Source organism: Kitasatospora cystarginea, from assembly GCF_039533515.1.
GTDB lineage: Bacteria > Actinomycetota > Actinomycetes > Streptomycetales > Streptomycetaceae > Kitasatospora > Kitasatospora cystarginea.
Genome location: NZ_BAAATR010000036.1, coordinates 1 through 57,671, shown reverse-complemented (window position 1 = coordinate 57,671; position 57,671 = coordinate 1). Strand labels below are relative to the sequence as shown.

50 protein-coding genes (1 of these 50 running past the window's edge) are annotated in these 57,671 nt (G+C 70.3%); 42 read left to right on the top strand and 8 right to left on the bottom strand.

Going from position 1 to position 57,671, the window contains the following annotated elements; all coding sequences use genetic code 11:
• A protein-coding gene (gene ftsY, locus ABD369_RS30615) for a signal recognition particle-docking protein FtsY (protein ID WP_344639833.1) crosses the window boundary here: on the top strand, positions 1-1,155 show its 3' portion. Its footprint begins 69 nt before the window's first position; only the last 1,155 of its 1,224 coding nucleotides appear in the window; its start codon lies off the left edge, out of view; the stop codon is at positions 1,153-1,155.
• A 91-nt stretch (positions 1,156-1,246) separates the two neighbouring features.
• On the opposite strand, the gene ABD369_RS30610 is transcribed toward ftsY, so the two are convergent.
• A complete protein-coding gene (locus ABD369_RS30610; protein WP_344639832.1) occupies positions 1,247-1,936 on the bottom strand; it encodes a bifunctional DNA primase/polymerase in 690 nt (229 codons plus the stop codon).
• Positions 1,937-2,449: 513 nt separating this feature from the next.
• Here ABD369_RS30610 and nsdA point away from each other — a divergent pair.
• The 7 genes from nsdA (at position 2,450) to ABD369_RS30575 (ending at position 11,577) form a co-directional block, all read left to right on the top strand.
• Positions 2,450-3,904 (top strand): transcriptional repressor NsdA, encoded by a 1,455-nt coding sequence (nsdA, locus tag ABD369_RS30605; protein WP_344639831.1) that lies wholly within the window; start codon positions 2,450-2,452, stop codon positions 3,902-3,904.
• A 338-nt stretch (positions 3,905-4,242) separates the two neighbouring features.
• Entirely contained in the window at positions 4,243-5,640 is a 1,398-nt protein-coding gene (locus ABD369_RS30600) for an ammonium transporter (RefSeq protein WP_344639830.1), read from the top strand.
• The gene (locus tag ABD369_RS30595; protein WP_344639829.1) at positions 5,637-5,975 is read left to right on the top strand and encodes a P-II family nitrogen regulator; all 339 of its coding nucleotides are present in this window, start codon (positions 5,637-5,639) and stop codon (positions 5,973-5,975) included. Before ABD369_RS30600 ends, ABD369_RS30595 begins: the two co-directional genes overlap by 4 nt.
• Before the next feature lie 174 nt (positions 5,976-6,149).
• Positions 6,150-8,612 (top strand): [protein-PII] uridylyltransferase, encoded by a 2,463-nt coding sequence (locus ABD369_RS30590; protein WP_344639828.1) that lies wholly within the window; start codon positions 6,150-6,152, stop codon positions 8,610-8,612.
• A 54-nt stretch (positions 8,613-8,666) separates the two neighbouring features.
• Positions 8,667-9,104: a hypothetical protein gene (locus ABD369_RS30585; RefSeq protein WP_344639827.1), complete on the top strand. Its 438-nt coding sequence runs from the start codon at positions 8,667-8,669 to the stop codon at positions 9,102-9,104.
• Positions 9,105-9,202: 98 nt separating this feature from the next.
• Positions 9,203-10,762, top strand: coding sequence for a signal recognition particle protein (ffh, locus tag ABD369_RS30580; RefSeq protein WP_344639826.1), 1,560 nt, complete (start codon positions 9,203-9,205; stop codon positions 10,760-10,762).
• Between the two features lie 269 nt (positions 10,763-11,031).
• A complete protein-coding gene (locus tag ABD369_RS30575) occupies positions 11,032-11,577 on the top strand; it encodes a GNAT family N-acetyltransferase (RefSeq protein WP_344639825.1) in 546 nt (181 codons plus the stop codon).
• Positions 11,578-11,811: 234 nt separating this feature from the next.
• On the opposite strand, the gene ABD369_RS30570 is transcribed toward ABD369_RS30575, so the two are convergent.
• Positions 11,812-12,645: a class I SAM-dependent methyltransferase gene (locus tag ABD369_RS30570; protein WP_344639824.1), complete on the bottom strand. Its 834-nt coding sequence runs from the start codon at positions 12,643-12,645 to the stop codon at positions 11,812-11,814.
• 202 nt (positions 12,646-12,847) lie between these two features.
• Here ABD369_RS30570 and proS point away from each other — a divergent pair, with 202 nt between their 5' ends.
• The 18 genes from proS to ABD369_RS30480 all read left to right on the top strand — a co-directional run bounded on the left by proS (position 12,848) and on the right by ABD369_RS30480 (position 30,248).
• On the top strand, positions 12,848-14,260 hold the full coding sequence (gene proS, locus ABD369_RS30565; RefSeq protein WP_344639823.1) for a proline--tRNA ligase: 1,413 nt from the start codon (positions 12,848-12,850) through the stop codon (positions 14,258-14,260).
• A 432-nt stretch (positions 14,261-14,692) separates the two neighbouring features.
• Entirely contained in the window at positions 14,693-15,271 is a 579-nt protein-coding gene (locus ABD369_RS30560; protein WP_344639822.1) for a hypothetical protein, read from the top strand.
• 595 nt (positions 15,272-15,866) lie between these two features.
• On the top strand, positions 15,867-16,298 hold the full coding sequence (rpsP, locus tag ABD369_RS30555; RefSeq protein ID WP_344639821.1) for a 30S ribosomal protein S16: 432 nt from the start codon (positions 15,867-15,869) through the stop codon (positions 16,296-16,298).
• A gap of 2 nt (positions 16,299-16,300) precedes the next feature.
• Entirely contained in the window at positions 16,301-16,540 is a 240-nt protein-coding gene (locus ABD369_RS30550; protein WP_030275689.1) for an RNA-binding protein, read from the top strand.
• Positions 16,541-16,697: 157 nt separating this feature from the next.
• On the top strand, positions 16,698-17,387 hold the full coding sequence (gene rimM, locus ABD369_RS30545) for a ribosome maturation factor RimM (RefSeq protein ID WP_344639820.1): 690 nt from the start codon (positions 16,698-16,700) through the stop codon (positions 17,385-17,387).
• Positions 17,388-17,392: 5 nt separating this feature from the next.
• On the top strand, positions 17,393-18,211 hold the full coding sequence (trmD, locus tag ABD369_RS30540; protein ID WP_344639870.1) for a tRNA (guanosine(37)-N1)-methyltransferase TrmD: 819 nt from the start codon (positions 17,393-17,395) through the stop codon (positions 18,209-18,211).
• Between the two features lie 153 nt (positions 18,212-18,364).
• Positions 18,365-18,715, top strand: a complete 351-nt coding sequence (gene rplS / locus ABD369_RS30535; RefSeq protein WP_344639819.1) for a 50S ribosomal protein L19 — start codon at positions 18,365-18,367, stop codon at positions 18,713-18,715.
• A 398-nt stretch (positions 18,716-19,113) separates the two neighbouring features.
• The gene (gene lepB, locus ABD369_RS30530) at positions 19,114-19,833 is read left to right on the top strand and encodes a signal peptidase I (RefSeq protein ID WP_344639818.1); all 720 of its coding nucleotides are present in this window, start codon (positions 19,114-19,116) and stop codon (positions 19,831-19,833) included.
• A gap of 193 nt (positions 19,834-20,026) precedes the next feature.
• Positions 20,027-20,833 carry a signal peptidase I gene (lepB, locus tag ABD369_RS30525; protein WP_344639817.1) on the top strand — a complete coding sequence of 269 codons (807 nt, stop codon included), beginning with the start codon at positions 20,027-20,029 and terminating at the stop codon, positions 20,831-20,833.
• A gap of 229 nt (positions 20,834-21,062) precedes the next feature.
• Positions 21,063-22,064, top strand: a complete 1,002-nt coding sequence (gene lepB / locus ABD369_RS30520; protein WP_344639816.1) for a signal peptidase I — start codon at positions 21,063-21,065, stop codon at positions 22,062-22,064.
• 205 nt (positions 22,065-22,269) lie between these two features.
• The gene (gene lepB, locus ABD369_RS30515; protein ID WP_344639815.1) at positions 22,270-22,974 is read left to right on the top strand and encodes a signal peptidase I; all 705 of its coding nucleotides are present in this window, start codon (positions 22,270-22,272) and stop codon (positions 22,972-22,974) included.
• 187 nt (positions 22,975-23,161) lie between these two features.
• The gene (locus ABD369_RS30510; RefSeq protein WP_344639869.1) at positions 23,162-23,785 is read left to right on the top strand and encodes an NUDIX hydrolase; all 624 of its coding nucleotides are present in this window, start codon (positions 23,162-23,164) and stop codon (positions 23,783-23,785) included.
• The gene (locus tag ABD369_RS30505; protein WP_344639814.1) at positions 23,782-24,108 is read left to right on the top strand and encodes a DUF2469 domain-containing protein; all 327 of its coding nucleotides are present in this window, start codon (positions 23,782-23,784) and stop codon (positions 24,106-24,108) included. Before ABD369_RS30510 ends, ABD369_RS30505 begins: the two co-directional genes overlap by 4 nt.
• A gap of 145 nt (positions 24,109-24,253) precedes the next feature.
• Positions 24,254-24,736, top strand: coding sequence for a YraN family protein (locus ABD369_RS30500; RefSeq protein WP_344639813.1), 483 nt, complete (start codon positions 24,254-24,256; stop codon positions 24,734-24,736).
• A 1-nt stretch (position 24,737) separates the two neighbouring features.
• On the top strand, positions 24,738-26,390 hold the full coding sequence (locus ABD369_RS30495; protein WP_344639812.1) for a YifB family Mg chelatase-like AAA ATPase: 1,653 nt from the start codon (positions 24,738-24,740) through the stop codon (positions 26,388-26,390).
• 236 nt (positions 26,391-26,626) lie between these two features.
• A complete protein-coding gene (gene dprA, locus ABD369_RS30490; protein WP_344639868.1) occupies positions 26,627-27,883 on the top strand; it encodes a DNA-processing protein DprA in 1,257 nt (418 codons plus the stop codon).
• Positions 27,884-28,378: 495 nt separating this feature from the next.
• The gene (gene whiG / locus ABD369_RS30485; RefSeq protein ID WP_344639811.1) at positions 28,379-29,389 is read left to right on the top strand and encodes an RNA polymerase sigma factor WhiG; all 1,011 of its coding nucleotides are present in this window, start codon (positions 28,379-28,381) and stop codon (positions 29,387-29,389) included.
• A 229-nt stretch (positions 29,390-29,618) separates the two neighbouring features.
• Entirely contained in the window at positions 29,619-30,248 is a 630-nt protein-coding gene (locus ABD369_RS30480) for a TetR/AcrR family transcriptional regulator (RefSeq protein WP_344639810.1), read from the top strand.
• Between the two features lie 161 nt (positions 30,249-30,409).
• Here the strand turns inward: ABD369_RS30480 and ABD369_RS30475 are convergent, their stop codons facing one another.
• Entirely contained in the window at positions 30,410-31,018 is a 609-nt protein-coding gene (locus tag ABD369_RS30475; protein ID WP_344639809.1) for a M23 family metallopeptidase, read from the bottom strand.
• A 758-nt stretch (positions 31,019-31,776) separates the two neighbouring features.
• On the opposite strand from ABD369_RS30475, the gene rpsB reads away from it, so the two are divergent.
• From rpsB to rlmN, 6 genes are all read left to right on the top strand, one after another.
• The gene (rpsB, locus tag ABD369_RS30470; protein WP_344639808.1) at positions 31,777-32,610 is read left to right on the top strand and encodes a 30S ribosomal protein S2; all 834 of its coding nucleotides are present in this window, start codon (positions 31,777-31,779) and stop codon (positions 32,608-32,610) included.
• Between the two features lie 132 nt (positions 32,611-32,742).
• A complete protein-coding gene (gene tsf / locus ABD369_RS30465) occupies positions 32,743-33,579 on the top strand; it encodes a translation elongation factor Ts (protein ID WP_344639807.1) in 837 nt (278 codons plus the stop codon).
• 281 nt (positions 33,580-33,860) lie between these two features.
• Positions 33,861-34,616, top strand: coding sequence for a UMP kinase (gene pyrH / locus ABD369_RS30460; RefSeq protein WP_344639806.1), 756 nt, complete (start codon positions 33,861-33,863; stop codon positions 34,614-34,616).
• A gap of 96 nt (positions 34,617-34,712) precedes the next feature.
• Entirely contained in the window at positions 34,713-35,270 is a 558-nt protein-coding gene (gene frr, locus ABD369_RS30455) for a ribosome recycling factor (RefSeq protein WP_344639805.1), read from the top strand.
• Between the two features lie 192 nt (positions 35,271-35,462).
• Positions 35,463-36,329 (top strand): phosphatidate cytidylyltransferase, encoded by an 867-nt coding sequence (locus ABD369_RS30450; protein ID WP_344639804.1) that lies wholly within the window; start codon positions 35,463-35,465, stop codon positions 36,327-36,329.
• 110 nt (positions 36,330-36,439) lie between these two features.
• A complete protein-coding gene (gene rlmN, locus ABD369_RS30445) occupies positions 36,440-37,540 on the top strand; it encodes a dual-specificity RNA methyltransferase RlmN (RefSeq protein WP_344639803.1) in 1,101 nt (366 codons plus the stop codon).
• A gap of 144 nt (positions 37,541-37,684) precedes the next feature.
• Here the strand turns inward: rlmN and ABD369_RS30440 are convergent, their stop codons facing one another.
• The 4 genes from ABD369_RS30440 to ABD369_RS30425 form a co-directional block, all read right to left on the bottom strand.
• The gene (locus ABD369_RS30440; protein ID WP_344639802.1) at positions 37,685-38,833 is read right to left on the bottom strand and encodes a hypothetical protein; all 1,149 of its coding nucleotides are present in this window, start codon (positions 38,831-38,833) and stop codon (positions 37,685-37,687) included.
• A gap of 13 nt (positions 38,834-38,846) precedes the next feature.
• Positions 38,847-39,575 (bottom strand): ABC transporter ATP-binding protein, encoded by a 729-nt coding sequence (locus ABD369_RS30435; RefSeq protein ID WP_344639801.1) that lies wholly within the window; start codon positions 39,573-39,575, stop codon positions 38,847-38,849.
• A gap of 206 nt (positions 39,576-39,781) precedes the next feature.
• Positions 39,782-41,176: an aspartate aminotransferase family protein gene (locus tag ABD369_RS30430; protein ID WP_344639800.1), complete on the bottom strand. Its 1,395-nt coding sequence runs from the start codon at positions 41,174-41,176 to the stop codon at positions 39,782-39,784.
• Entirely contained in the window at positions 41,173-41,646 is a 474-nt protein-coding gene (locus tag ABD369_RS30425; protein ID WP_045301249.1) for an Lrp/AsnC family transcriptional regulator, read from the bottom strand. The genes ABD369_RS30430 and ABD369_RS30425 overlap by 4 nt, the downstream gene beginning before the upstream one ends.
• 264 nt (positions 41,647-41,910) lie before the next feature.
• On the opposite strand from ABD369_RS30425, the gene ABD369_RS30420 reads away from it, so the two are divergent.
• From ABD369_RS30420 to ABD369_RS30410, 3 genes are all read left to right on the top strand, one after another.
• Positions 41,911-43,356: a gamma-aminobutyraldehyde dehydrogenase gene (locus ABD369_RS30420; RefSeq protein ID WP_425557818.1), complete on the top strand. Its 1,446-nt coding sequence runs from the start codon at positions 41,911-41,913 to the stop codon at positions 43,354-43,356.
• Positions 43,357-43,488: 132 nt separating this feature from the next.
• On the top strand, positions 43,489-44,847 hold the full coding sequence (locus ABD369_RS30415; protein WP_344639798.1) for an aspartate aminotransferase family protein: 1,359 nt from the start codon (positions 43,489-43,491) through the stop codon (positions 44,845-44,847).
• A gap of 97 nt (positions 44,848-44,944) precedes the next feature.
• A complete protein-coding gene (locus ABD369_RS30410) occupies positions 44,945-46,111 on the top strand; it encodes a polyamine ABC transporter substrate-binding protein (protein WP_344639797.1) in 1,167 nt (388 codons plus the stop codon).
• Between the two features lie 7 nt (positions 46,112-46,118).
• Here ABD369_RS30410 and ABD369_RS30405 read toward each other — a convergent pair whose 3' ends face one another.
• The gene (locus ABD369_RS30405; RefSeq protein ID WP_344639796.1) at positions 46,119-47,768 is read right to left on the bottom strand and encodes a PucR family transcriptional regulator; all 1,650 of its coding nucleotides are present in this window, start codon (positions 47,766-47,768) and stop codon (positions 46,119-46,121) included.
• Between the two features lie 338 nt (positions 47,769-48,106).
• On the opposite strand from ABD369_RS30405, the gene ABD369_RS30400 reads away from it, so the two are divergent.
• The 7 genes from ABD369_RS30400 (at position 48,107) to ABD369_RS30370 (ending at position 57,371) form a co-directional block, all read left to right on the top strand.
• The gene (locus ABD369_RS30400) at positions 48,107-49,624 is read left to right on the top strand and encodes a gamma-aminobutyraldehyde dehydrogenase (protein WP_344639795.1); all 1,518 of its coding nucleotides are present in this window, start codon (positions 48,107-48,109) and stop codon (positions 49,622-49,624) included.
• A 62-nt stretch (positions 49,625-49,686) separates the two neighbouring features.
• Positions 49,687-50,937 carry a polyamine ABC transporter substrate-binding protein gene (locus ABD369_RS30395; RefSeq protein ID WP_344639794.1) on the top strand — a complete coding sequence of 417 codons (1,251 nt, stop codon included), beginning with the start codon at positions 49,687-49,689 and terminating at the stop codon, positions 50,935-50,937.
• 66 nt (positions 50,938-51,003) lie between these two features.
• Complete coding sequence (locus ABD369_RS30390) at positions 51,004-52,149, top strand: ABC transporter ATP-binding protein (RefSeq protein WP_344639793.1); 1,146 nt, start codon at positions 51,004-51,006, stop codon at positions 52,147-52,149.
• On the top strand, positions 52,146-53,072 hold the full coding sequence (locus tag ABD369_RS30385; protein ID WP_425557817.1) for an ABC transporter permease: 927 nt from the start codon (positions 52,146-52,148) through the stop codon (positions 53,070-53,072). Before ABD369_RS30390 ends, ABD369_RS30385 begins: the two co-directional genes overlap by 4 nt.
• Positions 53,072-53,875 carry an ABC transporter permease gene (locus ABD369_RS30380; protein ID WP_344639792.1) on the top strand — a complete coding sequence of 268 codons (804 nt, stop codon included), beginning with the start codon at positions 53,072-53,074 and terminating at the stop codon, positions 53,873-53,875. The genes ABD369_RS30385 and ABD369_RS30380 overlap by 1 nt, the downstream gene beginning before the upstream one ends.
• A gap of 65 nt (positions 53,876-53,940) precedes the next feature.
• A complete protein-coding gene (locus ABD369_RS30375) occupies positions 53,941-55,335 on the top strand; it encodes an NAD(P)/FAD-dependent oxidoreductase (RefSeq protein WP_344639791.1) in 1,395 nt (464 codons plus the stop codon).
• 506 nt (positions 55,336-55,841) lie between these two features.
• The gene (locus tag ABD369_RS30370; RefSeq protein ID WP_344639790.1) at positions 55,842-57,371 is read left to right on the top strand and encodes a CoA-acylating methylmalonate-semialdehyde dehydrogenase; all 1,530 of its coding nucleotides are present in this window, start codon (positions 55,842-55,844) and stop codon (positions 57,369-57,371) included.
• The last annotated feature ends 300 nt before the right edge of the window (positions 57,372-57,671 follow it).

The window sequence follows — 57,671 nt, the reverse complement described above, 5'->3', positions numbered from 1 at the left end:
AGCGGCAGACGGAAGAAGCAGCTGCCTCCCCAGGCCGGGGCGCCCGTCATCACCAAGCCGGCCGAGCCGAAGGCCGTACCGACGGCCGAAGCCGAGGCCGAGGCGAAGGTCGAACCCGAGGCCGAACCGGGTGCGCCGTCGGTGGTGGAGCCCGTCGAGGCGGCCGAGACCGTAGCGGAGGTCGAGCTCCCGGAGGCCGCCGAGGCGGCCCCGGCCATCGAGATCCCCGAGCCCACCGCCGGCCGTCTGGTCCGGCTGCGCTCCCGGCTCTCCCGTTCGCAGAACTCGCTGGGCAAGGGCCTGCTCACGCTGCTCTCCCGGGAGCGGCTGGACGAGGACACCTGGGAGGAGATCGAGGAGACCCTGCTCACCGCCGACGTGGGCGTCGCGCCCACCCAGGAGCTGGTGGACAAGCTGCGCACCCGGGTCAAGGTGCTCGGCACCCGGACGCCCGACGAACTGCGTGGGCTGCTGCGCGAGGAACTGGTCGCGCTGATCGGCGTGGACGCGGACCGTTCGCTGAAGACCGCCAAGCACGAGGCCGGCCGCCCGGCCGTCGTCCTGGTGGTCGGCGTCAACGGCGTCGGCAAGACCACCACCTCGGGCAAGCTGGGCCGGGTGTTGGTCGCGGACGGCCGCAAGGTCGTGCTCGGCGCGGCCGACACCTTCCGTGCCGCCGCCGCCGACCAGCTGCAGACCTGGGGCGAGCGGGTAGGCGCGCGGACCGTGCGCGGGCCCGAGGGCGGCGACCCCGCCTCGGTCGCCTTCGACGCGGTCAAGGAGGGCATCGCCGAGCAGGCCGACACCGTCCTGATCGACACCGCCGGCCGGCTGCACACCAAGACCGGTCTGATGGACGAGCTGGGCAAGGTCAAGCGGGTCGTGGAGAAGCACGGTCCGGTGGACGAGGTGCTGCTGGTGCTCGACGCCACCACCGGCCAGAACGGCCTGGTCCAGGCCCGGGTCTTCGCCGAGGTCGTGGACATCACCGGCATCGTGCTCACCAAGCTGGACGGAACCGCCAAGGGCGGCATCGTGGTCGCCGTCCAGCGCGAGCTGGGCGTACCGGTCAAGCTGATCGGGCTCGGCGAGGGTGCGGACGACCTGGCGCCGTTCGAGCCGGGCGCCTTCGTGGACGCCCTGATCGGGGACTGATCACCGCCGACACCGCCGCATCGAGGGTCCGCTCCGCAGAGGGGCGGGCCCTCTCGCGCACCGGCCGGGACGCGGGGGACCCGGCAGCTCCTCAGGAGGCGAGCCAGGCCGGTTCGGCGGAGCGCTCGCGGCTGCGGTGGCAGGCGTAGGCGAGGGTGCCGAGCAGGAGGCGGGCCTCCGGGGGGCAGCCGGCGCTGTCGCGGGAGGGGCGGCGCAGCCAGCGGACCGGCCCGAGCGACCCGAACACACTGGGCGGCGCGGCGATCCAGCTGCCCTCGCCGTGGCAGGCCAGGTCGAGGGAGGCGTCGTCCCACCCCATCCGGTACAGCAGCTCGGGCAGCCGCTGCGCGGTGCCCACCGCGACGAAGAAGAGCAGCCGCCCGGTCGGCAGCGCGAGCACCGGGCCGACCTGGGTGCCCATCCGCTCCAGCCGGACCAGGGCCTGCAGACCGGGCTGCGCGGGGACGTCCAGGACGTCGAAGGAGCGCCCGGCCGGGAGCAGTACGGCCGCGTCGGAGGCCCAGAGCGCGCGCAGTTCGGCGGCGGGCGGCCCGGCCTCCGGGCGGGGGCTGACGGTGTGCTCCGGACCGACGGCGGTGTGCAGGCCGGGCGCCGCGCAGTGGGGCTGCCGGCAGTCGCAGCCGCCGTCAGCCGGGGTGCGACCGGAACCGACGGCGACCGTCCATCCCCAGCGGCCGGTGTACTCGGCGGCGGCCTGGAAGGCGGTGGCCCGAGTGCGGCGGCGGGCACCGAATCGGAGATCGCCGAAGAGGTTGTCCATGCCTCCCCCAACAGATTGTGATTGCGGGTGGTTACGGTACTGTGACGGTGCGTCGATTGTCCGATGTGGAGTGCGTTGTGTGTCGGCGGCGCGCGCTGGACGTCGTGCTCCGATTCGGGTCGCCCGTGCGAGGAGTCGCCTTGCCCCGGAGCGCCGGATGCCGGATCGTCGTTGTCGCACTGGGTTTCTCCGTCCTCTTTCATGACTGGCAAGGCCCATGTCGTAGAAGCGAGTTGACCGTGGAGCGGGTGGGCGGCGAGCGGATTGGCGCGGGCCGGCCGGACCGACTACCAGTGAAGCGCGGTGCGGCGCCGAGTAGTTCACTCGTAGGGGTGGCGAAAGGTGGCGATTCCCCGTTGCGGCTCCCTCGGATGGCGGAGGGGCGTTACGTTCGGCGTACGGAACGCAGCGGACCGTCCACCAGCGGGCGGGAGCGGAGCAGGTGCCGCCGATTGGGGCGGTCGGGTCATATGACAAAGGGCCCTGTGGGGCCGGGCGGGATGGGACGTTCCCATGGCAGAGAAGCAACCGAACGAGAAGCTGACGTCCTGGTTCGGCCGCAGTGGCTGGTCCAAGGGCGAGCTGGCCCGTCAGGTCAACCGCCGGGCACGTCAGACCGGGGCCCACCACGTCAGCACCGACACCTCGCGGGTGCGCCGCTGGCTGGACGGCGAGCAGCCGCGCGAGCCGATCCCGAAGATCCTCTCGGAGCTGTTCTCCGAGCGCTTCGGCTCGGTGGTCTCGATCGAGGATCTCGGCCTGCGCACCGTGGTTCCGGTGAGCACCGTCGGCGGTGGGGTGGACCTGCCGTGGAGCGGCGCCCAGACGGTGCAGCTGATCAGCGAGTACTCGCGCAGTGACCTGATGCTCAACCGCCGGGGCTTCCTCGGCACTTCGCTGGCGCTGACCGCCGGTGCCGCGCTGATCGAGCCGATGCAGCGCTGGCTCAGCCCGAGTCCGAGCGGCGCTCCCACCCCGATCCTGGCCGCTGCCAACGGCGGCGAGCCCTACACCGGGCGGCTCTCCGAGCCCGAGCTCCAACTGCTGGAGCAGACCACGGTGATGTTCCGCCAGTGGGACGCACAGAACGGCGGCGGGCTGCGCCGCAAGGCCGTGGTCGGCCAACTCCACGAGGTCACCGACCTGTTGCAGGAGACCTACCCCGAGCACACCACCAAGCGGCTGTTCCGGCTGACCGCCGAACTCGCCCACCTGGCCGGGTGGATGTCGTACGACGTCGGTATGCACCCCAGCGCGCAGAAGTACTACGTGCTGGCGCTGCACGCCGCCAAGGAGGCCGGGGACCGGCCGTTCGGCGCGCTGATCCTCACCGACATGAGCCGCCAGATGATCCACCTCAACCGCGGCGAGGACGCCCTGGAGCTGATCCACCTGGCCCAGTACGGCAGCCGGGACACCGCCACTCCGCGCCAGCAGGCCCTGCTGTACGCGATGGAGGCCCGGGCGTACTCGACCATCGGCGAGGTCAACCGCTGCGCCCGCGCCGCCCGACTGGCCGAGGACACCTTCAGCGACTGCCGTCCGGGTGACAACGACCCGAACTGGCTGAAGTTCTTCTCCGAGGCGGAGCTCAATGCGGAGAACGCGCACTCCTTCCGCGACCTCGCCTACAACTCCACCCGCAGCCCGCTCTACGCCTCGATGGCGGCGCCGGTGATGGAGCGCGCCGTGGACCTGTTCCGGCAGGACGCGGACCACGTCCGCTCCTACGCCTTCAACCTGGTCGGGATGGCCAGCGTCCACCTGCTGCAGAACGAACCCGAGCAGGCCGTGGTGATGGCCGAGCAGGCCGTGGACATCGCCCGGACAGTGCGCTCCGAGCGGCTGAACACCCGAGTGCGCAAGACCGCGGCGGCCGCCTCGCGCAACTACAAGGGTCTGGACGCGGTCGACCGGCTGGCCGAGCGGGTGGTGCACGACATTCCGGAATTCACCACTTCGGTGTAATCCGAGGACGGCGTGCTCCGCACCGTCCCCCAGCTCCGACCGTGGACGCCCCCGTAGGTATGCATCCGATCGGGCTCCCCCGCCCCGCAGCCCGGTGGGCGCCACGGTCGGTGATTCGTCGGCCGCAGCCGGTGGTGTGAGGGCGAACGGTAGCGCAGCTTTGTCGGTGACGCGGCCGCATTTCACGTGCTCGTAACTCTCCCGTCAACGCCGTCACGTTGGTGAAACAACGAGCCGCATCGGCCGAAACCAGCCTTCGGCACTCTCCTCTTCATCGCCGACACCCCGGGTGGCACGGGACAGGAATCCCGGGGGCGGTTTCAGCAGAGGAGACGCCGATGCCGGAAGGCTTCAGCGCGGGCGACACCGCATTCGTGTTCATCAGTGCGGCCCTGGTCATGTTGATGACACCGGGCCTGGCCTTCTTCTACGGAGGCATGGTCAGGGTCAAGAGCACGCTCAACATGCTGGCGATGAGCTTCATCTCGCTGGCGATCGTCAGCGTGCTCTGGGTGCTCTACGGCTACTCGCTCGCGTTCGGCCCCGACGCCGGCGCCGGCCTGATCGGCAATCTCGACTTCCTCGGCATGCGCGGCATCGGGCTGAACGACCTCAGCGGATCCATCCCGGTCACCGCGTTCGCCGCCTTCCAGCTGATGTTCGCCGTGATCACTCCGGCACTGATCAGCGGGGCGATCGCCGACAGAGCGAAGTTCTCCGCCTGGGCGCTGTTCGTGGCGCTCTGGGTAACGGTCGTCTACTTCCCGGTCGCGCACTGGGTGTTCTTCTTCGACAACGGCCACGGCGGCTGGCTCGGCGACCGCAGCGGCGTGATCGACTTCGCCGGCGGTACGGCGGTGCACATCAACGCCGGTGTCGCGGGCCTTGCGCTCTGTCTGGTGCTGGGCAAGCGGGTCGGGTTCAAGAAGGACCCGATGCGCCCGCACAGCCTGCCGCTGGTGATGCTCGGCTCCGGGTTGCTCTGGTTCGGCTGGTTCGGCTTCAATGCCGGGTCCGCGCTGGCCGCCAACGGCGTGGCCGGGATGGCCTTCCTGAACACGCAGGTCGCCACCGCCGCCGCGATGCTGGGCTGGCTCGCCTACGAGCGGATCAAGCACGGCGCGTTCACCACGCTGGGCGCAGCCTCCGGAGCGGTGGCCGGTCTGGTCGCCATCACCCCGGCCTGCGGCTCGGTCTCCCTGCTCGGCGCGATCGCGATCGGCCTGATCGCCGGAGCCGTCTGCGCCGCCGCGATCGGCCTCAAGTACCGCCTGGGCTTCGACGATTCGCTGGACGTGGTCGGCGTGCACGCGGTCGGCGGCATCGTCGGCTCGCTCGCGGTGGGGCTGTTCGCCACCGGCCACGTCGGGCAGACTGCCCAGGGCCTCTTCTACGGCGGCGGGTTCCTGCAGTTGGGCAAGCAGGCGATGGGTGTGGCCGTGGTCGGCGTCTACTCCTTCGTGCTCTCCTGGCTGCTCGGCAAGGCGATCCAGCGGACCATCGGCTTCCGGGTCGCCGAGGAGGTCGAGGTCGCCGGGATCGACCAGGCCGAACACGCCGAGTCGGCCTACGACTTCAGCGCGGTCGGGGCCAGCCTGGCCCGGGCGCTGTCCGCCCCGGCGGCCGAGCGGCCCGCCGCGAAGCCCGCCGCGAAGCCCGCCGGGAACCCGACCGCGAAGACCGCCGACAGGACCACTGAGAAGCCCACCGAGAAGACCGAGGTCGACGCCCGATGAAGCTCATCACCGCAGTCATCAAGCCCCACCGACTGGACGAGGTGAAGAACGCCCTGCAGGCCTTCGGCGTCCAGGGCCTCACCGTCACCGAGGCCAGCGGCTACGGCCGCCAGCGCGGGCACACCGAGGTGTACCGGGGCGCCGAGTACACCGTCGACCTGGTCCCGAAGGTCAGGGTCGAGGTCCTGGTCTCCGACGAGGACGCCGACGAGCTGATCGACGTCCTGGTCAAGGCCGCCCGCACCGGCCGGATCGGGGACGGAAAGGTCTGGAGCATCCCGATCGAGACCGCGGTCCGGGTCCGCACCGGCGAACGGGGCCCCGACGCCCTGTGAGCCGCCGGGCGCGGGCAACTCCTCAGGGGCGCGGGGGACCGCGCGATCGGCCGGACACCCGTGTGACCGGCCGCTCGCGCCGTTCCCCGCGCCCGCACAGCTCCCCGCGCCCCGCCGGTGCACCGCACCTACGATTCGGCACAGAACCACCGCACCACGGATGGGGACCCCGACGTGACACCCACCGACACTGACACCCCTCCCGCCGGGGGCCCGGCCGGCCCCTTCGACTTCGCCGCCGCCCGCTCCCGGCTGCTCGCCCGGCCGGGCCCCGGCGGCGCCGAACGCCGCGCCGCCCTCGCCGCCCTGGCCGACGACTGGCTCATCGGCCTGTACGAGGCGTCCGGCGCCCCGTCAGGGACCGCCCTGGTGGCCGTCGGCGGCTACGGTCGCGGCGAACTGTCACCGCGCAGCGACCTGGACGTCCTGCTGCTGCACCAGGGCTCGCTCGACCCGGCCCTGCCCGAGCGCATCTGGTACCCGGTCTGGGACGGCGGCGCCGCGCTCGACCACTCGGTCCGCACCCTCACCGAGGCCCGTACCGTCGCCGCCGAGGACCTCAAGGCACAGCTCGGCCTGCTCGACGCCCGCCACCTGGCCGGTGACCCGGAGCTCACCGCGGGGCTCCGCGCCGCCGTACTCGCCGACTGGCGCGCCACCGCCCCGAAACGGCTGCCCGAACTCCGCCGGCTCTGCCGCGAACGGGCCGATCGGCACGGCGAGGTGTCCTTCCTGCTGGAGCCCGACCTGAAGGAGGCCAGGGGCGGACTGCGGGACGTGACCGCGCTGGGCGCGATCGCCGCCAGCTGGCTCGCGGACGCCCCCAGGGACGGTCTGGAGGCGGCCGCGGCCAGGCTGGCCGACATCCGGGACGCACTGCACCTGACCACCGGCCGGGCCACCGAGCGGCTCGGCCTGCACGACCAGGACCAGGTCGCCGAGCGGCTCGGGGTGCTCGACGCCGACACCCTGCTGCGCCAGGTGTACGAGGCGGCCCGCACCGTGGCCTACGCCGGCGACGTCACCTGGCGGGCGGTCGAACGCGTCCTCGCGGCGCGGGGCGGCCGGGGCCGCCGGGCCGTCCGGCTGGCCTTCCCGTTCACCGGCGCCGGGCGCGGCACCGGTGCGGTGGCGCGCGGTGCCGTGGAGCGCAGGCCGCTCGCCGAGGGCGTGGTCGAACAGGACGGGGAGGTGGTGCTCGCCCAGAGCGCCCGCCCGGCGCAGGACCCGGTGCTGCCGCTGCGCGCCGCCGCGGCGGCCGCGCAGGCCGGGCTCCCCGTCGGGTACGCCACCGTGCGGCGGCTGGCCGCCGAGTGCCGGCCGCTGCCGGTGCCCTGGCCGGACGAGGCCCGGGAGCAGCTGACCACCCTGCTCGGCGCGGGGGAGTCCTGCCTGCCGGTCTGGGAGGCGATGGAGGCGGAGGGGCTGATCGGCCGCCTGCTGCCGGACTGGGAGCGGGTCCGCTGCCGGCCGCAGCGCAACGCCGTACACCGCTGGACGGTCGACCGGCACCTGGTCGAGACGGCGGTCCGGGCGGCCGCGATGACCCGCCGGGTGGCCAGGCCCGATCTGCTTCTGGTCGCGGCGCTGCTGCACGACCTCGGCAAGGGCTGGCCCGGTGACCACAGCGAGGCGGGCGAGGTGATCGTCCGGGACGTGGCGGCCCGGATGGGCTTCGACAAGGCGGACATCGAGACGCTGGCCCTGCTGGTCCGGCACCATCTGACGCTGATCGACACCGCCACGCGCCGGGACCCGGACGATCCGGCCACCATCGACCTGATGACCAAGGCGGTCGGCACCCTGTCGCACCTGGAACTGCTGCACGCCCTCACCGAGGCCGACGCGGTCGCCACCGGGCCCGCGGCCTGGAGCAGCTGGCGCGCGTCACTGGTGGACCGGCTGGTGGACCGGGTGGCCGCCCAGCTCGCGGGCGACGCCCCTGCTCCCGGCCCGGACTCCGGCGCCGAGCCCACCGTCGAGCAGGAGCGGTTGGCGGTGGAGGCCGCCCGGACGGGTGAGCCGGCGCTCGCGCTGCTCGCCCAGCCGCACCCGGAGGCCTTCGCCGCCGAGCCGATGGGCGCCGAGCTGACCCTGGCCATCCCGGACCGCCCGGCGCTGCTGAGCACGGCGGCCGGGGTGCTCGCGCTGCACCGGCTGACCGTCCGCTCGGCGGCGCTGCGGATGCTGGACCCGGTCGGGGTCGGCCAGGTGCTGCTGATCCGTTGGAAGGTCGCCGCCGCGTACGGCGAGCTGCCCGAGACCGACCGGCTGCGGGCCGACCTGCGCCGGGCCCTGGACGGTTCGCTGGACGTCGCCCGCAAGCTCGCCGAACGGGACGCCGCCGCCCCGCGCCGCCGGGGCATCAAGACCCCGCCGCCGGTGGTCACGGTCGCTCCCGGCGGCTCGTCCAGCGCCACCGTCCTGGAGGTCCGCGCGCACGACGCCCCCGGCCTGCTGCACCGGATCGGCCGGGCGCTGGACACGGCCGGTGTGGTGGTCCGTACCGCCCACGTCAGCACGCTCGGCGCGGACGCGGTGGACGCCTTCTACCTCACCTGCTCGGACGGCCGTCCGCTGACGCCCGAGCGGGCCCGGGAGGTGGCGGCCCAGGTGCAGGAGGCGCTGGGTGCGTGACGGCTTGGTCCCCGCGACACCCGGCGTTTTCGAACGCGTGCCACAATCCCGCCCATGGCCTCCAGAACGCGCCGCTCCGCCGGCACCCGAACGTTCCTCGACGTGCTGCTCCACATGGTCCGGATCCGGCGGCTGAGCACCGAGCGCGACCTCGCCGATCTGAAGGCCGGCACCACCCTGGAGGTGGCCTGCTCCAGCAGCACGCTCGGCACCGTCCGGATGCTGAAGATCGGCAAGGGCGGGGAGATCGCGCACACTGCCGGTGGCAGGCTCTACCTGGCCGATGGTGTTCCGCCGCGCTGGCGCAATGTCCGTACCGGGGAGACCGTCACGGTCGAGGGGCCGTTCACGGTGACGCCGTCCGAGCACAAGGCCGTGCTCAGGCAGTTCGTCCGGCTCGACCTGACCGCGGGCGGCGAACAGCACGTGATCATAATCCCGAAGGCCGATCTCGCCCTGGTCACCCAGGTGCTGGAGGGCGTCGCGGCCTGAGCCCGCGGAAGGGGTGGAGACCGTTTCCGGGGCGGCCGGATACCCTTGGGGGCGACGACAGTACCCGTAACCGATGCCGCAAGGGACCCGCGACCGACGTGTTCGACACTCTCTCCGATCGCCTCGCAGCGACGTTCAAGAACCTCAGGGGCAAGGGCCGCCTCAGCGAGGCGGACATCGATGCCACCGCCCGCGAGATCCGGATCGCCCTGCTCGAGGCGGATGTCGCGCTGCCGGTGGTGCGGGCCTTCATCAAGCAGGTCAAGGACCGCGCGCTGGGTGCCGAGGTCTCCGGCGCGCTGAACCCGGCCCAGCAGGTCGTCAAGATCGTCAACGAGGAGCTCATCAACATCCTCGGTGGCGAGACCCGCCGGCTCCAGTACGCCAAGACCGGCCCGACCGTGATCATGCTCGCCGGTCTGCAGGGTGCCGGTAAGACCACCCTCGCGGGCAAGCTGGGTCACTGGCTGAAGAAGCAGAAGCACACCCCGCTGCTGGTCGCCTGCGACCTCCAGCGTCCGAACGCCGTCACCCAGCTGAGCGTGGTGGCGGACCGGGCCCAGGTCGCCTTCTACGGCCCCGAGCCGGGCAACGGCGTCGGCGACCCGGTCAAGGTCGCCCGCGACTCGATCGAGTACGCCAAGCAGAAGCAGCACGACATCGTCATCGTCGACACCGCGGGCCGCCTCGGTATCGACGCCGAGCTGATGCAGCAGGCCGCGGACATCCGCGCCGCGATCAACCCGGACGAGGTGCTGTTCGTCCTCGACGCGATGATCGGCCAGGACGCGGTGACCACCGCGCAGGCCTTCCTCGAGGGCGTCGACTTCACCGGTGTGGTGCTGTCCAAGCTGGACGGCGACGCCCGCGGTGGTGCCGCGCTGTCGGTGGCCCACGTTACCGGCCGCCAGATCATGTTCGCCTCCAACGGTGAGAAGGTCGACGACTTCGACGCCTTCCACCCGGACCGGATGGCCTCGCGCATCCTGGGCATGGGCGACGTCCTCTCGTTGATCGAGAAGGCCGAGCAGACCTTCTCGCAGGCCGAGGCCGAGAAGATGGCCGCCAAGCTGCAGGGCGGCGGCAAGGACTTCACACTCGACGACTTCCTGGCTCAGCTGGAGCAGGTCCAGAAGATGGGCTCGATCTCCAAGCTGCTCGGCATGCTGCCGGGCATGGGCCAGATCCGCGAGCAGATCAACAACATCGACGACCGGGACGTCAACCGGGTCGGCGCCATCATCAAGTCGATGACGCCGGCCGAGCGCACTGACCCGAAGATCATCAACGGCTCTCGGCGGGCCCGTATCGCCAAGGGTTCGGGTGTCCAGGTCGGCGAGGTCAACAACCTGGTCGAGCGCTTCTTCGACGCCCGCAAGATGATGTCCGCGATGGCCTCCGGCAAGGGCCTCCCCGGCATGCCGGGCATCCCGGGCATGGGTGGCGGCGCCAAGAAGTCCGGCAAGAAGGCCCCGGCGGCCAAGGGCCGCAAGCGCTCCGGCAACCCGCTGAAGCGGGCCCAGGAGGAGGCGGCCGCCGCGCAGCGCAAGGCGCTCGGCGGTCAGCACGCCCCGGACCAGGGCGGTGCCTTCGGCCTCGGCGCGGGCAAGGGACCGGCTGACTTCGAGCTCCCCAAGGAGTTCAAGGACCTCCTCTGACCTTCCGTCCTCGGGGGCTTCCCGCCCTTCGAGGCGAAGGGATGACCGTTCAGGGGCGTGGGGAACCGCGCGACCGGCCCGCCATCGCGGCGCACGGTCGCCCGAGTGGTTCCCCGCGCCCCTGAACACGTCATCGCAGCCGCCGGGGGACCGGCCTGGTGGCCCGCGCCCTCGCACGGCCGCCGGAGCGCGTGGCGCCGCCCGCCCAGGGAACCGCGGGCACCAGCTGCCACAGCCGCCCCGGAGCTGCCTGGCCAGGGACAGTCCGGATGGCGGATGATGAGGGCGTGCGAGTGATGATCCGTGCTCCGAAGCCCGCAGACGTGACCCCGTACGCCGAGGCGGTCCGCCGCTCGGCCGAGCACGTCGGTCGCTGGAACCCGGTCGAGCCGGACGGCCTGGTGGACCTGCTGGAGCGTCAGGGGCCCGGTCTGCGCACCTTCCTGATCGTGGACCTGGACACCGGCGGCCTGGTCGGCAAGTGCAACGTGGCCAACATCGTGATGGGCCGGTTCTGCAACGGCGCGCTCGGTTACGACTCGTACCTCCCGTTCGCCGGCACCGGCCGGATGAGCGAGGGGATGCGGCTGGTGATCGACCGCTGCTTCGCCCCGCAGGAGGCCGGCGGTCTCGGGCTGCACCGGCTGGAGATCAACGTCCAGCCGGAGAACGACCGCTCGATCGCGCTGGCCAAGCGCCTCGGCTTCCGGCACGAGGGCTACGCGCCCCGGATGCTCTTCCTGGCCGGCGCCTGGCGCGACCACGAACGCTTCGCGCTGACGGCGGAGGAGTGGGAGCCGCTGTCCGCGTCGTAGCGGTGGCACGGCGCCCAGAGCGGACCGTCCCGGCCGTCCGGTGCTCCGGATCCGCACCACGGACGTGCCGCTCCCGCCGCAGTGCGATACCGGCCAACTCGCCCGGGCGGCACCGGGGATGACCGGTGCCGACCCGGCGTGCGAGCTCACCGCCGTGCCGTGCTGCCGGGCCCGCAACGTCACCCGCTCCGCCCGGGCGGCCTCGGATGCGCGGGCCGGCGGCCCCCGTCAGCCTCAGCGGACCTTCTCGGCGACCACGTACCGGAACAGGTTGGCCATCCGCACCGAGGCGTCCGGCTGGACGAAGGGATGCAGCGCCTCCTCCAGCTCCTTCTCCACCAGGGCCGCGCCGGAGTCGTCGATCGCCGCCTCGTACACGCCGGTTGAGAGCATCCCGCGCACCGCGCTCTCCAGATCCGGGTACGCGAACGGGCAGTTCACCCGCCCGCCGCCCGCCGGGCGCAGTCCGGCACCGGTCAGCAGCGCCTCCAGTGCGCCGGGCGTGCTCAGTGCGAACGGGTCGCAGCCGGACGACGGGGCGGCCCGTCGCCGGGCCACGTCCAGTACGACGGCGCTCTCGCAGCGCTCCGGCGGGCCCCAGCCCGCCAGCACGACCTGCCCGCCCGTGAGGGCGAGCCGCGCCGCCAGCGCCACCGATCGCTCCGGCTCGCCGGGCGGTCGGAGGAAGGGCGCCTGCCACAGCTCGAAGAGAGTCACCAGCGAATAGGCCGTGCGGGGGAACGGGCCACTCGAACGGTCACGGTGCCCGGGATGGGACACCCGCAGCCGCCGGCCCTGCGCCAGCTCGCGCAACTCGGTGTCCAGCTCCTCGCCGGCCACCTGGGCACCTCGCTCCGCCGCCAGCAGCAGGGACAGCCCCGACCGGCAGCCGAGACCGAGCAGACTGGTCGCCGCGCCGACCTCCAGGCGCTCGTACACGGCCTGGTAGAGCGGTACGAGCATGCGCTCCTGGATCTCCGCCCAGTCGCGCGCCCGCCCGTGTGCACGCGCCCCTCCGCGGGCGCGGGGTCGCTGCGCGGTCGTACCCGTCACCTGCGCTGAAGCCATCGCGGCCTCCCATCCGGTCCTCTGGTGGTCTGCTCGTGACACCCCCCGGAAAGCTCCGCCCCCGAGACCAGCGAACAGCGGCCGAGCCCCGGCGTCCAGAGGGGTGCAACGGGGTATCCGCGCGCCGCGGTCGTGCGCCCCCTGCCCCGTGGGATCGAAACCGATTCACGGTCAGGCGCCCGATCCCCGTACCATCTGCCCCATGGCAAAGGCACCCGTTCTCACCCCCCAGGCGGACGACTTCCCGCGCTGGTACCAGGACCTCATCAACAAGGCCGAGCTGGCCGACAACGGTCCGGTGCGCGGCACCATGGTCATCCGACCGTACGGCTACGGCCTGTGGGAGCGGATGCAGCAGGAGATGGACGCCCGGATCAAGAAGGCCGGCGCCCAGAACGCGTACTTCCCGATGTTCATCCCGCAGCACTACCTGACCAAGGAAGCCGAGCACGTCGAGGGCTTCGCCCCCGAGCTGGCCGTGGTCACCCACGGCGGCGGCAAGGAGCTTGAGGAGCCGGTCGTGGTCCGGCCCACCTCCGAGACCATCATCAACGAGTACTTCTCCAAGTGGGTGCAGAGCCACCGCGACCTGCCGCTGCTGATCAACCAGTGGGCCAACGTGGTCCGTTGGGAGCTGCGCCCGCGCGTCTTCCTGCGCACCACCGAGTTCCTCTGGCAGGAGGGCCACACCGCCCACGCCACCTACGAGGACGCGCACGCGTACGCCTCGATGATCCACACCGACGTCTACGGCGACTTCATGACCAACGTGCTGGGCATCGACGTGGTGCTCGGCCGGAAGACCGCAAAGGAGCGCTTCGCCGGTGCCATCAACACCCTCACCCTCGAGGGCATGATGGGCGACGGCAAGGCCCTGCAGATGGGCACCAGCCACGAGCTGGGCCAGAACTTCGCCAAGGCGTTCAACACCACCTACCAGCTCCAGGGCGCCGAGCGCGAGTACGTCTGGCAGACCTCCTGGGGCGTCTCGACCCGTATGGTCGGCGGTCTGATCATGTCCCACGGCGACGACAACGGCCTGCGGGTTCCGCCGCGGCTGGCCGCCGTCCAGGCCGTGGTCCTCGCCATCAAGGGCGATGACGCGGTGCTCGCCAAGGTCCGCGAGATCGGTGCCCAGCTGGAGGCCGTCGGCGTCCGCGTGGTGGTCGACGACCGCACCGACACCCCGTTCGGCCGCCGCGCCGTCGACTGGGAGCTCAAGGGCGTCCCGGTACGCATCGAGGTCGGCCCGCGCGACCTGGAGAACGGCACCGCGATGCTCGCCCGCCGCATCCCCGGCGGCAAGGAGTCGGTCTCCATCGACGCGCTGGCCGCGCTGCTGCCGGGCATCCTGGAGGAGGACCAGGCCCTGCTGCTCCGTCAGTCCCGCGAGCGCCGCGAGGCCCGCACGGTCGACGTCGAAACCATCGACGAGGCCGTAGAGGCGGCCGCGACCGGCTGGGGCAGGATGTCCTGGGCCGAGCTGGGTCCGGAGGGTGAGGCCAAGCTGGCCGAGCAGGGCGTCTCGGTGCGCTGCATCGTCGCGGCCGACGGCTCGGTTCCGCTGACGGACGAGCAGGACGGCAACGTCGCGATCGTCGCGCGCGCCTACTGACGTTCCGATAACCGGTTCCGGCTCCGGTCCGGGTTCCGGGTTCCGGGTTCCAGGTCCTGGCTCCGGGTGCGGAGAAGGCGCTTGTTCTGCCGCCCGCAGACTGCCGGTTGAGACTACTGACCAGTCAACTGCCGGTCCTATGGAACTAGCGGTACGGTATACGGCCCGTGGCCTTGTCAATTTCCGACATTGCCACGGGCCGTCCGCCTTGGGAAGGCGCCGGTGTGCCCGTGTACACGTGCGGGGCCCGGCCCCAAGGCAAATCCAAGAGCCCGGCGAGGCTTGTTGGGCCCACAGTTGCAGGGGGTTGGTCTTGCGTCAGATCCAAGCAGCGAAATTCGCGCAGCGATGCGCATTCCTGAGAGTTTCCTGGGAATTCCCGGCGAAGGGGAACTCGCGGAACATCGGCTCTCACTCCATCGTTGGCATAGCGTGAGCACGACACAGCCTCTCGTTCTCGCGGCCGAACTGGCCGCCGCCTGGAGCGACATCCAGGCATACCACCAGGACCTCCCCGATCTCGCCTCGCCTGAGGCGCTGATCGGCGAGTCCTCCTCGGCCTGCGGCACCCAGCTCGGCTTCGAGCGGCTGCTGCACGAGGCCGCCCACGGCCTGGCTGCCGCGCGGGACATCCGCGACACCTCGCGGGCCGGGCGCTACCACAACCGCCGCTTTCTGATGCTCGCCAGCGAGCTCGGGCTGGCCCACCCGGTCGAGCCGCACGCCAGCAGCGGCTTCTCCCAGGTGACCATGCTCAAGGAGACCCAGGAGCGCTACGCCCAGACCATCGAGCGGCTCGATCGTGCTCTCGGTGCGCATCAGCTGGCCGTGGCCGGCGAGGGCGGGCAGCGTACGTTCCGGGGCCCGGCCGCGCGGCACGGCTCCTCGGGAGGCGGCGTCCGGGTCAAGGCGGTCTGCGGCTGCGGCCGGAACGTCCGGGTAGTGCCCTCGGTGCTCGCCCAGGCGTCGATCGTCTGCGGGGCGTGCCAGCAGCCGTTCCGGATCGCCTGAGTCCTCGGGCGTCGTACGGGTGGGGGCTCTTGCCGTCGGGGTGTCGGCGAGGGCTCTTCCCGTCGGGGGCGTCAGGGGCCGGCGGGGTTTGATCGGGCCTGGCGGGGCCTGAGGGAAGCGTTGCGGGTTCGGTCGGGTCGCCGGCGCCGCCGGGCCGGTGTGCGTGCTTGGCCGGCGTGCGTGCTGGCGGCGCCTGGGCGCGTCTTCGGCGGGTGGCGTCTTTTGATGGGGCGGCGTGTCGGGTGATGGGGCGGCGTGTCGGGCGGGATTCCGTCTTCGGCGGGGCGACGTGTCCGGAACCTCGGCGGTGTCGGTTGTTCGAGGTGCCTGTCGGTTCGAGGAGTGCGACTGACTGTCGGCTCGCTGGGATCTCCGGTGTTCTCCGCGCGGTCGTCGTTCCCGCCGGTGCGCCGTCCGGGGGAGGGCCCGATTCGGGGCGGCGACCGCGGTGTGGCAGAATGGACAGCTGAGTACTCGGCAGCCGGGCAGGACCCCTCTCTCCTACGGCTGGCGTGTCCCTTGAACGGCTGGCCGCGCAACCCCACGCGATGGCAGTGGCCGCTCACCCACGTCAACACCAGGAGAATCCACTCCCGTGGCAGTCAAGATCAAGCTGAAGCGTCTCGGCAAGATTCGCTCCCCGCACTACCGCATCGTCGTTGCCGACTCGCGCACCAAGCGTGACGGTCGCGCGATCGAGGAGATCGGCATCTACCAGCCGACCTACAACCCCTCGAAGATCGAGGTCGACAGCGACCGTGCCCAGTACTGGCTGTCCGTCGGCGCCCAGCCGACCGAGCCGGTGCTCGCCATCCTGAAGCTGACCGGCGACTGGCAGAAGTTCAAGGGCCTGCCGGCTCCGGCGCCGCTGAAGGTCGCCGAGCCGAAGGTCGAGGACTACTCGCACCTGTTCGCCAAGGCCGTTGCCGGCTTCGAGGACAGCACCACCGGTGTTGCCATCACCCCGAAGGCCAAGAAGTCGGACAAGGCCGAGGCTGACGCCGAGGCCGCTTCCACCGAGGCCTGATCGTGATCGAGGAAGCCCTCGACCACCTGGTGAAGGGCATCGTCGAGCACCCCGACGAGGTGCAGGTTCGTTCTCGCAACCTGCGGCGGGGTAACACCATCGAGGTGCGAGTGCACCCCGATGACCTCGGCAAGGTGATCGGCCGGGGCGGCCGGACCGCGCGCGCTCTGCGCACCGTGGTCGGCGCTCTCGGCGGTCGCAACGTCCGAGTCGACCTGGTCGACGTGGACAGCATTCGCTGACGCACAGCCGTCAGGCTTGGGGCCGGTCGGGACGCTCGTCGTCCCGACCGGCCTTCTTCGTTCCTTCCATGCTTTTCCTTCCGTTCTCGTTCCTTCGTTTTTCCGTTCCTTCGATCCTTCGCAGCGCAAGCCCAGCAACTTCAGGAGAGCGATCACCGTGCAGCTCGTCGTCGGCAAGATCGGCCGCGCCCACGGCATCAAGGGGGACGTCAGCGTCGAGGTCCGCACCGACGAGCCGGAGCTCCGACTCGGCCCCGGTGCGGTTCTGCTGACCGACCCGGCGTCGGCGGGGCCGTTGACCGTCGAGTCCGGCAAGGTGCACAGCGGCCGGCTGCTGCTGCGCTTCGCCGGGGTGAAGGACCGCAACGGCGCCGAGGCGCTGCGCGGAACCCTGCTGATCGCGGAGGTCGACCCGGATGAGCTGCCGGAGGAAGAGGACGAGTACTACGACCACCAGCTGATCGGCCTGGACGTGGTCCTGCTGGACGGCACCCCGGTCGGCGAGCTGACCGAGATCATCCACCTGCCCTACCAGGACCTCCTGACCGTGAAGAAGGTCGACGGGACGGAGGTGCTGGTGCCGTTCGTGGAGAAGATCGTTCCGACCATCGACCTGGAGAACCAGCGCGCCGTGATCGACCCGCCGCCCGGCCTGATCGACCCCGAGCAGGCGGTGGTGGCCGTCGGCTCGACGGAGGGCGACGCCGGTACGGAGCCTGTCGAGGGCGGTACCGCCGCAGTGTCTGCCGAGGGCGATGCCGGCGCGGGATCTGCCGGGGACGGTGCCGGTCCCGACAGCGAGGGCGACGCCGCAGGTGACGCCAGTGAGGGCAAGGCCGACGCATGAGTGAAATGCGGATCGACGTCGTCACGATCTTCCCCGAGTACCTGGAGCCGCTGAACGTCTCCTTGGTCGGCAAGGCGCGCGCCCGCGGCCAGCTGGACGTCCACCTGCACGACCTGCGCAGCTGGACCACGGACGTCCACCGCACCGTGGACGACACCCCGTACGGTGGTGGACCCGGCATGGTGATGAAGGCCGAACCGTGGGGGGCCGCGCTGGACGCGGTGGTCTCGCAGGGGCCCGAGGGCGCGGTTCCGACCCTGGTGATCCCCACCCCGAGCGGCCGTCCGTTCACCCAGGAGCTGGCCCAGGAACTGGCAGCGCAGCCCTGGTTGGCCTTCGCGCCTGCTCGCTACGAGGGCATCGACCGTCGGGTGATCGAGGAGGCCGCGACCCGGATGCCCGTGGTCGAGGCGTCGATCGGCGACTATGTGCTGGCCGGCGGCGAGGTCGCCGTACTGGTCATGGTCGAGGCGATCGCCCGACTGCTGCCCGGCGTCCTCGGTAACGCGGAGTCGCACCGGGACGACTCGTTCGCCCCCGGCGCCATGGCCGACCTGCTGGAGGGTCCGGTCTACACCAAACCCGCCGAGTGGCGTGGACGGGCCGTACCGGAGGTGCTGCTCAGCGGACACCACGGCAAGATCGCACGCTGGCGCCGTGAGCAGGCGTTCGCCCGTACTCTGGCCAACCGGCCCGACCTCGTCGATCGTTGGAAGTACGACGCGTTCGACAAGAAGGAGCGGGAAGCCCTCGGTGTTCTCGGCCTGGTCTGGGACGAGCAGCTCGGCCGATTTCGGTCTGCGGCCGATGCTATGGAAGAATGAGCGACTGTTGTCTGTCGTCGGGCTCCTCTCGTAGGGGCCGGTGGTCCGACGCCCCCGCCACGGGGGGAACGTCGAAGACCGAGGCGGCCCGCAGCACACCCCATTGAGACGAATTTCCGTGGGCGGCCCGTGGCGCCTGCGATGGAGAGCATCATGAGCAACAAGCTCGCTGCTGTCGACGCGGCCTCGCTGCGTACCGACATCCCGGCGTTCCGCGCCGGTGACACCCTGAAGGTTCACGTCCGGGTTATCGAGGGCAACCGCTCCCGTATCCAGGTCTTCCAGGGCATCGTTATCCGCCGCCACGGCTCGGGTGTCGGCGAGACCTTCACCGTCCGCAAGGTCAGCTTCAACGTCGGCGTGGAGCGTACCTTCCCGGTTCACACCCCGGTCGTCGAGAAGATCGAGGTCGTGACCCGCGGTGCGGTCCGCCGTGCCAAGCTGTACTACCTGCGTGACCTGCGCGGCAAGGCCGCCAAGGTCAAGGAGAAGCGCGAGAGCTGATCCGCTCACCCTCGGCTCTGCCGAGGGCCGGGTACGCCCGGACCGGGCTGAGAACCCTAGGGATAAGCTCAGCCCCGATGAGCACGCACGAACCTCCCGCGGACCGCGACGGCAGTCCTGCACCTTCGGGTGCGGACTCGCTGCCGCGGTCCGCGGTCGTTTCCGGCGAAGGTCGGCTCTCGGGAGAAGCCACGGCGGACATCGGCGGAGCCGGGGCCGGTGCTGAAGGAGCCGGGCCAAGTGCGGACGGAGCCAGGCCAGGTGCGGATGAAGCCGCACCCAGGGCAGGCGGAGCCGTTCCAGGTGCGGGCGAAGGAGCGAGGCCCGGTAGTGGTGGGACCACGGTCGGCCCGAGCCCTGCCACACCGAGCGCGGACATCGCCGTAGCCGACGCAGAAATGCCGCCGGACGATGCGGAGCACTCCGAGAGCGGGGCACGGTCGGCGGGTGGGGATCGGTGGTTCTCACGGACGTTCCTCCTGGGGGCCGGGCTCTGCCTGGCGACGTTGCTGCTGCTGAACTTCTTTGTCGTCCGCCCCTTCGGGGTGCCGTCCGAGTCGATGGAGGGCACGCTCCGACCGGGAGACCGCCTTCTGGTGAATCAGTTGGCATACGACTTCGGCAGGCACGTGCAGCGCGGGGACGTGGTGGTCTTCGACGGCATCGGCTCCTTTCTCCCGTACGCCTCCGAAGCGTCTGCCACACAGCGCTTTCTCGCTGGATTCGGACTGTCCTCCGGTAGTGACTCGGTCTATGTGAAGCGAGTGATCGGGATCGGCGGGGACCGGATCACCTGCTGCGGTTCCGACGGCAGGATCAAGGTCAACGGCGCGCCGTTGAATGAGTCGGAGTATCTGTATCCCGGTGACACCCCCTCGAAGGTGGCCTTTGATGTGGTGGTGCCGGCGGGGAAGTTGTGGGTGATGGGAGACCACCGGAGTGACTCCCGGGACTCGCGGGACCACCTCGGTGAGCCCGGTGGCGGCTTCGTTCCCGAGGCCAAGGTGATCGGCCGCGCGGACTGGGTGGTCTTCCCGATCGGACGCTGGTCTTCACTGGGGCGCCCTGCCGGGTTCACCGCTGTGGAGGGGACTGGTGGCCATGGGGGTCAGAGGTAGGGGTCGGCCGGTCGTTTCGCCGACCGGCTCGCCGGCTCTCGCAGCGACGGAGTCGATACCTGGATCAACGGCCGAGTCAGCTCCTCGGCCCGGGGCAGAGCAGGTTGCTGTTGTCCGAGGGCGTGCCGAGCGCCGACGGACAGCACGTCGAGCAGAGCGCCGCAGACGCCGGTCCCTGTTGCGTGAACTGCCCATGATCCTGGTGGTCGCATTGGTGATCGCGTTGCTGCTCAAGACGTTTCTGGTACAGGTCTTCGTCATCCCTTCCGGCTCGATGGAGCAGACCATCCAGATCGGTGACCGGGTGTTGGTGGACAAGGCCACTCCCTGGTTCGGCGCGCAGCTGCAGCGCGGCGAAGTGGTTGTCTTCAAGGATCCCGGCGGCTGGTTGGAGTCGGAGCACAAGCCTTCCTCGGACGGACCGGTGCTCCGCAGGGTGAAACAGGCCTTCTCCTACGTGGGTCTGCTGCCGTCCGAGGACGAGCAGGATCTGATCAAGCGGGTGATCGGTGTTGCCGGGGACACGGTTGAGTGCTGCGACGCCAAGGGCCGGGTCAGCGTCAACGGCACGCCGCTGGACGAGCCTTACGTCGCGCCCGGCAACGCGCCGTCGAGCCGGCCGTTCAAAGTCACCGTCCCGCCCGGAAGGCTCTGGGTGATGGGTGATCATCGGGATGTCTCGGCCGACTCCAGGTTCCACATGGACAGGCCCGGTGACGGCACCGTCCCGGTGGCCAATGTGATCGGTCGGGCCTTCGTGATCGCGTGGCCGATGGGACGCATGCGCCAACTTGACGTACCTACCTCATTTTCCGCGCTTCCTTCGTCCACGAGGACCTTCAATCCGCACGACTTCGACCGTGCTTCGGGCACCGCGGAATCGGCCGGGGCCAACCCGGATCCAGCGGAACCTCCGCTCGTTATGGGTGTGTTGGGCGTAGCTCCGTTCCTCGCGCGACCGAGGCGGGCGGTGGTCCGGCCCGGGTGGCCGGCCGGTTGATCACCGGATCTGCCGTGTGGGAGCGGTGGCGTGATGTCCTGGAGTGATAGAGAAGTGCTGGAGCGCTCGGTGCACGTTCCGGTTGCCTCCGGAGGCTGTGCCGGTGTCAGGAACGCCCGTGCTGGGCAGGCCTGAGGCGGGTTGACGGTCGGTCACAGAGCGTGGTGCCCGCTGTGCGGCACTGGTGAGCGCGGGCGCGCGGGCGTCCGCACAGCAGGGAGGAGATGTTGTGGGGGATCTGGTGATCGGCGCCCGCTCGGGGGCTCCCGAGCCGGAAGGCGCCGGTGGTCGTACTGTCCGGTCCGCCGAGTCCGCGCAGCCGCCGGAGCCCGGCGAGGGCGGATCGGCTTCCAAAGCGGGCGAGTCGGGCACCGGGGGACCGGACGACGGGGCTGCCAGGCTGGGTGGCGGCGACGGCGGAGACGGTTCGCCGAGCGCATCGGACGATGACTCCGAGGAGACTCCGGAGCCGCCGAAGCAGCGTTCCTTCTGGAAGGAACTGCCCATCCTGGTCGGCATCGCGCTGATCCTGGCGTTGGTGATCAAGACATTCTTCGTCCAGGCGTTCTCGATTCCTTCGGGGTCGATGGAGAACACTCTGCGGATCGGCGACCGGGTTCTGGTGGACAAGCTCACGCCGTGGTTCGGTGCGGAGCCGGAGCGCGGTGATGTGGTGGTCTTCCAGGACCCGGGCGGCTGGCTGGCCGACGAGCCCGTCCAGCAGAGTGGCAACTCCTTCGTCCGGGGTGTGCAGGACGTGCTCAGCTTCATCGGCCTCATGCCCTCGGCCAACGAGAAGGACCTGATCAAGCGGGTCATCGCAGTTGGTGGCGACACCGTCGAGTGCGAGGGCACCGGGCCGGTCAAGGTCAACGGGATCGCGCTGAACGAGCCGTACATCTTCCCGGGCAACACGCCCTGCGGTGACAGGCCGTTCGGTCCGGTGAAGGTGCCGGTGGGGCGGATCTGGGTGATGGGCGATCACCGGGGGAACTCGCTGGACTCCCGGTTCCACCAGGACCAGCCAGGCGGTGGGACGGTACCGGTGGGCAACGTGATCGGCCGTGCCTTCGTGGTTGCCTGGCCGATCAGCGACTGGGCGACGCTGCCGGTGCCGAGCACCTTCGACCAGAAGGGACTGGCCTCCGCGGCAGTGCCGTTCACGCCTCCGGTGGCTGGGGCGGGGGTCGCGCTGCCGGTGGTCTGGTGGCTTCGGCGGTCCCGCCGCTGAGACGTTCCGAGTCTGCTGTCGGGTCTTGCGCGGGCCGTGGTACCGGCGAGTAATCTGCTCGCACGTGCCACGGCCTGTCGGCTTTTCCGAGCCCGCCGCGGCGCACTCGTGTCGGGCGCGATTCGACCTGGAAGGGGCGGTGGCGATGAGCGGTGTCGTGGAGCACACGACTCCGGCGTCGGCAGCGGCCGGCAGAACGGGCGCGGTGAAACGGCGGAGCCTGGTCTCGGTACTGCACGGCCTGGTGATCGGCCTCGGCTTCGCCGCGATGATCGGCGGATTCGTGGTGATCGCACTCAACTACCGTCCGTACCGGGTCCCGACCGATTCGATGTCCCCTACGGTGCTCTCGGGGGACACGGTGCTGGCCCGCACGGTGAACGGCGGAGCCGTCGGCCGGGGGGACATCGTGATCTTCCGGGACCCGCAGTGGGGCGACCAGACGATGGTCAAGCGAGTGGTGGCGGTCGGTGGGGACACCGTGGCGTGCTGCGACTCCAAGCTGCGCCTGCTGGTGAACGGCAAGCCGATCGACGAACCGTACGTGGAGACGTCGGCGATGCCCGGAGCCGATTTCAAGACGATCGTCCCGGTTGGTCGGCTGTTCCTGCTCGGGGACTTCAGGGCGAACTCGCTGGACTCGCGAGCACATCTCGATGTCGCGAGCGGGACCGTCCCCGCAACCGACGTGACCGCTCGGGTCGAGGCGACGGTCTGGCCCTATGCCCGCTTCGCCGTGACCAAGCGTACGGTTGCGTTCGACGGACTCGGCGCGCCGCTGGCCGCCAGGCCGGGGCCGGTCGGCCCGGCGATGTACGCGATGGCCGGTGGCGCGGGGGTGGTCGTGCTCGCCTCGGCCGCCGGTGGGATCGTGTCGCTCGCCCGCAGGCTCGGACGCCGCAGCGGTTGATGAGCGCTTCGGTGGACCGGTCCACGCCGGGTGGCCGGGAAGTCCGGAGCGATTTGCCGGGCACGCCCCAGGGCAACGCGCGATCGGCTGGCTGAGGCGTCTCCTGGTGCTTCCGAGGCGAGCGGGATGCCTTCGGGTGCTCCCCGGGCGAGCGGGGCGGCTTCCGTAGGGTGTGGAGGTGACGGGGATGGTCGAGCGGCGGCGCGCGGCGCGGGTCCTGCTCCTGGACGGCGAGGGCCGGATCCTGCTCTTCCGCGGCACGGACCCGGCTGTCCCGGGCGTCAGCTGGTGGATCACACCCGGCGGCGGGTTGGAGCCGGGCGAGGAACCGCGCGATGCGGCACTGCGGGAGCTCGCGGAGGAGACCGGGCTGAGGGATGTCGAGCTGGGGCCGGTGGTGGCGTACGACACGGTTGTCTACTCCTTCCAAGGACGGCATTACGAGCAGGACCAGTGCTTCCACCTGGCCCGCCTCTGGGACGGTGGCCGCGAGAGTGGGGAGGGCTGTGGACCGGTGGATGGACGGGACTGCGGGCCGGGAAGCGAGACAGGAGTCGGAGCCGGAGGCCGGGGTACCGATTGGCGACCCGTCGCGTGCGATGCTGAGGAACACGCACAGCTGATGACCGCGCGCTGGTGGACGGTGCCGGAGTTGCGGGTGACCGAGGAGACGGTCTACCCGGCGGCGCTGGCGGACTTGGTCGACCGCCTGCTGAAGGACGGCCCGCCAGTCCTGCCGGTAAGGCTCTCCCGGCGGGTTCGGTGGTCCACAATGGGGTGGACCAGACGAGTTGAGGGGACGCCTGAATGAGTGCCGAGGATCTCGAAAAGTACGAGACCGAGATGGAGCTCAAGCTCTACCGGGAGTACCGGGACGTCGTCGGCCTGTTCAGGTACGTGATCGAGACCGAGCGACGTTTCTATCTGACGAACGACTACGAGCTGCAGGTGCACTCGGTCCAGGGCGAAGTGTTCTTCGAGGTGTCGATGGCGGATGCCTGGGTCTGGGACATGTACCGACCGGCCCGGTTTGTCCGCAAGGTGAGAGTGCTGACCTTCAAGGACGTGAATATCGAGGAGCTGGCGAAGAGCGACCTGGAGCTGCCCTCCGACGATGCGGCGTTTGGCAGCTGACATTGGTCCGGGCTCCGGCCCGATGTCGAGTGTTCTGCCCGGTATTCACTCTTGTGAGCTACTTGGGTTATCCACAGCCCAGGGTTATCCACAGGAATTGAGGACTCTCTGGCCTGAATGCGGCCGGATCGGCAACCTCCCTGGCATGGAGGTGATAGCCGTGCAGAGTTCCAACAACGGACTCGGCCGTTACGGCGAAGAAGTGGCCGCCCGGTGGCTCACCGCGGGCGGCCTGAGAATCCTGGAGCGCAACTGGCGTTGCGCAGAGGGCGAGCTGGACATCGTCGCCCTGGACGGCGACACGCTCGCCGTCTGCGAGGTCAAGACCCGTTCCGAGCGCGGGTTCCAGGAGCCGAGTGAAGCCATCGACCGGACCAAGGCGGAGCGTCTGCGGCACTTGGCCGAGCGTTGGCTCGGCGAACGCTGGCCGGCCCACTTCGACGGCCTCGCCCGCATTGCGACGGCAGCCGGGGAGGATCCGGCGGTCGAGCCCGGGGTCGAGGCGCAGGCGGCCCTGCTGGCCAGCCCGGCTCCTCTGCCACCCGGTGGGGTCCGGATCGACCTGATCGCGGTGGTCAACCGGCTGAAGGGCGCCGCCCAGGTCGAGCACTACCGCGGGGCGGTGTGAGGTGGCCTTCGCCCGGACGTGTTCGGTGGCGTTGGTCGGGGTGGACGGCGTGGTGGTCGAGGTGCAGGCAGACCTCGAACCCGGCCTCGCGGCCTTCACTCTGGTCGGTCTGCCCGACAAAGCCCTCACCGAGGCTCGGGATCGTGTTCGCGCGGCGGTGGTCAACAGTGGGGAGAGCTGGCCGCAGCGGAAGTTGACGGTAGGACTCAGCCCGGCCTCCGTACCGAAGAGCGGCAGCGGCTTCGACCTCGCCGTCGCCTGCGCGGTCCTGGCAGCGGCCGAGCGGCTGGAGCCGGCCTCCATCGCCGATCTGCTGATCATCGGCGAGCTGGGCCTGGACGGGCGGGTCCGTCCGGTGCGGGGAGTGCTTCCGTCCGTCCTCGCTGCAGCGGACGCGGGGTACAAGCACGTCGTCGTCGCGGAGCCGACCGCTGCCGAGGCCGCTCTTGTCCCAGGGGTCTCCGTCCTCGGCGTCCGCAGCCTGCGCCAACTGATCGCCGTACTCACCCAGGCACCGGTACCGGACGAGGAGCCGGATCAGCTGTCCGGGCGGCGCGATCCGTCGCTGGCTGGCCTGATGGTCCCCGGAGCCGGGGTCCACGGCCACCTGCGGGAGGGGGCCGCCAGGCTGGACCTTACCGATGTCACGGGTCAGTACGAGGCCCGCCGTGCCCTGGAGATCGCTGCCGCAGGCGGGCACCACCTCTACCTCAAGGGTCCGCCGGGCGCGGGGAAGACGATGCTCGCTGAGCGACTTCCCTCGCTGCTGCCGCCGCTCAGCCAGGCCGAGGCACTGGAGGTGACGGCCATCCACTCGGTCGCCGGGCTGCTGCCGCCCGACCGGCCGCTGATCGACACACCGCCCTACTACGCGCCGCACCACTCCACCACCATGCCGGCCATCGTCGGAGGAGGCAGTGGTCTGCCCCGGCCCGGCGCGGTCTCACTGGCGCACCGGGGCGTCCTCTTTCTGGACGAAGCCCCGGAGTTCCCCGTCAGAGTGCTCGACGCTCTGCGACAGCCGCTCGAATCCGGCGAGGTGACCATTGCACGAGCCGCCGGATCACTGCGACTGCCGGCCAGATTCCAACTCTGCCTGGCAGCAAATCCCTGCCCGTGCGGCCGCTTCTCCCAGCGGGGCGAGGGCTGCGAATGCACCCCGGCGATGGTCCATCGCTACCAGGCCAGGCTCTCCGGGCCGCTGCTGGACCGGGTGGACCTCCAGGTCCAGGTCGCCCCCGTGACGAGGGTGGAGCTGCTGGACGGCGGCAGAACGGCCGAGAGCACCGCCACGGTGGCAGCCCGGGTACTGGACGCGCGTGCCCGTGCAGCCGCCCGGCTCAGCGACACCCCGTGGCGTACCAACGCCGAGGTGCCGGGGCACTTCCTACGCACGCGGTGGAAGTTGGCGCCCGGTGCCCTCATCGATGCCGAGCGGGAACTGGAGCGCGGCATCCTGACCGCCCGAGGGCTCGATCGGGTCCTCCGGGTCGCCTGGACGGTCGCCGATCTGGTCGGCCGCGACCGCCCCACCAGGATCGACGTCCATACCGCCCTGGTTCTTCGAACCGGCGTCGAACGCGGTCTTCCGGCCACGACTCCCAAGCCGCTCGCCTACCAGGATCCCGACCTGTACCTGGGCGGCGAGAACTGACCAGCAGTCGGGGCCGATGAGCAGACCCGCCGATCTGCCATACCCATGATCGATCTGCCGTCCCCATGGAGGTGCAGATGAACCGCACCAGCGCTCCCGGCGACTCGAAGCCCGGTCGCTCGAATCCCGCCCGCTCCACGCCCGCCCGTAGGGCACTATCCGACAGACCGCCCGGAGTGCCGGAAACGGCTCCTTTGCCCCGATCCCCGTCAGCACGCACGACACCGAACCGCCCCCTGTCGGTCCAGCCGCCGCTGATCCCCTCGGCAGGGCCCAACCACCCCGGTCCGGCTAGTGCGGCCGACCGGTCGGCGGGCGAGCCCGTCCTCGGCTCGAATCCGCCGAGTCGCGAAGGACGGGAATCGGAGCGGCTCGCCCGAGCGGCCCTAGCCCGCCTCATCGAGCCTGGCGACGCGGTGATCGGGCGATGGCTCACCAAGGTCAACGCGCCCACCCTCATCGAGGCCATCCGTGCGCGCACGGTGCCCGGGTACCTCGATCTGGACGCCACCAGACTCGACGGATACCGGGCCAGACTCCCGGGGCTCGACCCCGAGGCGGATCTGGAGCGGGTGCACAGCCTCGGTGGGCGGTTCATCATTCCGGGCGACATCGAGTGGCCCTCACAGCTCGATGACCTGGGGGACAACAGACCTGTCGGGCTCTGGACCAGAGGTACCGGCTCGCTCCGCCTGCTCGCACTGCGCTCGGTCGCCGTGGTGGGTGCCCGGGCCTGCACCACCTATGGAGCGCACGTCGCCGGAGAACTGGCGGCCCAACTGGCCGAACGCGGCTGGGTGGTCGTCTCGGGCGCGGCGTACGGAATCGATGCCGCAGCTCACCGGGGCGCGCTCGCGGTCGGCGGCATCACCATCGGGGTCCTCGCCTGCGGGGTGGACGAGGCCTATCCGCCAGGCAATTCCGAACTCATCTCACGGATCGCCGAACAGGGCCTGCTGCTGAGCGAATTGGCGCCTGGCGAACACCCCAACAGATTCCGGTTCGTGCTCCGGAACCGGGTGATAGCGGCACTGACCCGAGGGACGGTGGTGGTCGAAGCAGCCCTCCGCAGCGGGGCCTTGAGCACGGCCCGCCGCGCCCGGGACCTCAACCGCCACACCATGGGCGTGGCCGGCCCGGTGACCTCGGAGCTCTCTGCCGGAGTACACGCCTTGATCCGCAGCGGCGGCGCCACACTGGTCACAGACGCCGCCGAGGTCGGCGAGTTGATCGGAGCCATCGGGGACGACCTGGCACCGAAGCGTTCCGGGCCCGTCCTGCCCAGGGACCACCTGGAGCCCGCTGTGGCAAGAGTGTTGGAGGCGGTGCCAGCCACCGCCGACGGTGCGCCCGTCGAGTGTCTGGCGCGCGCGGCGGGGCTGCCGCAGGACGAAGTGCTGCAGCGGCTCTACGAGTTGGGCTCGCTCGGTTTCGTGGAGCGGTTCGGGGCGCATTGGAGGCTCGTCAGGAGAACCCGACCTGCGACGCACTGAGACACCGGACGTCCCCGGGGACGCGCCGCTACGAGGTCCGGCGGGCGGGGCACCACCACGGCGCCCAGCAGGCAGCGTGCCCCTGGGCGAGGCCCCGACGGTCCGCAAGGCGTCACACCGGACCGTGTGCCGACGGGACAGCCCAGGCGGAGCGTAGATCCATGCCCTGCCGGATCACCTGCCGGCTGCCCGGTCCGACCGGGCCGAATCGTCCCGGAGGTGGTGAACCCGCCGCAGCGGTGGCGAGCGCAGAACGACGCGCCGGGCTCGCCACCGGTTCGAGGGACGACCGAGTGGCGGTAGCACACTGCAGCGAGTCGGTCACGCTACGCTCGCAGTGTCTCCTATCAGCACATGACTCGGCAGAACGGCGCAGACCAACGCATGCCCACACACATTCCCGGACATCGGGTAGTCGGTGGCCTCCGGTCCTCGGGAGGGCCAGGGGCCGAGGCGCGCCCCACCGCTGATCACCAGCCGAAGGCGCCAGGGGTGATGGGGCTGACCCGGCAGGCCGGGCGGCCACCGTCCTCGGGTGGCAAGGAGGAGACCTCGCCCCCGGTCGGTGCCCGGCCGCCGGCCGCCCGGCGCGGTCCCGGCAGTGCGGTACCCCCAGGTGCCGCGCCCGCCTCCACACAGGTGTCCGCCGTGCCGCCCGTCGCCGTACCGCCGTCCGCTGTATCCGCGACGCGGTCGGCTGCCACACCCGTGCCGGCCTCCGCGGCCGGCGCCCACGCGAGCGCCGAACGAACAGCCCTGGAGTCGCTCTGGCGCTCGTACAAGGAGACAGGGGATGCCAGGCTGCGCGAGCAGCTGATCCTTCACTACTCGCCGCTGGTGAAGTACGTGGCGGGCCGAGTCAGTGTCGGTCTCCCCACCAATGTGGAGCAGGCCGACTTCGTCTCCTCGGGGATCTTCGGCCTGATCGACGCGATCGAGAAGTTCGACGTCGACCGGGCCATCAAGTTCGAGACCTACGCCATCAGCCGGATCCGCGGCGCCATCATCGACGAGCTCCGGGCACTTGACTGGATCCCGCGCTCGGTCCGGCAGAAGGCCAAGGCGGTGGAGCGGACGTACGCCACCCTGGAGGCCCGGCTGCGCCGCACCCCGCACGAGCCGGAGGTGGCCGCGGAGATGGGCATCGCGATCGAGGACTTGCACGCCATCTTCAGCCAGCTCTCGCTCGCGAACGTCGTCGCCCTGGACGAGCTGCTGCACCCGGTGGGGGAGAGCGGCGACCGGCTGAGCCTCATGGACACCCTCGAGGACACCGGCGCGGACAACCCCGTCGAGATCGCCGAGGACCGGGAGTTGCGCCGCCTGCTGGCCACGGCGGTCAACACCCTCCCCGAACGGGAGAAGACGGTGGTGACGCTCTACTACTACGAGGGCCTCACTCTCGCCGAGATCGGCCAGGTGCTGGGTGTTACGGAGAGCAGGGTCAGCCAGATCCACACCAAGTCCGTGCTGCAGCTCCGGGCCAAGCTGACGGACATCCGCTGACGGAAATCCGCTGACGGCCTCCCATCGGCCGGCATCGGCTTGCGGGCCTCTGTCGGCTGGACATCGACTGACGGACTCTTTGCCGGCGGGTGTGCACAGACTGCCGAGATCGGCGGGCTGTCGGGCCCGCCCGCCCAGGACGTCCGGCGGCCGCCGGATGTGTGGTGCTGTACCGGGCGGTCATCGGTCTCCGTACAGTAGGAACGTGCCGAAAATCCGAGCAGCCACAGTGGCCGAGCATCGTCAGCTGCAGCGCGCAGCCCTTCTCGACGCTGCCCGGTCTCTGCTCACCGACGGTGGGATGGACGCCCTCACCTTCCCGGCCCTCGCGTCGAAGACCGGTCTGGCCAGGTCCTCGGTGTACGAGTATTTCGGATCGCGCGCCGCGGTGGTCGAGGAACTCTGCGCCGTGGACTTTCCGCTCTGGGCAGCCGAGATCGAGGCGGGCATGACTGCCTGCGACGGTCCGGAAGCCCGGGTCGAGGCCTATGTCCGCGGGCAGCTGGCGCTAGCCGGTGACCCGAGGCACCGCGCGGTCACGGCCATCTCGATGCTCGAACTGGACGCGGCGGCCCGAGAGCGCATCCGTGCCTCCCACGCCGAGCTGGTCATGTTGGTCGTTCAGGCCCTCCGGGAACTCGGACACGAGCAGCCCCGGTTGGCGGCGGCGCTGTTGCAGGGCGTGGTCGAGGCAGCGGTCCGGCAGGCCGAACGTGCCCCGGTCGAGGACGCGGTGGCCATCTCGGACGCCGCCGTCACCTTTGCACTGCACGGACTCGTCACCGAGGTGGCGACGGCGAAGAAGGTCATCGGGGTGGCGCCGGCGAAGACGGCCGAGTCCCCGTCCCGGACCGCCTGAGTCACGCCTGGCCGACCGGGGCTCTCCAGTCGTGCCCGCCACGCCGGGCGGCCGGCCCGGTCGAGGTTCTCGCGAGCCGTGCCCGCCCGCCAGGCCCATGGCTCGGTCCGTAACCGGCCGGCCGAGCTGACGTCACGCGGCTGATGTCATTCGGGCCGACGTCAGGTGCCGTCCAGCGGCAGGAGCCGCGCCTGGCCGCCTCCGAGCAACGCCAGAGGGTCGAGATAGCGCTTCCCGCGGAGCAGTCCCCAGTGCAGGCAGCCGGTTGCGCAGTGTCCGGTCCCCGTGGAGACCGTCCCGATGGCCTCTCCTGCCGCCACCGAGGCACCGATCGGAACGCTTCCGGTGACCGGCAGGTAGGTGGTCCGCAGCGGGGGTGTGCCGGAGGAGGGGTGGGTCACCGTCACCACCGGGCGGCCGGCGACCATGCCCGAGAACGACACCACCCCGGGTGCGGCGGCTCGTACCGTCGCGCCTTCCGGGGCCATGAGGTCCACCCCGCGGTGACCGGCCGCCCACCGCTCCGGTGGCGCGTCGAAACGTCGCAACAGGCCGGACCGTCCGCCGACCGGCCACGCACGGCCGGCACCAGGGCCGGGGCCGGGGCCGAGTGCGGACAGCGCGGACCAAGAACCGGCCCCGAGTGCGGGCGCGGCACCCGACGCCGCCACCGCATGGGCGGAGGGCGGCGGACAGGCCAGCATCAGGGCGGCCAGCAACAGCGTGAGCAGCATCGCCTCCAGGCGCCGGTCCGGCGTGGGCGGTGGCATGGCCGTGTCGGCGCCCCACCCGGCGCCGCCTCGGCAGCCGAATCGCGGCAGGCCCGGAAGCCTCGGACGGAAGCCCGGAAGCCTGCTGGCAGAACGCGAGCGCGCGTGGTGCGTCGTCCGCGCCCGCACCACAGCAGTGCGCACCACAGGAGGGAGAAGGAGGTTCGCCATGGCAGGAGGCTGCTGCCGGCCCGCCGACCTGGCCACCCCCGCCCCGATTCCTGTGGACAACCCCCGCCTGTGGAAACTCGCTCACCCGGGCGGGTGAAAAGACAGGGACACCCGCACCAAGCCCGTACCGACGTACCGAGCAGCCGACGGTCCGCAGGGCGGCGGGACGGCGCTCGGCGCTCGAAGGTCGGCGTCGAGACCGCCCACGAGCCCTCCGGCAACCGCGGCAAATCGGCCGGAGTCGCCCGCTGCGCGGCGCTTCCCGTACACTTCACACGCGACCCGGTCCACCCGGGTCGACTTCGCACGCCCCGCCACCGGTCGAATTGCGTCGGAAGGTGAAGGTCCGCACGGGCCGAAACCGCCCCCGACACATCCGGTGCGAGTGCCGCTCGGTCCACCGAGCCTGCCACGGCCTTCAGGCCGTCAGGGCCGGGTGGCTCGGCACGTTCGGGGCGTCAGGCGTGACGGTCACCCCGACCGCCACGGACAAACCGAGCCAGACCTGGCCGCTTCCCGACGGCGGTGCCCGACAACGGCAGCGACGAGGGCCGACGAGCCAGGCGCAACAACTGAGGAGCACGGCCATGGCCGTCGTCACGATGCGGGAGCTGCTGGAGAGCGGCGTCCACTTCGGTCACCAGACCCGTCGTTGGAACCCGAAGATGAAGCGCTTCATCTTCACGGAGCGCAACGGCATCTACATCATCGACCTCCTGCAGTCGCTGAACTACATCGACCGCGCCTTCGAGTTCGTCAAGGAGACCGTTGCCCACGGCGGCAGCGTCCTCTTCGTCGGCACCAAGAAGCAGGCCCAGGAGGCCATCGCCGAGCAGGCCACCCGCGTTGGCATGCCCTACGTGAACCAGCGCTGGCTCGGCGGCATGCTGACCAACTTCTCGACCGTCTACAAGCGTCTGCAGCGCCTCAAGGAGCTCAGCGAGATCGACTTCACGGATGTGGCCGGTTCCGGCCTCACCAAGAAGGAGCTCCTGGTCCTCCAGCGCGAGTACGACAAGCTGGAGAAGACCCTCGGCGGTATCCGCGACATGCAGCGCGTTCCCAGCGCTGTCTGGATCGTGGACACCAAGAAGGAGCACATCGCGGTCGGCGAGGCCCGGAAGCTGAACATCCCGGTCGTCGCCATCCTCGACACCAACTGCGACCCGGACGAGGTCGACTACAAGATCCCGGGCAACGACGACGCCATCCGCTCCGTCACCCTGCTGACCCGCGTGATCGCCGACGCCGTGGCCGAGGGCCTGAAGGCTCGCGCCGGTGTCGCCAAGGGCGACGCCAAGGCCGAGCCGGGCGCCGACCAGCCGCTGGCCGCCTGGGAGAAGGACCTGATCGAGGGCCAGAAGGCCGCCGAGGAGGCCCCCGCCGCCGAGGCGCCGGCCGCCGAGGCCGAGCAGGCCTGACGTACCAAGGGCGAGGGGCACCCGCCGGTACGACACCGGTAGGTGCCCCTCTCTCCACGTGTCGGGGACTGAACCACCAGCCTCCGGCACCACCCCACGCAGACACGCGAGACGCGAGAAGAGATTCACACCATGGCGAACTACACCGCCGCGGACGTCAAGAAGCTCCGTGAGCTCACCGGCGCCGGCATGATGGACTGCAAGAAGGCTCTGGACGAGGCCGAGGGCACCGTCGAGAAGGCCGTCGAGATCCTGCGCATCAAGGGCCAGAAGGGTGTCGCCAAGCGCGAGGGCCGTGACGCCTCCAACGGCGCCCTGGCTCTGGTGCTGGAGGGTGGCAACACCGGCGTTCTGGTCGAGCTGAACTGCGAGACCGACTTCGTCGCCAAGGGTGAGAAGTTCGTCGAGGTCGCCGACCAGCTGGCCAAGCACGTCGCCGCCACCGCCCCGGCCGACCTCGAGGCCGCGCTGGCCAGCGAGATCGAGGCCGGCAAGACCGTCCAGCAGTTCGTGGACGAGGCCAACGCCAACCTGGGCGAGAAGATCGTCTTCAAGCGCTTCGCGCAGTTCGCGGGCGAGGGCTTCGTCGCCGCGTACATGCACCGCACCTCCCCGGACCTGCCGCCGCAGGTCGGCGTCCTGGTCGAGCTCGACAAGGAGAACGCCGAGGTCGCCAAGGACGTCGCGCAGCACATCGCCGCCTTCGCTCCGACCTACCTGTCCCGCGAGGAGATCCCGGCGGAGATCCTGGACAACGAGCGCCGCGTCGCCGAGGCCACCGCTCGCGAGGAGGGCAAGCCCGAGGCCGCCCTGCCGAAGATCGTCGAGGGTCGCGTCACCGGCTTCGTCAAGGAGAACGCCGTTCTGGAGCAGGCGTTCGCCAAGGACAACAAGAAGACCGTCGCCAAGGTCCTCGACGAGGCCGGCGTCAAGCTCGTGCGCTTCGCCCGCTTCCGCGTCGGCGCCTGAGCCACGTTCCCCAGCGCTTCCCGCCTAAGGTAGGAAACGCCCGGTCACCCGGACGGGTGGCCAGGAACGCGCCGATCGGGCTCATCCAGCGCCGCCGAAGACGAAGGGCGGGCCGCGTCGGCACCATGAACGACGAGGAGGCCATTGCCGTGCAGGACACCGTACCGGTTCCCGCGGCAGTGGCCTCCTTGCGTGTACGCGCAGGTCTCGGCCTCACACGGCACACTCGGCCCTGTGAGACGTCCGGCCCTGTGAACCAGTAGGTGGAGAAGGAGAAGTCCATGCAGGAGACGCAGGAGACCGCGCTGGGCGGTTCGCGCCGCCGCGTTCTGCTCAAGCTGTCGGGTGAGGCGTTTTCCGGCGGTGGCGGCCTCGGCGTCGACCCGGACGTCGTGCACGCGATCGCCCGGGAGATCGCCACGGTGGTCCGCGCCGGTACCGAGGTCGCAGTCGTGATCGGTGGCGGCAACTTCTTCCGCGGCGCCGAGCTGCAGGTCCGCGGCATGGACCGGGCCCGCTCCGACTACATGGGCATGCTCGGCACCGTCATGAACTGCCTGGCGCTCCAGGACTTCCTGATCAAGGAAGGCATCGAGACCCGGGTGCAGACCGCCATCACCATGGGCCAGGTCGCGGAGCCGTACCTGCCGCTGCGCGCCGTCCGGCACCTGGAGAAGGGCCGTGTGGTCATCTTCGGTGCCGGTATGGGCATGCCGTACTTCTCCACCGACACCACGGCCGTCCAGCGTGCGCTGGAGATCCACGCCGAGGTGCTGCTGATGGGTAAGAACGGTGTGGACGGCGTCTACGACTCGGACCCGCGGACCAACCCGGAGGCGGTGAAGTTCGACTCGCTCGACTACACCGAGGTGATCGCCCGGGACCTGAAGGTCGCGGACCTGACCGCGATCACCCTGTGCAAGGACAACGGGCTGCCGATCCTGGTGTTCGAGCTGCTGGCCGAGGGCAATATCGCCCGGGCGGTGAAGGGTGAGAAGATCGGCACACTCATCAGCGAGGACTCCGGCCAGGCCTGAGCCGCCGCCACTCGCGCCGTAGTCGGCCGTGCAGCAAACAGCCGTCCGGGGCACCGGTACGGGACAACAGCAGATGAACCGGACAGGGAGCACACAGTGATCGAAGAGACCCTCCTCGAGGCCGAGGAGAAGATGGAGAAGGCCGTTTCGGTCGCGAAGGACGACTTCGCCGCGATCCGCACCGGCCGCGCGCACCCGGCGATGTTCGCCAAGATCGTCGCGGACTACTACGGCGCCATTACGCCGATCAACCAGCTCGCTTCGTTCGCCGTGCCGGAGCCGCGGATGGCGGTCGTCACCCCGTTCGACAAGTCCGCCCTGCGCAACATCGAGCAGGCGATCCGCGACTCGGACCTGGGCGTCAACCCGTCCAACGACGGTTCGATCATCCGAGTGGTGTTCCCGCAGCTGACTGAGGAGCGCCGCAAGGAGTACATCAAGGTCGCCCGCGGCAAGGGTGAGGACGCCAAGGTCTCCATCCGTTCGATCCGGCGCAAGGCCAAGGACGGCATCGACAAGCTGGTCAAGGACGGCGAGATCGGCGAGGACGAGGGCCGTCGTGCCGAGAAGGAGCTCGACGACACCACGGCCAGGTACGTGGCCCAGATCGACGAGCTGCTCAAGCACAAGGAAGCCGAGCTGCTTGAGGTCTGATCCGGCCGCCGCCCCGACGGCTCCGGCTCGCGGGGTGGCGCTCGGCAGACTTCCGGGCGCTCCTGTCACGGGTGACCCCGTACTCCGTACCGGTTGACCTGAAGGCCCGTTCGGCGTGCCATCCGCCGAACGGGCCGTTTGCAAGTAGACCCCGGTGCCACCGGGGCGCCACCAGCGGCACAGACTCTGATCATGCCCTCTGTCCAGGAGACATCCTTGGCCCAGTCCGACCAGCAGCCCCGTAAACAGCGCGGCGGCCGCAACCTCCAGGCCGCGATAGGGGTCGGTGTCGGCCTCGGCGCGGTCATCGTCGCTTCGCTGTTCTTCGTGAAGGTGCTGTTCCTGGTCGTCGTGGTGGCGGCTGCGGCGGTCGGCGTCTGGGAGCTCAGCAGCCGGCTGACCGAGCGCAAGGGCATCGCCACACCGCTGTACCCGCTGTTGGCGGGGGCGGTCGCGATGCCGGTGCTGGGCTACTGGGCCGGTGCCCAGTGGGCGGCTGCCGCGCTGGCCCTCACCGGACTCGCGATCATGATCTGGCGGATGAACCAGCCGCCGGAGAACTACCTGCGTGACATAACGGCGGGCATCTTCACCGCCTTCTACGTCCCGTTCCTGGCCACCTTCGTGGCCCTGATGCTCGCCGCCGCCGACGGCCCGCAGCGGATCGTGCTCTTCCTGGTCGTCACCATCTGCAGCGACACCGGTGCCTACGCCGTCGGCTACAAGTTCGGCAGGAACAAGCTGGCGCCTACCATCAGCCCGGGCAAGACGCGCGAGGGACTGGCCGGCGGCGTCGGCCTCTCGATGATCGCCGGCGCGCTGATCATGCAGTACGTGATTGACGGCGGCCAGTGGTGGCAGGGTCTGATCCTCGGCGGCTGCGCGGCGGTCACCGCGACCCTCGGCGACCTGGCCGAGTCCATGATCAAGCGGGACCTCGGCATCAAGGACATGGGCACCCTGCTCCCCGGCCACGGCGGAATCATGGACCGGCTCGACTCGCTGCTGCCGACCGCACCGGTGGTGTGGCTGCTGCTGGCGGCCTTCGTCGGCAGCTGACCTCGGCCGGATCGGTCACAAGGCCCGGACGCTTCGCGCGTCCGGGCCTTCCGCGTTCGAAGCCACCGCTTCCCCGGAGCACTTCGCCGATCTGCGACACTGGATGAACCATGCCTAAGCCCGGAGAACTGACGTTTGTCGCGCCGCGCGGCGCCAAGCCCCCGCGACACCTTGCCGACCTCAGCCCCGCCGAGCGCAAGGAGGCCGTCGCCGAGCTGGGCGAGCAGCCGTTCCGCGCCAAGCAGCTGTCGAACCACTACTTCGGCCGGCTGTCCGACGATCCGGGTGCCTGGACGGACATCCCCGCAGCCTCGCGCGGCAAGCTCACCGAGGCGCTGCTGCCCGATCTGATGACGGTGGTCCGGCACGTCTCCTGCGACGACGACGCCACCCGCAAGACGCTCTGGAAGCTCTTCGACGGCACCCTGGTCGAGTCCGTGCTGATGCGCTACCCGGACCGGGTCACCATGTGCATCAGCTCGCAGGCCGGCTGCGGCATGAACTGCCCGTTCTGCGCCACCGGCCAGGCCGGCCTGACCCGCAACCTCTCCACCGCCGAGATCGTCGAGCAGATCGCGGCGGGCATGCGCGCGCTCAAGGCCGGGGAGATCCCCGGCGGCGAGGCACGGCTGTCCAACGTGGTCTTCATGGGCATGGGCGAGCCGCTCGCCAACTACAACCGGGTGCTGGCGGCGATCCGCCGTCTGACCGACCCGGCCCCCGACGGCTTCGGGCTCTCCCAGCGGGGTATCACCGTCTCCACCGTCGGCCTCGTGCCGGCGATGAACCGACTCGCGGACGAGGGGCTCAGCTGCCGGCTCGCGCTCTCGCTGCACGCGCCCGACGACGAGCTGCGCGACGAGCTGGTCCCGGTGAACACCCGCTGGAAGGTGGCCGAGGTCCTCGACGCGGCGTGGAACTACGCGGAGAAGTCCGGGCGTCGGATCTCCATCGAGTACGCGCTGATCAAGGACATCAACGACCAGGCCTGGCGCGCCGACCTGCTGGGTCGCCTGATCAAGAACCAGCGGGTGCACGTCAACCTGATCCCGCTGAACCCGACGCCGGGTTCCAAGTGGACGGCCTCCCGCCCCGAGGACGAGCGCGAGTTCGTCCGGCGCCTCCAGGCGCACGGCGTGCCGACCACCGTCCGCGACACCCGCGGTCAGGAGATCGACGGGGCCTGCGGCCAGCTGGCCGCCGCCGGCTGACGCGGCTTCCAGGGGCGCACGGGGAAGCCGCGAGCGCTCCGTGCCGCCCGTCCAGCGCCGTCGCGCTCCCGGGCGGCACGGGGCGGGTTCACACGGACGAGGGCTTACGGCCGGCCGAGCTTCCCCGCGCCGCTGAAGGTGCGTTCAGCGCAGCGCGGCTGCCGCCAGTGCGGCGGTCAGGCCGCCGGTGACCAGTAGAACGGTCCCGGCGGCCGCCGTGCGTAGTACGGCAGCCCCGAGCAGCAGCCGGGGCGCGGCCCCGAGCTGGACCAGTGCCGCGGTCACGTTCTGCCGGGAGTCGCGGATCTGGGCCGCCCGGATGAGCACGGCCATGATCGCGCAGCCGACGATCAGCGCCGCCTCGAGTGCGGGGACCGTCTCGACGGTGCCCGGCCGGTGCGCCCAGGAGCGGATGGCCGTCAGCCCGGTCGCCAGGCTCAGCGCGAGCACTGCCAGCGGTGCGCCGAGTCGATGCGCCTCAGCGGTCAGCCCGCGTCCGGCGAGCAGCCGGAGCGGGGTGGGCCGGCCGAGCACCAGCAGCTGCCCGCCCCAGGCCAGCAGTGGAGCGGTGAGCAGCGCCAGGCCGAGGGCGGCGAAGGCCCAGCCGATCAGGGCGGCGGAGTTCGTGGCGCCGAGCCCGGCGGGCAACCCGAGCGGCCAGCCGTCCTGGGCGGCGCCGGGGCGCAGCCCGTACAGCTCGAGTGAGAGGCCGATCAGGACGAGTCCGATGGGCACGGCGAGCCGCGGGCCAGCGAAGCCGGTGTGGTGGGGTGCCTCGCTGTGTCCCGGCAGGGTTTCGGTGAGCGGGATCGCCGCGGCGGCCGAGGCACCGGCGACCAGCGGGACCAGGAACAGCAGGGTGACCGGCGCGGCGGCCGGAAGCGGGCTGCCGAGGCCGACCTCGGGGGCCAGCGAGGGGCCCGCGATGTCGTTGCGCAGGACCAGGAAGGCCAGCAGTGCGAGTCCGCTGCCGACGGCACTGACGAGGGCCGTCTCCCCGGCGATCAGGGCGCGGATGGCGGTGGGGCCAGCACCGGCGGCGGTCAGGCCGGTGATCCGTTCGGCACGCGCGACGGGCAGCGCGCGGGCGGCGACGGCGGCGAACCAGCCGACGGCGGCGAGCGGCGGGAGGCACCAGAGCAGCCGTTCGACCGAGGCGCCGGCGGGATCGGCGAGTGCGCGGCCGAGGGCGCGCAGCAGGAAGACGGCCACTGCCGCGGCGGCGGCCGCGGTGAGCAGGCAGCGGCCGAGGTCGGCCGGCCGGTAGCCCCGGGCCAGGCGGAGGTAGAGCAAGGAGAGGTCCCTTTCAGCGCCCGGCGGAGACGGGGGAGACGCCGCGCGGCACGGATGCGACGGGGGCGGCCAGCCGGCCGTCGACCAGCGCGAGGGTACGGTCCGCGACGTTGGCCAGCTCCGGCTCGTGGGTGGCGAGCACCAGGGTGAGCTGGTGCGAACGGGCCGCGGTGACCAGTATCCGCAGGAGCTGGTCCTTGGCTTCGCGGTGCAGCGGCGCGGTGGGGTCGTCGGCGAAGACCACCGAGGGCAGCGGGGCCAGGGCACGGGCGACGGCGATCCGCTGCCGCTGACTCTGGACCAGTTCACCGGGCCGGAGGGTGGCGCAGTCGGCGACGTCGAGGCGCTCCAGCCATTCGGCGGCGGAGTTGCGGGCGGCCTTGTGCCCGGCGCCGGCGAGCAGCAGCGGCAGTGCGACGTTCTCCCGGGCGGTCAGTTCCGGTACCAGGTGCGGCTCGGAGCCGACGAAGCCGAAGCGGTCGCGGCGGAGCCGTTCCCGGCCGGTGCGGGTGAGCGTGTGCACGGGCGAGCTGTTGAACCAGATCTCGCCGTCGTCCACCGGGAGCAGCGCGGAGAGGCAGCCGAGCAGGGTGCTCTTGCCGGAGCCGCGCGGTCCGGTGATGGCGAGTACCTCGCCGGTTCGGACGCCGATGGTGACGCCCCGTAGGGCGGGGGTGCCGTGGTGGGACTTGACGATCCCTCGGGCCCAGAGCACGTCGTTGTCGGGCGGGGCCGCTGACATGGAAGTCCATCCTGGTGCCGACGGGGATATGACAGTCGTCAGATTAGAACGACAAGGTCGCGTTGCGGTTGCGGCACACTGGCTCATTCACGGGCAAAGGCACCCGAACCCGGCAGGTTTGTTTTCCGTGGAACCGCCGAAAGCGCCGAAGGGCGGCCCCACTCGGCGGTGGGGCCGCCCTTCGGCGGAGGGTTGCGGCAGGAAGATCAGATCTTCGCCCAGGCGTCGGTCAGCGTGGTCCGCAGGATCTGCTCGATCTCGTCGAAGGTCGACTGGTCCGAGATCAGCGGCGGAGCCAGCTGGATGACCGGGTCGCCGCGGTCATCGGCGCGGCAGTACAGGCCGTTGTTGAAGAGTTCCTTCGACAGGAAGCCGTAGAGCACGCGCTCGATCTCTTCGTCGTTGAAGGACTCCTTGGTGGCCTTGTCCTTCACGAGCTCGATGCCGTAGAAGTACCCGTTGCCGCGGACGTCGCCGACGATCGGCAGGTCGCGGAGCTTGTTCAGGGTGCCCAGGAACTTCGACTCGTTGTCGAGCACGTGCTGGTTCAGGCCCTCGCGCTCGAAGATGTCGAGGTTGGCCAGCGCGACGGCGGCCGACACCGGGTGGCCACCGAAGGTGTAGCCGTGCAGGAAGGTGTTCTCGCCCTTGTAGAACGGTTCGGCGATGCGGTCCGAGATGATCGTGGCGCCGATCGGGGAGTAGCCCGAGGTCATGCCCTTGGCGCAGGTGATCATGTCGGGCTGGTAGCCGAACTTGTCGGCGCCGAACATGGTGCCCAGGCGGCCGAAGGCGCAGATGACCTCGTCCGAGACCAGCAGCACGTCGTGGCGGTCGCAGATCTCGCGCAGGCGCTGGAAGTACCCGGGCGGCGGCGGGAAGCAGCCGCCGGCGTTCTGCACCGGCTCGACGAAGACGGCGGCGACGGTGTCCGGGCCCTCAAACAGGATGGCCTGCTCGACCTGGTCGGCGCACCAGCGGCCGTACGCCTCCGGGTCGACCGACCCGTCCGTACCCTGCAGGTAGGCGGGGGCGCGGTAGATGTTGGTGTTGGGAGCCTTGTGGGTGCCCGGCACCAGCGGCTCGAACGGGGCCTTCAGGCCCGGCAGGCCGGTGATGGACAGGGCACCCTGCGGGGTGCCGTGGTAGGCGACGGCGCGCGAGATGACCTTGTACTTGGTCGGCTTGCCGGTCAGCTTGAAGTACTGCTTGGCGAGCTTCCAGGCGGTCTCGACGGCCTCGCCGCCACCGGTGGAGAAGAAGACCTTGTTCAGGTCGCCGGGCGCGTAGTTCGCCAGGCGCTCGGCCAGCTCGACGGCCTTCGGGTGGGCGTAGCTCCACACCGGGAAGAAGGCCAGTTCCTTGGCCTGCTTCGCAGCGGCCTCGGCCAGCTCCTCGCGGCCGTGGCCGGCCTGGACGACGAACAGGCCGGCGAGCCCGTCCAGGTACTTCTTGCCCTTGTCGTCCCAGACGTAGGTGCCCTCACCGCGAACGATGGTGGGAACGGGGGAGTTCTCGTACGACGACATGCGGGTGAAGTGCATCCACAGGTGGTCGTAGGCGGTCTTGGAAAGGTCCTTCTGCGCCGGGTCGGCTGTCATCGGGTGCCCCAGGTGTAGGTCTGTTTCCGGAGCTTCAGATAAACGAAGCTCTCGGTGCTCCGCACGCCGGGAAGCGCGCGGATGCGCTTGTTGATCATTTCGAGCAGATGTTCGTCGTCCTCGCACACCAGCTCGGCCAGTAGGTCGAACGAGCCTGCGGTGCAGACCACGTAGTCGACCTCGTCGAGGGCGGCCAGCGCGTCGGCCACGGGCTCCACGTCACCCTCGACCGTGATCCCGACCATCGCCTGACGGGTGAATCCGACGGTGAGGGGGTCGGTCACGGCGACGATCTGCATCACGCCCTGGTCGAGCAGCTTCTGGACCCGCTGCCGCACGGCCGCCTCGGACAGGCCGACGGCCTTGCCGATGGCGGCGTACGGGCGGCGCCCGTCCTCCTGGAGCTGCTCGATGATCGCCTTGGAGGCGGCGTCGAGGGGAACGCTGGCGTTCCGGTCGCGGTTGGCCACGTCGCCACTGTGCCTGATCCACTTCGGTCATGCAAGCCTGCGCGCTGCTGATTTCGTTGCCATTTCGAAAAACGGGTGCGGATTACGTTGCACACCAGCTCGGGGCCTGTCGATAAGCGCAGTACGCGGGTAGTGTGGCCGGGTGCTCGCGTGGGCGTGCACATCTGCAAGTGGAACGCGGCTCTCAGGCCCCGGCCACTCGGCGTCAGAGGTACCCTGGCGCCGGATTCTGCAATGCCGCAGGTTCAGACCGAGGAGATACCCGTGAGCGACCTTCGTACGCTGCGCAACTACATCAACGGCGAGTTCGTCGATGCGGCTGACGGCCGCATGCTGGACGTGGTCGACCCGAGCACCGGCGAGGTCTACGCGACGTCTCCGTTGTCCGGTGCGGCGGACGTGGACGCGGCGATGGCCTCGGCGGCCGCGGCCTTCCCGATCTGGCGCGACGCCACTCCGAGCACCCGGCAGAAGCTGCTGCTGAAGATCGCCGACGCGGTCGAGGCGCGCGCCGAGGAGATCGTGGACGCCGAGTGCCGCAACACCGGCAAGCCGCGTGCGCTGACCCTCTCCGAGGAGATCGGCCCGATGGTGGACCAGATCCGCTTCTTCGCCGGTGCCGCCCGCCTGCTCGAGGGCAAGGCGGCCGGTGAGTACATGGACGGGATGACCTCGATCGTCCGCCGTGAGCCGGTCGGCGTCTGCGCCCAGGTCGCGCCGTGGAACTACCCGATGATGATGGCGGTCTGGAAGTTCGCCCCGGCCATCGCCGCGGGCAACACCGTGGTCCTCAAGCCTTCGGACACCACCCCCGCCTCCACCGTGCTGCTGGCCGAGATCATCGGCGGCATCCTCAAGGAGCTGGAGCTCCCGGCCGGCATCTTCAACGTGATCTGCGGCGACCGGGAGACCGGCCGCATGATGGTCGAGCACCGGACCCCGGCGATGGCCTCCATCACCGGCTCGGTCCGCGCCGGCATCCAGGTGGCCGAGTCGGCCTCCAAGGACGTCAAGCGCGTCCACCTGGAGCTGGGCGGCAAGGCTCCGGTCGTGGTCTTCGAGGACGCCGACATCGCCGAGGCCGTCGAGGGCATCTCGGTGGCCGGCTTCTTCAACGCCGGCCAGGACTGCACCGCGGCCACCCGCGTGCTGGTGCACGAGTCGATCCACGACGCCTTCGTCGAGGCGCTCGCCAAGGCGGCCGCCGACACCAAGACCGGCGGCGTCGACGACGAGGACGTGCTGTACGGCCCGTTGAACAACGCCAACCAGCTGAAGCAGGTCTCCGGCTTCATCGAGCGACTGCCCGCCCACGCCAAGGTCGAGGCCGGTGGCCACCGGGTCGGCGACAAGGGCTACTTCTACGCCCCGACCGTGGTCTCCGGCCTGAAGCAGGACGACGAGATCATCCAGAACGAGGTCTTCGGCCCCGTCATCACCGTGCAGAAGTTCTCCGACGAGGACCAGGCCGTCGACTACGCCAACGGTGTGGAGTACGCGCTGGCCTCCTCGGTCTGGACCAAGGACCATGCGCGCGCCATGCGGATGTCCCGCCGGCTGGACTTCGGCTGCGTCTGGATCAACACCCACATCCCGCTGGTCGCCGAGATGCCGCACGGCGGCTTCAAGAAGTCCGGTTACGGCAAGGACCTGTCCTCCTACGGCTTCGAGGACTACACCCGGGTCAAGCACGTCATGACCGCCATCTGAGCAACCGTCCCGAAGGCCCGGACCGCGCAGCGCGGTCCGGGCCTTCGGCCTGTCAGGCTGTCGGTGGAGCGCGGGAGGGCCTGACAGGATGCATCTGCTGGCCGGTGGGAGTGATTCCCTACGCTTACGCCCATGAGCATCCCCACCGCTGACCCTGCCGCCGGGCGGGCCGTCAAGGCCGCCGACCGCGCGCACGTCTTCCACTCGTGGTCCGCCCAGGCACTGATCGACCCCCTCGCGGTGGCCGGTGCCGAGGGCTCGTACTTCTGGGACTACGACGGCAACCGCTACCTCGACTTCTCCTCGCAGCTGGTGAACACCAACATCGGGCACCAGCACCCGAAGGTGGTCGCCGCGATCCAGGAGCAGGCGGCGAAGCTCTGCACCATCGCGCCCGGCTTCGCGGTGGAGTCGCGCAGTGAGGCGGCGCGGCTGATCGCCGAGCGCACCCCGGGCGACCTCGACAAGATCTTCTTCACCAACGGCGGCGCCGAGGCCGTGGAGAACGCCATCCGGATGGCCCGGCTGCACACCGGCCGGCACAAGGTGCTCTCCGCCTACCGCTCGTACCACGGCGCCACCGCCAACGCGATCACGCTGACCGGTGACCCGCGCCGCTGGGCCAACGAGACCGGTGTCTCGGGGATCGTGCACTTCTGGGGCCCGTACCCGTACCGCTCCAACTTCCACGCCGAGAACGAGGCGCAGGAGTGCGAGCGCGCGCTGGCCCATCTGGAGCAGACGATCGCCTTCGAGGGCCCGGGCACGGTGGCCGCGGTGATCCTGGAGACCGTGGTAGGCACGGCGGGCATCCTCGTTCCGCCGGCCGGCTATCTGGCCGGGGTGCGGGAGATCTGCGACCGGTACGGGATCGTCTTCATCCTGGACGAGGTGATGGCGGGCTTCGGCCGTACCGGTGAGTGGTTCGCCGCCGACCACTGGGGTGTGGTGCCCGATCTGATGACCTTCGCCAAGGGTGTGAACTCCGGGTACGTTCCGCTGGGCGGGGTGGCGATCTCCGCCGAGATCGCGGCCACCTTCGCCGAGCAGCCCTTCCCGGGCGGGCTCACCTACTCGGGCCACCCGCTGGCCTGCGCCTCCGCCGTCGCGACCATCGAGGTGATGGCCGAGGAGGGCATTGTCGAGAACGCCAGGCACATCGGGGAGAATGTGCTCGGCCCCGGCCTGCGCGAGCTGGCCGAGCGCCACCCGTCGGTCGGCGAGGTGCGCGGCCTCGGTGTCTTCTGGGCGCTCGATCTGGTGAGGAACCGCGAGACCCGCGAGCCGCTGGTGCCGTACAACGCCACCGGCGCCGACAACGCGCCGATGGCCGAGCTGGCCGCCGCCTGCAAGAAGCAGGGCCTGTGGCCCTTCGTCAACATGAACCGCTTCCACGTGGTTCCGCCCTGCACCATCACCGAGGAGGAGGCCAGGTCCGGTCTGGCGATCCTTGACGAGGCGCTCACGCTGACCGACGCGCACACCGTCTGACGGCTCCGCACCGACGCGGCCCCGGGCACCCCCATGGCCCGGGGCCGTCCCCTGCCCACGCCCTCCTCCCTCACGTTCTCTGCCCAGGAGCACGCCCATGCGCTCAACCACGTCCCGCCGTGCCGTCCTCGGTGCCACCGGTCTGCTCGGCACGGCCGCGCTGACGGGCTGCGGCATCCCTGCCGCCTACGTACCCCAGGAGCGGCGCTCGGTGCCGGACCGCTCTGAGCGGGACAAGACGCTGACCTTCTCCAACTGGACCCAGTACATCGACGTCGACAAGGCCGGCCACCGTCCCACCCTGGACGAGTTCACCAAGCGGACCGGCATCGAGGTCACCTACACCGAGGACATCAACGACAACGACGAGTTCTTCGGCAAGATCAGCCCGGTACTGGCCCAGGGCGGCGACCCGGGCCGGGACCTGATGGTGATCAGCGACTGGATGGCGGGACGCTACGTCAACCTCGGCTGGGTGCAGACGATGGACCGGGACCGGATGCCGAACGTCGCCAAGTACCTGGACCCCCAGCTGCGGAACCCCGCCTTCGACCCAGGGCGGAAGAGCAGCGTGCCGTGGCAGTCGGGCATCACGGGGATCGCCTACAACCGCAAGGCGCTCGGCCGGGAGATCAAATCCACCGCCGACCTGTGGGCGCCGGACCTCAAGGGCCGGGTGACGCTGTTCTCCGGGATGGACGAGGCACTGGGCCTGCTGATGCTCTCCCAGGGCGCCGACATCACCAAGTTCACCGCCGACGACGCGCACCGGGCGATGGACCTGGTGCAGAAGATGGTGGACCGCAAGCAGATCCGCCGGTTCACCGGCAACGACTACACCAGCGACCTGGCCTCCGGAGCGGCGATAGCCTGCCAGGCGTACTCGGGGGACGCGATCCAGCTCAAGGCGGACAACCCGGACATCGAGTTCGTGGTGCCCGAGGAGGGCGCGGAGCTCTGGGCCGAGAGTCTGATGATCCCGAACAAGGCCGAGCACAAGCAGAACGCCGAGCAGCTGATCGACTACTACTACCAGCCCGAGGTGGCCGCCAAGCTGGCCGCGTTCGTGCAGTACATCTGCCCGGTCCCGGCCGCGCGCGAGGTGCTGGCCCAGAGCGACGACCAGGACACGGCCGCGCTCGCCGAGGAGCCGCTGATCTTCCCCACCGACGAGATCCGGGCCAAGCTGCACACCATGCGGGACGTCAAGGCCGACGAGCGGCCCGGCTTCCACCAGATCTGGGGCAAGGTGGCCGGAGTCTGACGCCCGCTCAGCGCCGTACGGCGTCCAGGGCGAGCAGGGCGACGTGCAGGGAGAGGCAGGACTCGACCTGGTCGAGGTCAACGCCGAGGATCCGTTCGACCTTGTGCAGCCGGTCGTAGAAGGACGGCCTGGACAGGTGCGCCGCGTCGGCTGCGGCCGACTTGTTGCGCCCCTGGTCCAGGTAGATCCGCAGCAGCTGCACCAGCTGCCCGCCGTGCTCCGCGTCGTACGCGAGAAGCGGGCCGAGCTCGCGCTCGACGTAGGTCTGCAGGCGGGCGTCGTCGCGCAGCAGGTGGAGCAGCCCGCGCAGCCGGACGTCCGGGAGTCGGTAGTAGGAGGAGGTCCGGCCGCCGTCGTGCAGGGCGGCGTCGGCGACCTGGGTGGCCTCCAGCAGGGTGCGCCGGGCGTCCCGGACCGAGCCCACTGAGGAGCCCACCGCTATCACCGGCTCGACCGCGGGCGCCGGGGTGTCCCTGGAGCTCTCCGTCACCAGCCTGCGCAGCGCGGTGGCGAAGGAGTCCAGCGCGGTGTGCTCGTCCTGCTGCGAACCGAGCGTGATCAGCAGGCCGACGCCCTCGTCGTCCAGCGCGCCGACCAGGGCGGTCAGGCGGCAGGCGCGGATCGCGCCGGCGGCCAGCTCGGTGAAGTCGCGCAGTCGGGCCTGCGCCTCCAGCGCGGCCGGGATCGGTTCGCGGCGCTGGCGCAGCACCACCCCGACCAGGCGGCGGCTCTCCAGTGGCACCCCCAGCGCCTGGGCGCGCAGCGCCACCTCGGAGACGGTCAGCGAGTGGGTCAGGATGCCGGAGAGAAGGGTGCGGTGGGTCTGCCGCTCCAAGCTCTCCCGGTCGCGGACCACCAGCCGGTTCAGTGCCAGAGTGGCGGCGCCGCGCTCCAGCAGCATCGCGTGCGGGTGCGGGGTGCCGGCGGGCAGCGGGACCGGCTCCTCGGCCAGGACCAGCCGGCCCCAGTCCTGGCCGCGCGCGCCTACGGCGGTGACCAGCCAGCCGCTGCGTGGGTCGTAACCGGTCCGGCCCGGCGGATGGACCCCGCGCGAGCGGCGCTCCCAGCCCTCCAGCAGCTCGCTCTCCGAACGGCCGGCCGGATCGTGGGTCAGCACCTGGTGCGCCAGGTTCTCCAGGACCACCGGACGGCCCGCCATCCGGGCCACCTGGCGGACCACCTCGGCCGGCTCGGCGCCTTCCACGGCCAGCTCGTTGAAGACCTGGTGGACCGCCTCCGAGGTGCGCAGCTGCTCCAGCTGGGCGTTGACCACGAGGGCGTGCACCGCCTCGGTGATGGCGACGAAGCGCAGCTCGCGGCGGAGCACGATCAGCGGCAGTCCACGCTGATCGGCGGCGTGCACCAGGGCGCGCGGCAGGCTGTCGAAGTAGCGGCGGCCGAACTCGACGACCAGTCCGGCGACACCGACCTCGTCCAGCTCCCGGACGTATCTGGCAAGCCCGTCCCGGTCCTCGGGCAGGGCGATTCCGGTGGTCAGCACCAGTTCGCCGCCCTGGAGCATGCCGGCCACGTCGGGGAGCTCGCTGACGTGCACCCAGCGCACCGGGCGCTCCAGCTGGGCGGCGCCGGCCACCACCTCGGGCAGGCCGCGCCGCATAACGTCCAGGTCGAGTACGCGGGCGACGGTGGGGAGCATCGCGAGCCTCCAGCGAGTCAGAGTGTCAGGGAAATCATCCATCGACTAGACGCTCTGTCGGCCTTGCATGTTGTAAACCCGTTGCGGGGCGGCCTGCCGGAGTGACCCTTGTCACCCGGATACTCCAGCGGGCAAGGTCAGCGGAACGGTTGTGGAGAAGCCGGGTATCAACGGCGGAATCCGTGGCGCGGCCGGACGGCGACAGCGGAATCCCTTGTGGAAGCCAGGAGCGCCTGCCAGGATCGCGCATCCCGGTGGACGAGCGGCTCTCCCATCGCGGTGACCGGGCAGTCAGCCGGCGCGCGGCCGTCGAATCACCGGGCACATGGAGGAACCTGATGGACCTGACCAGTCTCAGCGCGGGCGCGCACCACATCGCGGGCCGCCTGACCGGGGGCACCGGGACGGAGCCTTTCCAGGTCGTCAACCCCGCCGACGGGAGTGTGGTGCGGGAGGTCCTGCTCGCGTCCGCCTCCGACGTGGACGCGGCGGTCGGCGCCGCGAAGGCCGCACAGCCCGAGTGGTCCGGCGCCACCCCGGGGACCCGCGCCCAGGCGTTGCTGAAGCTGGCGGCCGTGCTGGAGGAGCGCGCCGGGAAGTTCGCCCGGGTGGAGACCGCGCAGACCGGCAAGCCGATCAAGCTCTCCAGTGAGTTCGACGTGCCTGGCACCATCGACAACACCTCGTTCTTCGCCGGAGCGGCACGCAACCTGGAGGGCAGGGCCGCGGGGGAGTACTCCGGTGACCACACCTCGTACGTGCGGCGCGAGGCGATCGGCGTGGTCGGGTCCATCGCTCCGTGGAACTACCCGCTACAGATGGCGGCCTGGAAGATCCTCCCGGCGATCGCGGCGGGTAACACCATCGTGCTCAAGCCGGCCGAGCTGACCCCGCTGACCTCGCTGATGTTCGCCGAGGCGTGTACGGAGGCGGGCATCCCGGACGGTGTGGTCAACGTGGTCACCGGCGCCGGGCGCAGTGCCGGCGAGCGGCTGGTCCGCCACCCCGACGTCGCGATGGTCTCCTTCACCGGCTCCACCGCGGTCGGCAGGCGGGTGGCCGAACTGGCCACCGCCACCGTCAAGCGCACCCACCTGGAGCTCGGCGGCAAGGCACCGTTCGTGGTCTTCGACGATGCCGATCTCGAGGCCGCGGTGCACGGCGCGGTCGCCGGTGCGCTGATCAACAGCGGCCAGGACTGCACCGCCGCCACCCGCGCCTACGTCCAGCGCCCGCTGTACGAGGCCTTCGTGGCGGGGGTCGCCGAGCTGTTCGCCGGGATCCGCCTGGGCGACCCGCTGAACCCGCAGACCGACCTCGGCCCGCTGGTCTCGTACACCCACCGGGACCGGGTCGCGGGCTTCGTCGAGCGGGCCCGCGGGTACGGCGCGACCGTGGTCACCGGCGGACGGGCCCCGGCCAAGGGCCACGACGGTACGGACCTGACGCTCGGCGCGTACTACCTGCCCACCCTCATCACCGGGGCCGCCCAGGACAGCGAGGTGGTGCAGGGCGAGATCTTCGGGCCGGTGCTGGTCGTCCTGCCCTTCGACAGCGACGAGGAGGGGCTGCGGCTGGCCAACGACACCCCCTACGGGCTGGCCGCCTCCGCTTGGACCAGCAACGTGCACCGCTCGCTGCGCGCCACCCGGGAGATCGCGGCCGGGTGCGTCTGGGTCAACGACCACATCCCGATCATCAGCGAGATGCCGCACGGCGGCTACAAGTCCTCCGGCTACGGCAAGGACATGTCGCAGTACTCACTGGACGAGTACACCCAGGTCAAGCACGTCATGTACGACACCACGGCGGTGGTCCGCAAGGACTGGCACCGCACGGTCTTCGGAGACAGATGACCCCGCCGGGGAGCCGTCCCCCAACGGCTCCCCGCCTCTTCCCCCCAGGAGGGTGTCCCCGCATGGAGTTCAACGAGATCGCCGACGGACTGTCCGAACCCGTCCGCAGGGCGTGGGAACGCAGTCTGACAAACGGCCGGGCCGCGCTGACCCGCCGCTCACTGCTGCGTGGCGCGGGCCTCACGGCCGCCGCCGGGACCCTCGCGGCCTGCGGTATCCCGCCCGCGAAGGGTGGAACCGGGGCGGCCCTCGACAACTCCGTCAAGGACCTCTCCGATTCGGAGAAGGTGGTGAACTTCTCCAACTGGCCGCTGTACATCGACGTCGACGAGAAGAACAAGGACCGGCACCCCACCCTCGACGGGTTCACCGCGGCCACCGGTGTCAAGGTCAGGTACAACGAGGACGTCAACGACAACGTCGAGTTCTTCGGCAAGATCAAGCCGCAGCTGGCGGCGGGTCAGGACACCGGCCGGGACCTGATGGTGCTCACCGACTGGATGGCCGGGCGGCTGATCCGGCTCGGCTGGGTGCAGCGGCTCGATCCGGCGAACGTCACCAACGCGATCCTCAACGTGGAGAACCGTTTCCGCGTCCCCGACTGGGACCCGGGCAACCGGTACTCCTACCCCTGGGCGGGCATTCAGGTGGTCGTCGCGTACAACCGCAAGGCCACCAAGGGGAAGCCGGTCGGCAGTGTCGGCCAACTGCTGGACGACCCCGAGCTGAAGGGCCGGGTCACCTTCCTCTCGGAGATGCGCGACACGGTCGGGATGGTGCTGCTGGACCAGGGAAAGGACCCGGCGAAGATCACCACCGCCGACTACGACGCCGCTATCACCCGGCTGCAGAAGGGCGTGGACGACGGGCAGATTCGCAAGTTCACCGGAAACGACTACGGTCAAGAGCTGTCCTCCGGGGACATCGCCGCCTGCCTGGCCTGGGGCGGCGACCTGATCCAGCTCCGGGCGGACAATCCCGACATCGAGTTCGTCATCCCCGAGCAGGGGTACGTCGGCTCGACCGACAACATGCTGATCCCCGCCAGGGCTCAGCACAAGAAGAACGCCGAACTCCTGATCGACTTCTACTATCAGCAGAAGATCGCAGCCGAACTCACGGCAGGCATCAACTACGTGTCCCCGGTCGCCGGCATCAAGGACGAGCTCGCCAGGCTCGCCCCCGACGTCGCCGAGAACCCGCTGGTCGTCCCCACACCGGAGATGGCCGCCAAGGTCCACGTCTTCCGTACCCTCTCCGAGGCGGAGGAGACGGACTTCGAGGGCAAGTTCTCCAAGTTGATCGGCGCCTGAGTTGATCGGCGTCCGACCCCACATCGGCCCCTGCATCTGTAGTACGGCACCTGACAGAGAGACACCATGACTGAGCAGCTGCGCGACGCGGCGACGGCCGGCGGAGACGTCCGTCTCACCGGCATAGGCAAGACCTACGGCGACTTCACCGCCGTCCATCCCCTGGACCTCACGGTGCCGCAGGGCTCCTTCTTCGCCCTGCTCGGTGCCTCCGGCTGCGGCAAGACCACCACGCTGCGGATGATCGCCGGCCTGGAGGAGCCCACGACCGGCACCGTCGTGATCGGCGGGCAGGACGTCACCGTGCTGCCGCCCTACAGGCGCCCGGTGAACACCGTCTTCCAGAGCTACGCGCTCTTCCCGCACCTCGACATCTTCGAGAACGTCGCCTTCGGCCTGCGTCGCCGCGGGAAGAAGGACGTGAAGAAGCAGGTCGAGGAGATGCTCGATCTGGTCGAGCTCGGTCCGATGGCCAGGCGCAAGCCGCACCAGCTCTCCGGCGGCCAGCAGCAGCGAGTCGCGGTCGCCCGCGCGCTGATCAACCACCCCCAGGTGCTGCTGCTGGACGAGCCGCTCGGTGCCCTCGACCTCAAGCTGCGCCGGCAGATGCAGCTGGAACTCAAGCGGATCCAGACCGAGGTCGGCATCACCTTCGTCCACGTCACCCACGACCAGGAGGAGGCCATGACCATGGCCGACACCATCGCGGTGATGAACGGCGGCCGGGTGGAGCAGCTCGGTGCCCCCGCCGAGCTGTACGAGAACCCCGCCACCACCTTCGTGGCCAACTTCCTCGGCCAGTCCAACCTGATCCCCGCCGAGGTCACCGGCCGCAGCGGCGATGACCTGCTGCTCAGCGCCGCCGGGGTCCGGCTCACCGTGCCCAGGTCCCGGTGCGCCACCGAGGCCACGCGGATCCACCTGGGTGTCCGCCCGGAGAAGATCACCATCGCGCACGCCTCCGCGACGGTCCCCGAGGGCCGGAACAGGATCAGCGGCACGGTGGCCGACTCCAGCTTCATCGGTGTGTCCACCCAGTACGTGGTCCGCTCCGAGTCCGGCCAGGAGATCGCCGTCTTCGAACAGAACATGGAGCGTGACGGCCGGATCGCTCCTGGCGCCCCCGTCGTCCTGCACTGGAACCCAGCGCACTCCTTCGGCCTCGACGCCTCCCAGGCGATCGACGCGGGCACCGGGGAGGAGACGGCGTGACCACCCACACCGAGGCCGCACCACCCCAGGTGATCCCCCTCCCCGACGCGCCGAGAAAGCGCCGCAAGCTCACCGCCTACTGGCTGCTGCTCCCCGGCATCGCCTGGCTGGTGGTCTTCTTCGCGGTGCCGATGGTCTACCAGGCCTCCACCTCGCTGCAGACCGGTTCGCTGGAGCAGGGCTTCAAGCTGACCTGGCACTTCGCCACCTACTGGGACGCCCTGAACGAGTACAAGTGGCACTTCGTCCGCTCGTTCGCGTACGCGGCCGTCGCCACCGTGCTCTGCCTCGCCATCGGCTACCCGCTGGCGTACACCATCGCCTTCAAGGCCAACCGGCGGTGGCGGAACGTCATCCTGATCCTGGTGATCGCGCCGTTCTTCACCAGCTTCCTGATCCGCACCCTGGCCTGGAAGACCATCCTCTCGGACGGCGGCCCGGTGGTGAGCACGCTCAACAGCCTGCACCTGCTGAGCCTCACCGATGCCGTCGGCCTGACCTCCGGCCACCGGGTGCTGGCCACCCCGCTCGCCGTGGTCTGCGGTCTGACCTACAACTTCCTGCCGTTCATGATCCTGCCGCTCTACACCTCACTGGAGCGGATCGACCCCCGGCTGCACGAGGCGGCGGGCGACCTCTACGCCCGGCCCTTCACCACCTTCCGCAAGGTCACCTTCCCGATCTCGCTGCCCGGTGTGGTGGCGGGCACGCTGCTCACCTTCATCCCGGCCTCCGGCGACTACATCAACGCACAGCTGCTCGGCTCGCCGAGCGAGCAGATGGTCGGCAACGGGATCCAGAAGCAGTTCCTGAACGTGCTCGACTACCCGACCGCGGCCGCCCTGAGCTTCATTCTGATGGCCCTGATCCTGGGCATGGTCACGGTTTACATGCGCAAGGCCGGGACGGAGGAGCTGGTCTGATGTCCCGCGTCTTCAAGTGGATCCGAGAGCACCTGGCGGTGCTGGCCGGCATCCTCGCCCTCGCCTACCTGGTCCTGCCCAACCTGGTGGTCTTCGCCTTCTCGTTCAACAAGCCCGTCGGCAAGTTCAACTACGAGTGGTCGCAGTTCTCCACCGATGCCTGGACCCACCCGTGCGACGTCGCCGACATGTGCGGCTCGCTCTCGTTGAGCCTGCAGATCGCCACGCTGGCCACCATCGGCGCCACCGTGCTCGGCACCATGGTCGCCTTCGCGCTGGCCCGCTACCGCTTCCGCGGCCGGGCCGCCACCACCGCGCTGATCTTCCTGCCGATGGCCATGCCCGAGGTGGTGATGGCCGCCTCGCTGGGCACGCTCTTCCTCAACATGCGCATCCAGTTCGGCTTCCTGACCATCCTGATCGCGCACATCATGTTCTGCCTCAGCTTCGTGGTGACGGCGGTCAAGGCGCGCGTGATGTCCATGGATCCGCGGCTGGAACAGGCCGCCCAGGACCTCTACGCCACCCCGACCCAGACGTTCCTGAAGGTCACCCTCCCGCTCGCCGCCCCCGGTATCGCGGCCAGCGCGCTGCTCAGCTTCGCGCTCTCCTTCGACGACTTCATCATCACCCAGTTCAACTCGGGCCCGACCACGGTCACTTTCCCGATGTTCGTCTGGGGCGCCTCCCAGCGCGGTATCCCGGTGCAGGTCAACGTGATCGGCACCGCGATGTTCATCGCCGCGGTGCTGCTGACGATCGCCGGCCAGTGGGTCGGCAACCGTCGGAAGGCGCGGTACTGACCCATGGCCCATCTCTTCCACCACTACTGATCACCTACAAAACATCAGAAAGTAGCTGATACAGCATGGACTCTGCCCGTGCGCTCAGTGATGCTCAGCCCACCCCCTTCTGGCTGGAGGACCCCGGTCGGCCGCAGGCCCTGCCCGCGCTGGTCGGTGACACCAAGTGCGACCTGCTCGTGGTTGGCGGCGGCTACTCCGGCCTGTGGACCGCGCTCATCGCCAAGGAGCGCGACCCCGCACTGGACGTCGTCCTGGTCGAGGGCCACGAAGTGGGGTGGGCGGCCTCCGGGCGCAACGGCGGATTCTGTGCCGCCAGCCTGACCCACGGTTTCGGCAACGGCCTGGCGCGCTGGCCCGGTGAACTCGCCGAGCTGGAGCGCCAGGGCGCGGCCAACCTCCAGGCCATCGAGGACACGCTCAAGCGCTATGACATCGACGCCGAGTGGGAGCGCACCGGCGAGATCGACATCGCTACCCAGCCGCACCAGCTGGAGGAACTGCACGAGGTCGTCGATACCGTCTCCCGGTACGGCATCGAGCTGACCTTCCTCGACGCCGCCGAACTGCGCGCCGAGGTCGACTCACCCACCTTCCTCGGCGGCCTCTGGGACAGGAACGGCGTGGCCATGCTCCACCCGGCCAAGCTTGCCTGGGGCCTCAAGGCGGCCTGCCTCGCCCAGGGCGTCCGTGTCTTCGAGCGGACCAAGGCCCTGGACCTTGCGGAGTACGGCAGCGGCACGGCCGTCCGCACCCCCTACGGCCGGGTCTTCGCCCGCCGGGTCGCGCTCGGCACCAATGCCTTCCCGTCCCTGGTGAAGCGGGTTCGGCCGTACATCGTCCCGGTGTACGACTACGCGCTGATGACCGAGCCGCTCACCGGGGAGCAGCTCGCCGCCATCGGCTGGGCCAACCGGCAGGGGCTCAGCGACAGCGCCAACAAGTTCCACTACTTCCGGCTCTCCGCCGACAACCGGATCCTGTGGGGCGGCTACGACACCATCTACCACTACGGCGGTCAGGTCCGGGCCGAGTACGACCAGCGGCCGGAGACCTTCCGCACCCTGTCGAGGCAGTTCTTCCAGACCTTCCCGCAGCTGGAGGGCGTCCGGTTCACCCACGCCTGGGGCGGCGCGATCGACACCTGCAGCCGCTTCTCCGCCTTCTTCGACACCGCCTACAAGGGACGCGTCGCCTACGCGGCCGGCTTCACCGGGCTCGGGGTCGGCGCGACCCGGTTCGGCGCCGAGGTGATGCTCGACCTGCTGGCGGGCCGATCGACCGAGCGGACGGAGCTGGAGATGGTGCGCAGCAAGCCGCTGCCTTTCCCGCCCGAGCCGGTCCGCTGGGCCGGGATCGAGATGACCAAGTGGTCACTGGACCGCTCCGACCACAACGGCGGGCAGCGCAACATCTGGCTGCGCACGCTGGACCGGCTCGGCCTCGGCTTCGACAGCTGACGGTGGGAGGGCTTGGCCGGATCCGGGGCCCGGGGCTGTCCTGGGGCCAGGGTTCCGGGGGCTGAGGTTGCGGTGATGCTCCGGAGCCAGGGTTTCCGGTGATGTTTCGGGGGCGCATCCCACTTTGGGAGGCGTCCCCGAGACATGTGCGCTCCGGCTGCGAATCGGGTGGGAACCGTGGCCTGCCTAATCTCTGGTGTCCGTCCGGCATGGACGGGTCCCGACCGCTCGGGCGTCCTGACCGAACCGGTCGTCCCGGAGCCGGCCCTACAGAGGCCGCCGTCGAGCTGTACCGGATCGAACCGAGGCGGTCGTCAGCACATCGATCCTTCGACGACCTGTAAGGCTGAATCCCAGATCCCCGTCATGCTGTTCGTTGAGCCCGGCCTCGCCGGTCCGCAGACTGGAATCGAGCGCGGTAGCGCCGGAATCCCGTCGCCCGGCCCGGGTCGGGAGGCGCCGCACAAGGGCCCGGCGGCAGGTGAGCCGCGCGGGGACTTCGGAGGATGACCTTGAGCAAGCACATCACCCACTGGATCGACGGCGCATCCGTCGCCACCGCCGGCGCCGCGCCGCGCCGTGGTGACATCTTCGACCCGGCCACCGGCCAGGTGACCGGGCAGGTGGATTTCGCGGAGATCGCCGAGGTCGACCAGGCGGTCGCCGCCGCCGCCTCGGCCTTCGCCGAGTGGCGCAACGCCTCGGTTGCCAAGCGCACCCAGGTGCTCTTCGCCTTCCGCGAGCTGTTCAACGCCCGCAAGGACGAGCTTGCCTCGATCATCGTCTCCGAGCACGGCAAGGTGCACTCGGATGCGCTCGGCGAGCTGGCCCGCGGCCAGGAGGTCATCGAATTCGCATGCGGCATCCCGCAGTTGTCCAAGGGCGGCTTCACCGAGCAGGCGTCCACCGGCATCGACGTCTACTCGATCCGCCAGCCGCTCGGCCCGGTCGCGATCATCTCGCCGTTCAACTTCCCGGCCATGGTGCCGATGTGGTTCTTCCCGATCGCCATCGCGACCGGCAACACGGTCGTGCTGAAGCCCTCGGAGAAGGACCCGTCCGCCGCCAACTTCCTCGCCCAGCTGTGGAAGGAGGCCGGCCTGCCGGACGGCGTCTTCAACGTGGTGCACGGTGACAAGGCCGCCGTCGACCGGTTGCTGGAGCACCCCGACATCAAGGCCGTCAGCTTCGTGGGCTCCACCCCCATCGCCCGCTACGTCTACGAGACCGGCACCCGCTACGGCAAGCGCGTCCAGGCCCTCGGCGGCGCCAAGAACCACATGCTGGTCCTTCCCGACGCCGATCTCGACCTGAGCGCCGACGCCGCCGTCAACGCGGGCTTCGGCGCGGCCGGCGAGCGCTGCATGGCCGTCTCGGTCCTGGTCGCGGTCGACCCGATCGGCGATGAACTGGTCGAGAAGATCAAGCAGCGGATGGCCACCCTCAAGGTCGGCCCCGGCTGCAACGGCGACTCCGAGATGGGCCCGCTGGTCACCGGCCAGCACCGCGACAAGGTCACCTCGTACGTCGAGTCCGGCCTCGCCGACGGTGCCGAGCTGGCGGTCGACGGCCGGAAGCACCTGATCGCCGCCGAGGACGCCTCCGGTACCCCCACCACCGACGGCTTCTGGCTCGGCCCCACCCTGTTCGACCACGTCAAGCCCGGCATGTCCGTCTACAACGACGAGATCTTCGGCCCGGTGCTGTCGGTCGTCCGGGTCTCCTCCTACGAGGAGGGCCTGGCGCTGATCAATGCCAACCCGTACGGCAACGGCACCGCGATCTTCACCAATGACGGCGGCGCCGCCCGGCGCTTCCAGCACGAGGTGGAGGTCGGCATGGTCGGCATCAATGTGCCGATCCCGGTTCCGGTCGCCTACTACTCCTTCGGCGGCTGGAAGGCGTCCCTCTTCGGTGACGCCCACGCCTACGGTCCCGACGGCGTCCAGTTCTTCACCCGCGGCAAGGCCGTGACCCAGCGCTGGCTGGACCCCTCGCACGGAGGTATCAACCTGGGCTTCCCGACCAACTCGTGAGCCGGGGCCGTTGGCCTCGGTGATCTCTGAGGTTGCACGGCGTTGAGGCTGTTCCGCCGTGAAGCTGCACGGCTGTGAGGGCTGTCCGGTCCGACTCCGCACGGTATGAGGTGCGGGAAGGGCCGGGTAGCCCTCGTCGGTTTCTCCCGGCCGATCGGGCCGAGCCGTTTGCATCGCCTCGCGGGGAGGGGTAGTGTTCTCTAGTCGCTCGGCAGGGAGCACCGGACACGCATCGGCGCGGACGGTCCCGGGGCGGCCAATCCTCTGAAACACCACTTCTTCTGCTCGGGCTGGGTCGTG

Bases quoted from the DNA above. Each gene is read 5' to 3' on its own strand.
- ABD369_RS30610 (WP_344639832.1), bottom strand. From the start codon at position 1,936: ATGGACAACCTCTTCGGCGATCTCCGATTCGGTGCCCGCCGCCGCACT.
- nsdA (WP_344639831.1), top strand. From the start codon at position 2,450: ATGGCAGAGAAGCAACCGAACGAGAAGCTGACGTCCTGGTTCGGCCGC.
- ABD369_RS30600 (WP_344639830.1), top strand. From the start codon at position 4,243: ATGCCGGAAGGCTTCAGCGCGGGCGACACCGCATTCGTGTTCATCAGT.
- ABD369_RS30595 (WP_344639829.1), top strand. From the start codon at position 5,637: ATGAAGCTCATCACCGCAGTCATCAAGCCCCACCGACTGGACGAGGTG.
- ABD369_RS30585 (WP_344639827.1), top strand. From the start codon at position 8,667: ATGGCCTCCAGAACGCGCCGCTCCGCCGGCACCCGAACGTTCCTCGAC.
- ABD369_RS30575 (WP_344639825.1), top strand. From the start codon at position 11,032: ATGGCGGATGATGAGGGCGTGCGAGTGATGATCCGTGCTCCGAAGCCC.
- ABD369_RS30570 (WP_344639824.1), bottom strand. From the start codon at position 12,645: ATGGCTTCAGCGCAGGTGACGGGTACGACCGCGCAGCGACCCCGCGCC.
- proS (WP_344639823.1), top strand. From the start codon at position 12,848: ATGGCAAAGGCACCCGTTCTCACCCCCCAGGCGGACGACTTCCCGCGC.
- trmD (WP_344639870.1), top strand. From the start codon at position 17,393: ATGCGGATCGACGTCGTCACGATCTTCCCCGAGTACCTGGAGCCGCTG.
- rplS (WP_344639819.1), top strand. From the start codon at position 18,365: ATGAGCAACAAGCTCGCTGCTGTCGACGCGGCCTCGCTGCGTACCGAC.
- lepB (WP_344639818.1), top strand. From the start codon at position 19,114: ATGCCGCCGGACGATGCGGAGCACTCCGAGAGCGGGGCACGGTCGGCG.
- lepB (WP_344639817.1), top strand. From the start codon at position 20,027: ATGATCCTGGTGGTCGCATTGGTGATCGCGTTGCTGCTCAAGACGTTT.
- ABD369_RS30510 (WP_344639869.1), top strand. From the start codon at position 23,162: ATGGTCGAGCGGCGGCGCGCGGCGCGGGTCCTGCTCCTGGACGGCGAG.
- ABD369_RS30505 (WP_344639814.1), top strand. From the start codon at position 23,782: ATGAGTGCCGAGGATCTCGAAAAGTACGAGACCGAGATGGAGCTCAAG.
- ABD369_RS30500 (WP_344639813.1), top strand. From the start codon at position 24,254: ATGGAGGTGATAGCCGTGCAGAGTTCCAACAACGGACTCGGCCGTTAC.
- whiG (WP_344639811.1), top strand. From the start codon at position 28,379: ATGGGGCTGACCCGGCAGGCCGGGCGGCCACCGTCCTCGGGTGGCAAG.
- ABD369_RS30475 (WP_344639809.1), bottom strand. From the start codon at position 31,018: ATGCCACCGCCCACGCCGGACCGGCGCCTGGAGGCGATGCTGCTCACG.
- rpsB (WP_344639808.1), top strand. From the start codon at position 31,777: ATGGCCGTCGTCACGATGCGGGAGCTGCTGGAGAGCGGCGTCCACTTC.
- tsf (WP_344639807.1), top strand. From the start codon at position 32,743: ATGGCGAACTACACCGCCGCGGACGTCAAGAAGCTCCGTGAGCTCACC.
- pyrH (WP_344639806.1), top strand. From the start codon at position 33,861: ATGCAGGAGACGCAGGAGACCGCGCTGGGCGGTTCGCGCCGCCGCGTT.
- ABD369_RS30450 (WP_344639804.1), top strand. From the start codon at position 35,463: ATGCCCTCTGTCCAGGAGACATCCTTGGCCCAGTCCGACCAGCAGCCC.
- rlmN (WP_344639803.1), top strand. From the start codon at position 36,440: ATGCCTAAGCCCGGAGAACTGACGTTTGTCGCGCCGCGCGGCGCCAAG.
- ABD369_RS30435 (WP_344639801.1), bottom strand. From the start codon at position 39,575: ATGTCAGCGGCCCCGCCCGACAACGACGTGCTCTGGGCCCGAGGGATC.
- ABD369_RS30430 (WP_344639800.1), bottom strand. From the start codon at position 41,176: ATGACAGCCGACCCGGCGCAGAAGGACCTTTCCAAGACCGCCTACGAC.
- ABD369_RS30415 (WP_344639798.1), top strand. From the start codon at position 43,489: ATGAGCATCCCCACCGCTGACCCTGCCGCCGGGCGGGCCGTCAAGGCC.
- ABD369_RS30410 (WP_344639797.1), top strand. From the start codon at position 44,945: ATGCGCTCAACCACGTCCCGCCGTGCCGTCCTCGGTGCCACCGGTCTG.
- ABD369_RS30405 (WP_344639796.1), bottom strand. From the start codon at position 47,768: ATGCTCCCCACCGTCGCCCGCGTACTCGACCTGGACGTTATGCGGCGC.
- ABD369_RS30400 (WP_344639795.1), top strand. From the start codon at position 48,107: ATGGACCTGACCAGTCTCAGCGCGGGCGCGCACCACATCGCGGGCCGC.
- ABD369_RS30395 (WP_344639794.1), top strand. From the start codon at position 49,687: ATGGAGTTCAACGAGATCGCCGACGGACTGTCCGAACCCGTCCGCAGG.
- ABD369_RS30390 (WP_344639793.1), top strand. From the start codon at position 51,004: ATGACTGAGCAGCTGCGCGACGCGGCGACGGCCGGCGGAGACGTCCGT.
- ABD369_RS30380 (WP_344639792.1), top strand. From the start codon at position 53,072: ATGTCCCGCGTCTTCAAGTGGATCCGAGAGCACCTGGCGGTGCTGGCC.
- ABD369_RS30375 (WP_344639791.1), top strand. From the start codon at position 53,941: ATGGACTCTGCCCGTGCGCTCAGTGATGCTCAGCCCACCCCCTTCTGG.
- ABD369_RS30370 (WP_344639790.1), top strand. From the start codon at position 55,842: ATGACCTTGAGCAAGCACATCACCCACTGGATCGACGGCGCATCCGTC.